Annotated in this window: 55 protein-coding genes (2 of these 55 running past the window's edge); 23 read left to right on the forward strand and 32 right to left on the reverse strand. The window is 64.8% G+C overall.

The genetic code is table 11. The annotated features are described in order from the left end of the window. Together DV733_RS00370 and trmB are read left to right on the forward strand one after the other, a co-directional pair. Positions 1-537, forward strand: the 3' portion of a protein-coding gene (locus DV733_RS00370) for a glucose 1-dehydrogenase (protein ID WP_049994287.1). Its footprint begins 528 nt before the window's first position; 537 of the gene's 1065 nt are visible here — the last part of the coding sequence; its start codon lies beyond the left edge, outside the window; it ends in the stop codon at positions 535-537. Between the two features lie 49 nt (positions 538-586). Next, positions 587-1633: an HTH-type sugar sensing transcriptional regulator TrmB gene (gene trmB / locus DV733_RS00375; RefSeq protein WP_049993221.1), complete on the forward strand. Its 1047-nt coding sequence runs from the start codon at positions 587-589 to the stop codon at positions 1631-1633. 500 nt (positions 1634-2133) lie between these two features. Here the strand turns inward: trmB and DV733_RS00380 are convergent, their stop codons facing one another. Further along, positions 2134-3213, reverse strand: coding sequence for a hypothetical protein (locus DV733_RS00380; protein WP_049993222.1), 1080 nt, complete (start codon positions 3211-3213; stop codon positions 2134-2136). Positions 3214-3375: 162 nt separating this feature from the next. On the opposite strand from DV733_RS00380, the gene DV733_RS00385 reads away from it, so the two are divergent. Beyond that, positions 3376-4071, forward strand: coding sequence for a dolichyl-phosphate hexose transferase (locus DV733_RS00385; RefSeq protein ID WP_079979386.1), 696 nt, complete (start codon positions 3376-3378; stop codon positions 4069-4071). 26 nt (positions 4072-4097) lie between these two features. On the opposite strand, the gene DV733_RS00390 is transcribed toward DV733_RS00385, so the two are convergent. Genes DV733_RS00390 through DV733_RS00415 form a run of 6 tightly spaced genes read right to left on the reverse strand, consistent with a single transcriptional unit; the run spans position 4098 to position 11876 of the window. Further along, positions 4098-4640 (reverse strand): gluconate 2-dehydrogenase subunit 3 family protein, encoded by a 543-nt coding sequence (locus DV733_RS00390; RefSeq protein WP_049993224.1) that lies wholly within the window; start codon positions 4638-4640, stop codon positions 4098-4100. Then, positions 4637-6721 (reverse strand): DUF7846 domain-containing protein, encoded by a 2085-nt coding sequence (locus DV733_RS00395; RefSeq protein WP_079979387.1) that lies wholly within the window; start codon positions 6719-6721, stop codon positions 4637-4639. The genes DV733_RS00390 and DV733_RS00395 overlap by 4 nt, the downstream gene beginning before the upstream one ends. After that, the gene (locus tag DV733_RS00400) at positions 6721-7851 is read right to left on the reverse strand and encodes an ABC transporter ATP-binding protein (protein ID WP_049993225.1); all 1131 of its coding nucleotides are present in this window, start codon (positions 7849-7851) and stop codon (positions 6721-6723) included. The genes DV733_RS00395 and DV733_RS00400 overlap by 1 nt, the downstream gene beginning before the upstream one ends. Continuing rightward, positions 7838-9460, reverse strand: a complete 1623-nt coding sequence (locus tag DV733_RS00405) for an ABC transporter permease (RefSeq protein ID WP_049993226.1) — start codon at positions 9458-9460, stop codon at positions 7838-7840. The genes DV733_RS00400 and DV733_RS00405 overlap by 14 nt, the downstream gene beginning before the upstream one ends. A 6-nt stretch (positions 9461-9466) precedes the next feature. After that, the gene (locus tag DV733_RS00410) at positions 9467-10666 is read right to left on the reverse strand and encodes an extracellular solute-binding protein (protein WP_049993227.1); all 1200 of its coding nucleotides are present in this window, start codon (positions 10664-10666) and stop codon (positions 9467-9469) included. 46 nt (positions 10667-10712) lie between these two features. Continuing rightward, complete coding sequence (locus tag DV733_RS00415) at positions 10713-11876, reverse strand: alpha-1 4-glucan-protein synthase (RefSeq protein ID WP_049993228.1); 1164 nt, start codon at positions 11874-11876, stop codon at positions 10713-10715. 105 nt (positions 11877-11981) lie between these two features. Between DV733_RS00415 and DV733_RS00420 the strand changes: the two genes are divergently transcribed. Further along, positions 11982-12578, forward strand: a complete 597-nt coding sequence (locus DV733_RS00420; protein WP_049993229.1) for a class I SAM-dependent methyltransferase — start codon at positions 11982-11984, stop codon at positions 12576-12578. A gap of 146 nt (positions 12579-12724) precedes the next feature. Here the strand turns inward: DV733_RS00420 and DV733_RS00425 are convergent, their stop codons facing one another. Continuing rightward, entirely contained in the window at positions 12725-14161 is a 1437-nt protein-coding gene (locus DV733_RS00425; RefSeq protein ID WP_049993230.1) for a PAS domain S-box protein, read from the reverse strand. A 273-nt stretch (positions 14162-14434) separates the two neighbouring features. On the opposite strand from DV733_RS00425, the gene DV733_RS16990 reads away from it, so the two are divergent. The 5 genes from DV733_RS16990 (at position 14435) to DV733_RS00445 (ending at position 18942) form a co-directional block, all read left to right on the forward strand. Continuing rightward, entirely contained in the window at positions 14435-14596 is a 162-nt protein-coding gene (locus DV733_RS16990) for a hypothetical protein (RefSeq protein WP_154019516.1), read from the forward strand. A 194-nt stretch (positions 14597-14790) separates the two neighbouring features. Then, on the forward strand, positions 14791-15804 hold the full coding sequence (locus DV733_RS00430; RefSeq protein WP_049994289.1) for a Cdc6/Cdc18 family protein: 1014 nt from the start codon (positions 14791-14793) through the stop codon (positions 15802-15804). Between the two features lie 57 nt (positions 15805-15861). Continuing rightward, positions 15862-16536 carry a hypothetical protein gene (locus DV733_RS00435; protein WP_049993231.1) on the forward strand — a complete coding sequence of 225 codons (675 nt, stop codon included), beginning with the start codon at positions 15862-15864 and terminating at the stop codon, positions 16534-16536. 1 nt (position 16537) lies between these two features. Continuing rightward, on the forward strand, positions 16538-16819 hold the full coding sequence (locus DV733_RS00440; protein WP_049993232.1) for a hypothetical protein: 282 nt from the start codon (positions 16538-16540) through the stop codon (positions 16817-16819). Further along, complete coding sequence (locus DV733_RS00445; RefSeq protein WP_049993233.1) at positions 16813-18942, forward strand: type B DNA-directed DNA polymerase; 2130 nt, start codon at positions 16813-16815, stop codon at positions 18940-18942. Before DV733_RS00440 ends, DV733_RS00445 begins: the two co-directional genes overlap by 7 nt. A gap of 6 nt (positions 18943-18948) precedes the next feature. Here DV733_RS00445 and DV733_RS00450 read toward each other — a convergent pair whose 3' ends face one another. After that, complete coding sequence (locus DV733_RS00450) at positions 18949-20229, reverse strand: adenosylhomocysteinase (RefSeq protein WP_049993234.1); 1281 nt, start codon at positions 20227-20229, stop codon at positions 18949-18951. Between the two features lie 116 nt (positions 20230-20345). Then, positions 20346-21152, reverse strand: coding sequence for a proline-rich domain-containing protein (locus DV733_RS00455; protein ID WP_049993235.1), 807 nt, complete (start codon positions 21150-21152; stop codon positions 20346-20348). A gap of 256 nt (positions 21153-21408) precedes the next feature. On the opposite strand from DV733_RS00455, the gene DV733_RS00460 reads away from it, so the two are divergent. After that, positions 21409-22914, forward strand: coding sequence for an MATE family efflux transporter (locus tag DV733_RS00460; protein WP_049994290.1), 1506 nt, complete (start codon positions 21409-21411; stop codon positions 22912-22914). A 142-nt stretch (positions 22915-23056) separates the two neighbouring features. Further along, positions 23057-23935: an archaellin/type IV pilin N-terminal domain-containing protein gene (locus DV733_RS00465; RefSeq protein ID WP_049993236.1), complete on the forward strand. Its 879-nt coding sequence runs from the start codon at positions 23057-23059 to the stop codon at positions 23933-23935. Positions 23936-24126: 191 nt separating this feature from the next. Here the strand turns inward: DV733_RS00465 and DV733_RS00470 are convergent, their stop codons facing one another. The 3 genes from DV733_RS00470 to DV733_RS00480 form a co-directional block, all read right to left on the reverse strand. Further along, complete coding sequence (locus DV733_RS00470; protein ID WP_049993237.1) at positions 24127-24306, reverse strand: hypothetical protein; 180 nt, start codon at positions 24304-24306, stop codon at positions 24127-24129. Further along, positions 24303-24440 (reverse strand): rubrerythrin-like domain-containing protein, encoded by a 138-nt coding sequence (locus DV733_RS00475; protein WP_202594268.1) that lies wholly within the window; start codon positions 24438-24440, stop codon positions 24303-24305. Before DV733_RS00475 ends, DV733_RS00470 begins: the two co-directional genes overlap by 4 nt. A gap of 94 nt (positions 24441-24534) precedes the next feature. Then, a complete protein-coding gene (locus DV733_RS00480) occupies positions 24535-25833 on the reverse strand; it encodes an amidohydrolase (RefSeq protein WP_049994291.1) in 1299 nt (432 codons plus the stop codon). Between DV733_RS00480 and DV733_RS00485 the strand changes: the two genes are divergently transcribed. Next, on the forward strand, positions 25832-27115 hold the full coding sequence (locus DV733_RS00485) for an MFS transporter (RefSeq protein WP_237560478.1): 1284 nt from the start codon (positions 25832-25834) through the stop codon (positions 27113-27115). The two genes, DV733_RS00480 and DV733_RS00485, sit on opposite strands and share 2 nt — an antisense overlap. Before the next feature lie 69 nt (positions 27116-27184). After that, positions 27185-28033 carry an ATP phosphoribosyltransferase gene (hisG, locus tag DV733_RS00490; protein WP_049993239.1) on the forward strand — a complete coding sequence of 283 codons (849 nt, stop codon included), beginning with the start codon at positions 27185-27187 and terminating at the stop codon, positions 28031-28033. A gap of 27 nt (positions 28034-28060) precedes the next feature. On the opposite strand, the gene DV733_RS00495 is transcribed toward hisG, so the two are convergent. From DV733_RS00495 to DV733_RS00505, 3 genes are all read right to left on the reverse strand, one after another. Next, positions 28061-29827, reverse strand: coding sequence for a plastocyanin/azurin family copper-binding protein (locus DV733_RS00495; protein ID WP_049993240.1), 1767 nt, complete (start codon positions 29825-29827; stop codon positions 28061-28063). Positions 29828-29939: 112 nt separating this feature from the next. Beyond that, complete coding sequence (locus tag DV733_RS00500) at positions 29940-30374, reverse strand: DUF7473 family protein (RefSeq protein WP_237560479.1); 435 nt, start codon at positions 30372-30374, stop codon at positions 29940-29942. Positions 30375-30516: 142 nt separating this feature from the next. Further along, on the reverse strand, positions 30517-31077 hold the full coding sequence (locus DV733_RS00505) for a TATA-box-binding protein (protein WP_049993241.1): 561 nt from the start codon (positions 31075-31077) through the stop codon (positions 30517-30519). Between the two features lie 139 nt (positions 31078-31216). On the opposite strand from DV733_RS00505, the gene DV733_RS00510 reads away from it, so the two are divergent. Next, a complete protein-coding gene (locus tag DV733_RS00510) occupies positions 31217-32212 on the forward strand; it encodes a methyltransferase domain-containing protein (RefSeq protein WP_049994293.1) in 996 nt (331 codons plus the stop codon). A gap of 19 nt (positions 32213-32231) precedes the next feature. Here the strand turns inward: DV733_RS00510 and DV733_RS00515 are convergent, their stop codons facing one another. The 6 genes from DV733_RS00515 to DV733_RS00540 form a co-directional block, all read right to left on the reverse strand. Next, complete coding sequence (locus DV733_RS00515) at positions 32232-32792, reverse strand: GTP-dependent dephospho-CoA kinase family protein (protein ID WP_049993242.1); 561 nt, start codon at positions 32790-32792, stop codon at positions 32232-32234. Between the two features lies 1 nt (position 32793). Next, on the reverse strand, positions 32794-32997 hold the full coding sequence (gene spt4 / locus DV733_RS00520) for a transcription elongation factor subunit Spt4 (RefSeq protein WP_079979388.1): 204 nt from the start codon (positions 32995-32997) through the stop codon (positions 32794-32796). Then, the gene (locus DV733_RS00525; protein ID WP_049993244.1) at positions 32997-33569 is read right to left on the reverse strand and encodes a DNA-directed RNA polymerase; all 573 of its coding nucleotides are present in this window, start codon (positions 33567-33569) and stop codon (positions 32997-32999) included. Before DV733_RS00525 ends, spt4 begins: the two co-directional genes overlap by 1 nt. A 2-nt stretch (positions 33570-33571) precedes the next feature. Then, the gene (locus DV733_RS00530; protein ID WP_049993245.1) at positions 33572-33949 is read right to left on the reverse strand and encodes a PIN domain-containing protein; all 378 of its coding nucleotides are present in this window, start codon (positions 33947-33949) and stop codon (positions 33572-33574) included. Then, positions 33949-35178: a translation initiation factor IF-2 subunit gamma gene (locus tag DV733_RS00535; RefSeq protein ID WP_049993246.1), complete on the reverse strand. Its 1230-nt coding sequence runs from the start codon at positions 35176-35178 to the stop codon at positions 33949-33951. Before DV733_RS00535 ends, DV733_RS00530 begins: the two co-directional genes overlap by 1 nt. Positions 35179-35263: 85 nt before the next feature. Further along, positions 35264-35818, reverse strand: coding sequence for a mechanosensitive ion channel family protein (locus DV733_RS00540; protein WP_049993247.1), 555 nt, complete (start codon positions 35816-35818; stop codon positions 35264-35266). A 107-nt stretch (positions 35819-35925) separates the two neighbouring features. On the opposite strand from DV733_RS00540, the gene DV733_RS00545 reads away from it, so the two are divergent. The 3 genes from DV733_RS00545 (at position 35926) to DV733_RS00555 (ending at position 38184) form a co-directional block, all read left to right on the forward strand. Continuing rightward, the gene (locus tag DV733_RS00545) at positions 35926-36825 is read left to right on the forward strand and encodes a DUF7351 domain-containing protein (RefSeq protein WP_049993248.1); all 900 of its coding nucleotides are present in this window, start codon (positions 35926-35928) and stop codon (positions 36823-36825) included. Positions 36826-36967: 142 nt separating this feature from the next. Beyond that, on the forward strand, positions 36968-37147 hold the full coding sequence (locus tag DV733_RS00550; protein ID WP_049993249.1) for a hypothetical protein: 180 nt from the start codon (positions 36968-36970) through the stop codon (positions 37145-37147). Positions 37148-37215: 68 nt separating this feature from the next. Beyond that, positions 37216-38184, forward strand: coding sequence for a DUF5787 family protein (locus DV733_RS00555; protein ID WP_049993250.1), 969 nt, complete (start codon positions 37216-37218; stop codon positions 38182-38184). On the opposite strand, the gene DV733_RS00560 is transcribed toward DV733_RS00555, so the two are convergent. The 3 genes from DV733_RS00560 to DV733_RS00570 form a co-directional block, all read right to left on the reverse strand. Continuing rightward, a complete protein-coding gene (locus DV733_RS00560; RefSeq protein WP_049993251.1) occupies positions 38181-38360 on the reverse strand; it encodes a hypothetical protein in 180 nt (59 codons plus the stop codon). The two genes, DV733_RS00555 and DV733_RS00560, sit on opposite strands and share 4 nt — an antisense overlap. Before the next feature lie 58 nt (positions 38361-38418). Next, entirely contained in the window at positions 38419-39240 is an 822-nt protein-coding gene (locus DV733_RS00565) for an MBL fold metallo-hydrolase (RefSeq protein WP_049993252.1), read from the reverse strand. Positions 39241-39506: 266 nt separating this feature from the next. Beyond that, positions 39507-40838, reverse strand: coding sequence for an ATP-binding protein (locus DV733_RS00570; RefSeq protein ID WP_049993253.1), 1332 nt, complete (start codon positions 40836-40838; stop codon positions 39507-39509). Between the two features lie 136 nt (positions 40839-40974). Here DV733_RS00570 and DV733_RS00575 point away from each other — a divergent pair, with 136 nt between their 5' ends. Then, positions 40975-42117, forward strand: a complete 1143-nt coding sequence (locus DV733_RS00575; RefSeq protein WP_049993254.1) for a thiolase family protein — start codon at positions 40975-40977, stop codon at positions 42115-42117. A 1-nt stretch (position 42118) separates the two neighbouring features. Here the strand turns inward: DV733_RS00575 and DV733_RS00580 are convergent, their stop codons facing one another. Beyond that, positions 42119-43543 carry a DASH family cryptochrome gene (locus DV733_RS00580; protein ID WP_049993255.1) on the reverse strand — a complete coding sequence of 475 codons (1425 nt, stop codon included), beginning with the start codon at positions 43541-43543 and terminating at the stop codon, positions 42119-42121. A gap of 108 nt (positions 43544-43651) precedes the next feature. On the opposite strand from DV733_RS00580, the gene DV733_RS00585 reads away from it, so the two are divergent. Further along, positions 43652-44092, forward strand: a complete 441-nt coding sequence (locus DV733_RS00585) for a PaaI family thioesterase (RefSeq protein ID WP_049993256.1) — start codon at positions 43652-43654, stop codon at positions 44090-44092. Here the strand turns inward: DV733_RS00585 and DV733_RS00590 are convergent. Beyond that, a complete protein-coding gene (locus tag DV733_RS00590; protein WP_049993257.1) occupies positions 44089-45984 on the reverse strand; it encodes an NAD-binding protein in 1896 nt (631 codons plus the stop codon). The two genes, DV733_RS00585 and DV733_RS00590, sit on opposite strands and share 4 nt — an antisense overlap. A 139-nt stretch (positions 45985-46123) precedes the next feature. On the opposite strand from DV733_RS00590, the gene tpiA reads away from it, so the two are divergent. Continuing rightward, positions 46124-46771, forward strand: coding sequence for a triose-phosphate isomerase (tpiA, locus tag DV733_RS00595; protein WP_049993258.1), 648 nt, complete (start codon positions 46124-46126; stop codon positions 46769-46771). A 415-nt stretch (positions 46772-47186) separates the two neighbouring features. After that, entirely contained in the window at positions 47187-48413 is a 1227-nt protein-coding gene (gene dinB, locus DV733_RS00600; protein ID WP_049993259.1) for a DNA polymerase IV, read from the forward strand. Positions 48414-48438: 25 nt separating this feature from the next. On the opposite strand, the gene DV733_RS00605 is transcribed toward dinB, so the two are convergent. From DV733_RS00605 to DV733_RS00615, 3 genes are all read right to left on the reverse strand, one after another. Beyond that, positions 48439-49572: a citrate synthase/methylcitrate synthase gene (locus tag DV733_RS00605; RefSeq protein WP_049993260.1), complete on the reverse strand. Its 1134-nt coding sequence runs from the start codon at positions 49570-49572 to the stop codon at positions 48439-48441. An 82-nt stretch (positions 49573-49654) separates the two neighbouring features. Continuing rightward, the gene (locus tag DV733_RS00610; protein ID WP_049993261.1) at positions 49655-50008 is read right to left on the reverse strand and encodes a hypothetical protein; all 354 of its coding nucleotides are present in this window, start codon (positions 50006-50008) and stop codon (positions 49655-49657) included. A gap of 63 nt (positions 50009-50071) precedes the next feature. Further along, positions 50072-51883 carry a formate/nitrite transporter family protein gene (locus DV733_RS00615; RefSeq protein WP_049993262.1) on the reverse strand — a complete coding sequence of 604 codons (1812 nt, stop codon included), beginning with the start codon at positions 51881-51883 and terminating at the stop codon, positions 50072-50074. A gap of 135 nt (positions 51884-52018) precedes the next feature. Between DV733_RS00615 and DV733_RS00620 the strand changes: the two genes are divergently transcribed. Further along, a complete protein-coding gene (locus DV733_RS00620) occupies positions 52019-54010 on the forward strand; it encodes a helicase HerA domain-containing protein (protein WP_049993263.1) in 1992 nt (663 codons plus the stop codon). Between the two features lie 18 nt (positions 54011-54028). Here the strand turns inward: DV733_RS00620 and DV733_RS00625 are convergent, their stop codons facing one another. Then, positions 54029-54610, reverse strand: coding sequence for a DUF2391 family protein (locus DV733_RS00625; RefSeq protein WP_049993264.1), 582 nt, complete (start codon positions 54608-54610; stop codon positions 54029-54031). Continuing rightward, positions 54603-55415: a 3-hydroxyacyl-CoA dehydrogenase family protein gene (locus DV733_RS00630; protein WP_049993265.1), complete on the reverse strand. Its 813-nt coding sequence runs from the start codon at positions 55413-55415 to the stop codon at positions 54603-54605. The genes DV733_RS00625 and DV733_RS00630 overlap by 8 nt, the downstream gene beginning before the upstream one ends. A 116-nt stretch (positions 55416-55531) precedes the next feature. On the opposite strand from DV733_RS00630, the gene DV733_RS00635 reads away from it, so the two are divergent. Next, positions 55532-55881, forward strand: partial view of a transcription initiation factor IIB gene (locus DV733_RS00635; protein WP_049993266.1) — the start only. It continues 619 nt past the right edge of the window; only the first 350 of its 969 coding nucleotides appear in the window; it begins with the start codon at positions 55532-55534; the stop codon falls past the right edge of the window.

The following is a 55881-nucleotide window of genomic DNA, read 5'->3' on the forward strand; positions in this document are numbered from 1 at the left end:
CTCGTGCTGGGCAACGGCTCGCTGGGGCTGGTGACGCTCGCGATGTTGCGCCAGGAGTTCGAGGAGATCTACTGTCTGGGCCGGCGCGACCGTCCGGATCCGACGATCGACGTCGTCGAGGAACTCGGTGGCACGTACGTCGACTCCCGGGAGACGCCCGTCGACGAGATTCCCGACGTCCACGGCGGCATGGACTTCATCTACGAGGCGACTGGCTACGCCAAACACCCGATCCAGTCGGTCCACGGGCTCGCACCGAACGGCGTCGCCGCGCTGGTCGGCATTTCCGGCCCCTGGGAGTTCGAGATCGACGGTGGCTCGTTGCACACCGAACTCGTCGTCCACAACAAGGCGCTCGTCGGCACGGTCAACTCCAACGAACGCCACTTCAAGCGGGCGATCCGTACGCTCAGAGCACTCCCGGAGTGGCTGTTCGAAGAACTGATCACGACCGTCGTCACGCCGGAGAACGTCGCGCCGGCGTTCGTCGACGACGACGAGCAGATCAAAGCCGTCGTCGAGTTCGACCGGCTGTGACAGTCCAATAGCAAAGGACTGATTTACTCGCTCGTAGAATAACGCTGTAATGTCGTCGGACGACCTCCTCTCGTCGCTGGAGCACATCGCAGAGCGGCTGGACTTCGGTGAGTACGAAGCGAAAGCCTATCTGACGATTCTCGAACACGGTGAACTGACGGCGGCGGAGATCGCCGAGTACACGGATATCCCCCAGCCACGGGTGTACGACACGGTTCGCAGCCTCAGCGACAGCGGGCTGGTCGAACTCCGCGAGTCCCGGCCGATGAAGGTACTCGCCATCGATCCCGAAGAGGCGTTCTCGGACTACCGCAACTCCCTCAGTTCGCTCGTCGACGGTCTCGGGGAGCGATATACCCAGCCGGCTCGTGAGGCGGAAGGCGTCTCGCTGGTGAAGTCACGGCCGACGATGCTTCGATACCTCGCGGACGTGATCGAGTCTGCCGAGTACGAACTCATGCTCTCGCTGACGCCGTCGCTGCTGGAGCGCTACGCGGACGCGCTGGCCGACGCCCACGAGAAGGGCGTCGCTGTGGAGATCCTGTTGTCGCCGGCCGAAGCCGTCCCGGACGTCGAGAGCTTCGACGCACTGGAGATCGCGACCACAGTCAGGACGCGCCGCGGTGTGACCACACCCATCATCGCCGTCGCCGACGGCGAGTACGCGATGTACGCCACTCGCGAGGGAATCCAGGGGGCTGAGGATCGATACGGCGTCATCTTCAACCGCTCGGAACTCGGCTTTTTGCTCTCTGGTTTTCTCAACACCGTGCTCTGGACGACCGCCGAGACGGTGATCGACCGGCCCGAGTCACGTGGTTTCCCGCGCCGGTACGGGACGATCCGTCGCTGTGTCGCCGACCTGACCCGGATGGAAGGCGAGTTCTACGCGCATATCGAAGGTCGGGACGTCGAGACTGGCGAGTACTGTCACGTCGAGGGGAAAGTCGTCGCGGTCGACTCGGCGACCGACTGGACGACGGCGTCGATGGTCGTCGAAACCGACGATGGCGAGGTCGAAGTCGGGGGACAGGTCGCTGCCTTCGAAGACGTCGAAGCCCACGAGATCACGGTCGAACGCCTCGCTAGAGCATAAGAGGAACCTACCCAGAACCGCCGATCGAGCGAAGAACGCTGCCCGACGTCGTGCCACCGGACGGATGTCGGGGATGGCGCGACCCAGCGAGGTCGTATAGCCACTCACCCCGCTCGGTCACGCCGGGGAACAGCAGGGGCACGGTGACAGCGTCGGCGACACCACCCGGGCAGCGATTGATTGTGTGACACCCACAAGTATAAATGGTGGAGTTTTTGTTCGTTCTGAATTTCAGAATTGATTAAACGAACATGAGAGACTCCTGGGAGTTTTTGCGATCGATGTCGGGACACTGTACTCTCCGATAGTGATTGGAACGACCACTGATAGTGATTACTGTAGCGATTTACCACTACGACCGCCCGACTCCGGGCGGTCGACGTGTAACAGACCTACAGTAATCACTATGAGTGTGACGACTACCAGAAGCGGTCGAACAGTCCACACGCCGCTCGTGAACGCCGCCGTCCGTCAGAAAGAGATTCGTCTCGGCGTTTCACTCAGGCGCTCGCGCTCGCGTTCGCAGTTCCGAAGCCGCCGCCACCCATTCCGCCGGTGAACACCGACGCGGCGTACGCCTCGACGTAGGTGTTGATCTTCGAAACGCTCTCTGCGTAGGTAATCGTCACCGTCGGCCCGCTTGTCGAGAACTCGATCTGATCGATGATCTCCTGTGCAGTCGGATCGTCGTAGCCACTGCTGAGGAAGTTCAGGGCCGCATCGAGATTCGTGGACAGCTCCGAAGCCGCCTCCGACCCTGTCGTGTGCAGGTTGAGGTCGACGCCGAGATTCGACCCCTGCGAGTAGAAACTCCCCGAGACGTAGCGGATCTGCTGGAATCCGACGTCCATCTGTCCCGAATCGTCGGGAATCTGATCCTCTGGGATCATCGACGTAAAGCGCATGTAGCCGCCGGAGGTCTGATCGAAGTAGTTCGCCAGATTCCCCGAGACGGCGTCACCGTTGCCGGTTGAGACGTCGATCGCGTCCCTGGCAGCGTTTTCGGTCCCGAGTGCGAACATCCCGTCGCCGAGATCGGCCGCCATGGTGGTCTCACCGGTGGCGTCTGTCGTCGTATAGGTCGTGACACCCTGGTAGGTCCCCTCGGTAACGTCCGCACCGAGTCCACCAGCGGCGTCGATCATCTCCTGAGCCGTCCAGTCGGTCTCGAACAGCATCCCGAGGTAGTTCTCGACGGCGTTCTGGCCCTCGACCTTCATGAACATCGTCATCGAATTGAATCCCTGCGGGCTGAGTTCGCTCTCCGATTCGGCCCGGCTGAGGACCTCTTCCATCGTCTGTGGGCCTGTATAACCACCCTGTGCGGCCGCCTCTTCGAGAAACGTGTTCACGACGCTCCGGATGTTGTCGTCGTTCAGCATTCCCTGGGCGTCGACCTGCACCATCGCCTGTGCGGCCGCCGGTATCTGACCGGAGCCCGGTGCGTTGCCGTTGCCGTTTCCGTTTCCGTTGCCACCGCCGTCGCTCCCACAACCCGCTAGCGAACCGAGTGTGACGAATCCAGCCGCGCCAGCACCGCGCTGGAGGAGGGTTCTGCGTGTGAGTCGTTTGTCAGCCATAGCTGTGAACGGATACATGGCTAGGGAGATAGAAATAACCACTGGATAGTATTCTTCACTTTTCTCCCCGGAATAAGCAATATTTTCCCGAATCGTGTGACACCCACACTAGGTTTTGGCAAACCTAAAAACTCAAGAGTGCGCAGGACGATCCATCCGATAATGAGTGAAATAGACGGACACTACGACTTTGGCGACGTCGCTGTCGTGATGGGGACGTACAACGAGGAGAAGGCGATCGGCACAGTGCTGGACGACATCGAGCGGGTGACTGACGGCGAGGCGTCGGTCGTCTGCGTCGACGGCTCCAGCGACCGGACGCCCGAAATCGCCCGGGAGAAAGGAGCACAGGTCATCGAGCAGGAGCCGCAGGGCTACGGCGTGGCCGTCGAGCGCGCGCTTCGGGCAGCCGATCGGCCCGTGGTTGTCACGACCGACTGCGACGACACCTACCCGATGGAGCGACTGCCGACGTTCCTCGCGGAGATCAACGACGGTGCCGACGTCGTCAGCGGCGACCGGCTCTCACGCGGCGCCGAGACGATGCCGCGATTCAACCGATTCGGTAATCACGCCTTCGCCGTCGTCGCAAGTCTGCTGGTCGGCGAGCGCGTCCACGACACCACGACCGGGATGCGCGCCTACCGCAAACCGATCATCGACTCGATCGAGTGGACCGAGAATACCGGGCTCTCCGCGGAGTTGCTCATCCGGCCACTGTGCCGGGGCTACGACGTTCGTGAGATCGAGATCGACTACGCCGAGCGCGCCGGCGAGACGAAGCTCGATCCGATCTCCGGCGGCGCAGAGATCGCCGGCTCGATCCTGCGCGTCAGTCTCGAAGAACGACTGGCCTGATCGCGCCGGATCGGCTCAGTCACGCTTCATTCTGGCGGCCCACGCTGGTAACTGCCCGTTCCGCCGGGATGGCCCTGGGGATTCTCTAGCCCGACCAGCGAGCCGCCGGTCGGCGAGGAGTAGAAGGCATAGAGCAGTTCGTTGACCAGATAGTAGCGGACGCGTTCGACCTCGTTGCCGTCGGGATCAGCTTCGGCGTCGGCCAGCCCGAACCCGTCGAAGACCTCCTGGCGTGTCCCTCTGTCGAGGTCGGCGAAGGGCGCGTCCTGCCAGTAGCGGGCGTGGTCGTCGAGCTGCCGAGCGGCGTCTTGCACGCCCTCGAAATACTCGGTCCGGTCCTGTACTCGGCCGACGACGTAGGTCTCGACGAACGTCTCGACTCCCTCGACGTCGCTCGGATAGAGCGCCTCGGCGGCGGCGACGAGCGTCTCGCGCTGATCGGCCGGCGATTTCCCGTCGCTCTCATCTTCGTCCAGCGTCTCCCACGCGAGCGCGCCCAGGCCTGTGGTCGCGACGCCCGCGGCACCGAGCGCGACGAGCGCGTCCCGACGTGAGAGTTCCGGCGTCATTCACCCACCTCCAGGGTCGTGTTCAGCGACTGTCCAGGACGGGTCTCCTCGGGCACGTACGTCGCTGCGCCCCCACAGCGGCGGGGATACTCACAGAGTTCCAGCCGCGGTGAGAGAACCGCGACGTCGTCCCCACGAGGCTCGACCGGAAGCGCGATCCCGTAGTTGAATCCCGCGCCCGTCCCGTAGTCCACGACCAGCCGCGTCCGAATCGTATCCCGACCGTCGATCGGGACCGTGATCGGCTCGTCGATCGTCGGCCCGTCGAGTGTCGCTCGGTCGTCTTCGACGTCGAGCGTGACGACCAACTCTCCGTCGAGGTCGGTCACAGTGGTCGAATTGTCGCCGGCGTCGGTCTCGACGCGGATCGACACCAGCTGTGCGTACTGAGGAATCCCGGCCGTCGTCTCAAGCCGGACTGTCGAGCCCTCGACAGCCTCGATCCGCTGGAGTCGCGGCGTGACGGGGTCGCCAGCGACGGGTGCCCACCCGCCACGGAAACTGTAGCGGTACAGCGCCCGATCTGGGAACGCCTCGATCACCTCGAACGGACGGTCTTCGAGCGCGTAGACGGCGTCGCCATCGTAGTTCGGATCGTTGCGCAGCGGCTGGAAGGGGTGGTTGAGCCACGACCCGTACGGATCCGGGAGGAACACCAGTGCGTTCTCGAAGCTCGTCTCCTCGAAGGGTCCGTAGGCCGCCTCGTAGTGGGTCGTGATTCCCTGGTTGACCTCGATCTGATCCTCCGCCGTCTGCACGGCGGCGACGCCACCAACGCCCGAGGTGACGGCCAGCACGGCAACCCCAACAGCCAGCGCGCGCCGCCGCGAGAGCCGCGTCGTGAGGAGCGACCGCAACTGCGCTGCTCCCGTTCGAAGCGCCAGCCCCGCGAAGATCGACGCCGGCACGAGCAGGTCGTAGTGGTAGTACGGACCGAGATAGGCGATCAGGCCGTCGCCGATCTCCTCGACGTCGCCGATCATGTTCAGCGTCCCCCAGAAGTACAGTTCTCCCAGGATCACGGTGACGACGACACCTGCCAGAGCGAGTCTCCTGGCGGTGTACCGTCGGACGGCAACCCCGAACCCGACGGCCGCCACGGCCGTCCCGAGGAGACCAGCGGCGAACCACCGGCCGGCGAAGGCGTCGAGGACGTACATGTTCGCGCGGGCCGCCAGTTGCGGGGTATAGTCGATCTCCCGGCCGAGCAGCGCGCGCGTCCCGAAGCCGATCCCGTCCCGCGGAGCGAACGCGTGATAGGGAAACTCCAGGGCCGAGCCCGTCACGACCACGTTGTACCCGAGCGTGATCGCGACGCCGACGAGCCCGAGTGCAGCGACGATCCCCTTCCCGAAGATTTGCTCGCGGTCGAGCGTCCGCAATCGCCACAGCGCGTGGACGACGAACGGCAGGCCGAACAGGAAGGCCGTGTAGGGGCGGGCGAAAAAGGCCAGCGCGATGGCGACGCCCGCGACGCCGGCCAGCCGACGGCTCCCCGTCCGGTCGCTCCGGAGATACGCCAGCGCGAAGACACAATTGAAGAACGTCGTCGGCGCGTACGGGAGGAAGACGGCCGTGTTGATCAGGTAGAGCGGCGAGGCGAGCAGGACGACCCCGGCCAGCAGGCCGGTCGACCGGTCGAATAGCTCCGCGCCGATCGCGACCACGAGCGCGACGATACCCGCCCCGAGTAGTGCCAGCGCCACCCTCGGAACGCCGAGTGCCAGAAACGGCGCGAACATCGCCGCCGGGACCGGATTGTACTTGGGGTACATCCCCTGGCTGCTCTCGACGAAGAACCACGGCCTGAAGGCTTCCGGGACAGGTGGCTGGAGGAACAGCTGTCCGTCTAGCAGCATCGCGGCCTGCTGGAGGTAGACGCCCTCGTCGTGATTCAGCGAGTGGTAGGGAAAGACCTGCGTGGCGACGGTCCAGATCGCGACTGCGCCGACGAGCGCCAGCGTCGCCACGGCGGCCAGCCAGTAGCGATCGGGGTCGTCCTCGACGGCCGCACGGCCCCTGCGGACGCCCGCCACCAGTCGGTCACGAACCGATCGCACGGACTGTTCGGCTCCCGACATCACTCCGCGGGATACCAGGCCAGCGAGTGGTCGGCTTCGAGTTCGATACAGACGCGCGTCCCGTGCTCGAAGTCAGTGGCGTGGTTGTGCTGGCAGTGGACGACGTCACCCGAATCCATCGCCACCCGGTAGACGAACGATGGGCCGGTGTACTGGCGATGGACGATCTCACCGTCGGTCCCGCCAGGCGGGCAGGGCTTCGCGCGGAGGTCGTCCGGCCGGACCAGTACGTCGACGTCAGCCCCGCGGTAGGCGTCGATCGAGCCGTCGAGCTGCTCGTCGTCGAGCAGCCCCAGCGCCGTATCGACGCCGCCGTCGACGACTTCCCCCGAGAGGAAACTGGCCTGCCCGAGGAAGCTCGCGACGAACCGCGATTCGGGGTGGCCGAAGACGTCCTCGGGTCGGCCGATCTGTTCGACCTGGCCGTCGTTCATGATCGCCACCCGGTCGGAGATCGACAGCGCCTCCTCCTGGTCGTGCGTGACCGAGATGGCGGTGACGCCGGCCTCCTTGAGGATGCGCCGGACCTCCTGGCGCATCTCGATGCGCAGGCGAACGTCCAGATTCGAGAAGGGTTCGTCCAGCAGGAGGACGTCGGGTTCGGGCGCGAGCGAGCGCGCAAGTGCGACACGCTGGCGCTCCCCGCCCGAGAGGCTCTCTGGATTGCGGTCCTCGTAGCCCTCCAGATCGACGAGTTCGAGCATCTCCTGAACGCGGCCGTACTCCTCGCCCCCGTCGGCGTCGGTCAGTCCGAACGCGACGTTCTCGCCGACGGTGAGGTGGGGGAACAGGGCGAACTCCTGGAAGACCAGCCCCACGTCGCGGTTCTCCGGCGAGACTGCCGTCGACGCGCCTGCGACCTTCTCGTCGGCGAGTCGAATCGTGCCGCCCGTGGGCTCGGCCAGCCCGGCGATCATCCGTAGGGTCGTCGTCTTTCCACAGCCGGAGGGTCCGAGCAGCGTGAGCAGTTCGCCCTCGTGAACGTCGATCGAGACGTTCTCGACGGCGGTGTCCTCGCCGAAGCGCTTGGTGATCTCGGCGAGTTCGAGGACGACCTCGCCGGTCGGAGCGGTGCGCGGTGGTACCTGTACGTACTGTCCGGTCGTCGTTGTGAGTTCATTCTTCGACATCGTATCCCCTCCAGAGAAGGACGAGCATCGACAATCCCGAGACGCCGATCAGGACCAGTGCCGGGAGCGCGGCGTCGCCGTAGTCGGCGGAGCTCCGCACGAGCCAGATGTAGGTCGCGAGCGTCTCGAAGCCGGGATAGCGCAACAGCAGCGTCGCAGCCATCTCCTTCATGCTGGTCAGAAAGACCAGCGCCGCGCCGGCGATGACGCCGGGCATCACCAGCGGCAGGACGACCTTCCGGAACGCCGACAGCGAGGAGTGCCCGAGCGTCCGGGCGGCCTCGACGAGCTTCTGGTCGGTCTGCAGCACCGACGACCGCAGCGTCCCCACGGCCTGGGGCATGAACCGGACGACGTACGCGAAGACGAGGATGTCGACGGTGTAGTAGAGGCTGTCCACGTAGTGCAGCGTGAAGTAGAGCAGCCCCAGCCCGAGGACGATTCCGGGAACGGCGTAGCCGACGTAACTCGACCGCTCGGGCAGCGACGCCCAGCGGCTCTCACCCCGGGCCGACAGATACGCCAGCGGCAGCGCCGCGAGGACGCTGACGCCCGCAGCGAGCGAGGAGACGTACACCGAGTTCCAGGCGTAGATCCACTGGAACTCGTAGCCGCCGCCGATCCCGCCGGTCGAGCGACCCAGCCAGTACAGCAAGATCGCCGGTGGGAGGACCAGTGCCAGCACCGCCACAGTCGAACAAAACGCCAGTGCTGGCCCCTTCCAGTAGCCGAGCGAGATGATTCCGGGACGGTCGGTCCCGCGATTGACGTAGGCGTCTGATTCGTCGGCGCGCTCGATCCGGGACTCCGCAGCGAGGATGACGATGGCCATCCCAACGAGCAACAGCGAGAAGATCGACGCGTAATCCAGCCGCCAGGCGTCGTACTCGACGTAGATCATCCGCGTGAACACGTCGTACTGCATGAGCGCCGGCGTCCCGAAGTCCGAGAGCGTGTACAGTGCGACCAGCAACGCCCCGGCTGCGATCCCAGGCACGAGCTGTGGAAGCGTCACACGCCTGAACGCCGACAGCCGGGAGTGATTGAGCGAGCGCGCAGCCTCGATAGCCCGGCCATCCAGCGAGAGCAGCGACGCCCGCGTCGTGAGATAGACGTACGGATAAGTAAACAGCGTCAGCACGATCACCGATCCGACGAGCCCGTCGATCTCGGGGATTTGCTCGATCCCGATCGGTGCGAGTATGTCGGTGAACGCCCCGCCCTGGCCGGTCGCAGAGATGAACGCGAACGCCCCGATGTAGCTCGGGATCACCAGCGGCATCGCGGCGAGGACCGTCCAGAACCGTCGGAATGGCAGGTCGGTCTGGACGGTCAACATCGCCAGCGGGACGCCGACGAGAACCGACCCGATCGTCACGGCGGTCACCAATACGACCGTGTTGAGGACGATGTCCAGGGTCTCCTGGCGCAGCAGAATTTCGAGGATCCGATCGAGCGGGACCTGACTGGCCTGGAGCACGACCCAGAGCATCGGGGTCAACAGCGTGAGTGCGATCGAGCCAGCCAGCAGCGTCAGGACGAGCGACTGCCGATCCCGCGTGCTCGACGGAAGGGATGGCACGCGTTCGAATCGGTCAGTCGCGGACATGGTAGGTTAGACGCTCAGGCCGGCCTCACGCATCACGTCGAGCGTACCGCCCCGATCGGACAGTTCCGTGAGGTCGATGTCCGGCGCGTCCAGTTCGTCGACCGTCGGAAGGTCGCCGACCGGCTGGACGCCGGGGATCATCGGGTAGGCGTAGGTCCGGGTCGCAAAGAACTCTTGCGCTTCGGCCGAGAGCAGGTGTCGGACGAAGTCCGTCGCCGCCGCCGTGTCGTCGGCACCGGTCAGCACCGCCGCACCCGAGACGTTGACCAGCGCGCCGGCGTCGCCCTCGGTGAAGGCCAGTTCGATCGGCGGGTCGTCGTTCCAGGCCTTGACCCGCAGGGCGTAGTAGTGGTTTGCGAACCCGGCGTTGAGGTTACCGTCGGCGACGGCCTGTGAGACCTGGAACTCGTCGGCGTAGGTCTCGACGCCCGCGTTCTGCATATCCTCGAGCCACTGGATCGCCGTCTCATCGTCGTGGATCAGCCGCATCGCCGTGATGAACGACTGGAAGGCTCCGTAGGACGGTGCCCAGCCCATCGATCCGCCCAGGGTATCGGGGAACTCCTGGACCGTCGAGGGAACGTCACTCGCCGACAGCTCGTTCGTGTTGTACGGGACTGCCCGGGCACGGCCCGCGACGCCGACCCAGTTGCGCTCGTCGTCTTTGAACGCCGACGGGACGGAACTGATGGCGTCCGCCGACAGCTGCTGGGTCGCGCCGGCCTCGGAGACGACACCCAGCGACCCCGCGTCGACCGACAGGAAGATGTCCTGCTGGACGTTGTCGGCGTCGGCCTCCTGTTTGATCGTGTTTGCCAGATCGGTGGAGGGCGCCGTCCGGTGCTCGATCGTCAGATCCGGATAGATCTCCTCGAGCTCCTCGAAGAGGTCGATGTAGAGTCCACCTTCACCGCCGCCGAGCGCGACGCCGAAGGTACCGGAGAGGTTCGGCAAGTCCCGGATCGACGTCCCGCTCGGCTCCGGCCGACTGCCGACGAACGGGCCCGATCCCTGGAACGAGCCCAGACTGAACTCGTTCATCTCCCCGTCACCCGAGGAGCCGTCACCGTTTCCGCCGGGCCCCCCGAGACAGCCAGCCACTGCGCCGACCGCAGTCACACCGCTCGCTGCCAGAAATCGCCGGCGAGAAGACGTCTCTCTGCCGCCCGATGCGCCACCGTCGAAGTCGCTGTCGTGGTCCGTCATTGTATGATTTAGGTTTGCCTAAAGTTGTTAAGTCTGGCGGTTCTGGTCAGTCGTCAGCCACCGAGGCCGCGGGTTCGCTCGCCTGCAGTTCCCCGGCGTCGAGCGCTTCGAGACAGTCCAGCCAGTCGTGCATGTACTCCCCGCAGTGCTGCAGGAACTCGCCGTTCTCGTACTCGGAGACGTCCGCGGCGAGCAGTTCGTCGGCCATCTTCGCGAAGGCGTCGGCGTAACTGTCGGCCTCACCGACGCGGTCTGCGTACTCCCAGACGTGCTCGTTGAGTTCCAGGCCTGCCACCTCGTTGGTGAGGTCGCCGAAGGTCGAACGCGGGGCCTTGTTGTGCTCACACAGCGGGTCCCCGTTGTAGATCTGCTTGCCCAGCAGGTCCGCCGCGCGCTTGAGGAAGACGCCGCTCCAGATGTCGTCGAACCGGCCGACGTCCCACGGGTTGTCGTCCATCGGGAGCTGGTAGAAGGCGGGGATGACCTCGCGCTCGAAGGCGAGGTTCATCGAGCAGACGGTGAGATACTGGCCGGGCGCGGCGACGAAATCAGAGCCGAAGTGCTCGGCGTCGAGGCGCGTCTGGGCCTGGCCCTGCAGGTCGCCGTCCATCAGGATCCGGACGGCGTCCAGGTCGGGAACGTTCGTCCACAGGCCCTGGGAGGCGACGACGTCCGAGACGGTCGTGGTCTCCGTGCGCACGTCTTCGTCCATCGCGCTGTAGGGGTAGCCCCGGGGGTAGAGATCGGTATCGGTGTCGTACAGCACGTTCACCCAGCGCTCGTCGGACTCGACGGCCTCGATCGCCCCGCGGTAGTCGAGGTTGTCCATGTGGGTACCGAAGAAGTCGACCTCGTCGTGCGGTAGCGTGTCGTCGTCGATGAAGACGCCGCGCTCGAAGTCGCCGTCCCACATGTAGAGCAACCCGAAGCTCGTCTGGGCGTGGCTGGCTTCGGGGATCAGGTGGGCGAACTCGCTGACGTCGTGGTCGTCGAACCACGCCTCGCGCGCGCTCCCGTCGAAGACCTCGCCCGAGACCTCAAGGTCGTCGAGCATCGCGGCCATCGCCTCGGTGTCACAGAAGTCCTCGGTGACGAGGACGACGTGCAGCCGGTCGGTGTCGAAGCCGTGTTCGCGGGCGTTCGCGACGTACTCACGCATACACTCGTACTCCCGTATCGTCGGCACGATGACGCAGATGTCCGCTGTCATGTCCTGGACGTGTATCTTTAGGCCACCCTAAAGAGTGTGTCGTTCCGGCACCATCCCGGTCTGGACGTCCCGGGCGTACAAGCCGCTGGAGCCCGCACGAGACGTATGGACCGACAGGCTGTCCGCCGCGAGTGGGACGCCATCGCCGAGACGTACGCCCGCCAGCGCGACCCCTCCGGGTCGGACGCGGCGCTGCTGGAGGACCTCGTGGACGCGCTGGGACCCGACCCGCTCGTCCTCGATGTCGGCTGTGGTGATGGGGCGCGCACGCTGGCGAACCTCCCGGACGGCGCGATCGGACTCGACGTCTCGCGGCGCGGGCTCGAACTCGCGACAGAGACGGTCCCCGAAGCGCGCCTCCTCCAGGGCGACATGCTCGCGATTCCCCTCCGGAAGGCGTCCGTCGACGCCATCACCGCCTATCACGCGGTGTTTCACGTCTCCCGGGATCGCCATTCCGACGTCTATCAGGAGTTCGCTCGCGTCCTGAAGCCGGGCGGGCGCCTCCTGATGACGCTTCCGGGGGGTTCGTTCGAGACCGTCCGCCGGGGCTGGATGGGCGGGCGGATGTTCTTCTCGGCACCCGGTCGCGACCGCACGCTCGCGCAGTTGCGCGAGGCCGGATTCGGCGACCTTCAGACGCGCGTCGTCGACGATCCACTCGGCAGCGACAGCGAGTTCGTCTTCGCGACCCGGGAATGAGGTCGAGCACTGGAGGTGGCTCTGTTGAAACCCGCAACAGTTGAGAGAACTGGCGTGCGACATATAGGGCGCATATCCCGTACACGCCACCTTCAGTAGTTAAGACCGCACTTCTCGATGCAGAGGGTCAAAACTCGGCTAAGAACTCACACGAAATCTTTCTGTTCCACCATCTCAATCACAAACCGTGCTCCGCCATCAGTTCCATCAGCTACAGACAGCTCCCATCCATGGGCTTTCACTATCCGTTTGACGATGGTCAACCCGAAACCAGTACCACCCTGTGCTGACGAATGGCCGGGCTCGAATACTTCATCACGCTTTTTTACTGGAATTCCTGTCCCATCGTCTTCGACGTAGATTCCCCGCTCATTGTGACGACCGACACGGACGGTCACGTCGGACCCACCGTGTTCAACAGCATTGCGGAACAAGTTCTCGAAAACGTGCCGTAGCCGGTCTGGATCACCTTGGAAAGTCATCTCATCGACAATGTTGATCTTTGCGTTTTTCGTGTCTACTGTCCCCCAGCACTTCCCGACGAGGTCAGTCAAGCTGATCGACTCGGTTTCGCTTATTGTGTCGCCCTGACGAGCAAGCGTCAACGTGTCCTCAACGATTGCCTCCATCCGGTCGAGCGCTCGAAGTAGTGGATCGAGATGATCGCTTTCAACCTGCTCGGCGAGGAGCGTTGCACGCCCCTGTGCGACATTAAGCGGATTGCGCAAATCGTGGGACACGACACTCGCAAACTCTTTGAGGCGCTCGTTCTGCTGGTGTAACTGTCTTTCCTGCTCGACGCGTTCGGTCACGTTCCGAGTAACCCCGACCAGACGCGTGATTTCACTCTCATTGACCACCGGGGCAAGCTTCGTCTGCCAGAAGCGTGCTCCTTCGCCGACCTGGAGTTCCTCCTGGTACGAGATTGGTTCGCCAGCGTTGACACAGCGGTGATAGTTCGCTTCTAACTCAGCACCCTGCTCCTCACCGAACACATCACGTGGTGTCTGGCCCTGCACCTCCTCTGTCGTAATTCCGGTCTGGCGCTCGTAGGAGGGGCTGAGTCGTTCGAATTCAAATCGAACACTATCCTCACTTTCTTCGACATTAATGAGAAAGATGGCATCCTCGACGTTGTTCAAGAGGGCTTCGTACTCTTCGGCGAGTTCCTGGGCTTCGGCCTCGTACTGCTTTCGCTCAGTGATATCCCGACTGCTAAGGAGAACCCCATCGATCAGATCATCGTCAAGTCGATTCCGCATTGTGGCTTCGATCCAGCGCCACGAACCGTCGGCGTGGCGAAATCGGACTTCGACAGTCTCGGATTCAGACGGGTTCGAGAGAACGGTTTCCAGCGCGTCGGCGTTTCGTTCCCGGTCTTCGGGGTGGACGAACTCGTATCCTTCGTTGTCAACCAATTCGTCGGGATCGTAGCCGAGAATCCGTGTGACAGCCGGACTGACGTAGGTTATCGTCCCGTCGGGATCAACGACTGTTGCGAGATCGTTTACCTCCTCAACGAGTGTCCGATACCAGTCAGACCCGTATTTGCCGTTCTCTCGGGGAGTCATATCGTCTGCCATTAGTCGTAATGTGTCCAGTACACATGTATCCATTTTGAACTTGTGTCCCCACCCCAATAGAAGCGACCCTCATTTCAGTACGTATACGTGTAGTTAGCAAAAATTACTGACTACACGCTCTATATCTTGCACGCTCTTACAGACAGGTACCCAGTAGTTCGTCGCAATCATGCTACATACAGCGCGCATATCGGTCATTTCCAGAAGTCACAGACGCGAATTAGTAATGCCCGATTTCGACAATATTATACAAGACTGGAATCTACCGTCGATATGATGCCCCTCCAAATGTTTGGAATCAACCCACTCGGTAGTTTAGTGCTGGCACTCGTGGTCCCGCTCGTCATCGTTGTCTTCGGAACGTACGTGGGAGTGCTCATGGCGCTTCAATCGTTCTTCGGTGAGTCGTCGTGGCAGGACGTCTCGACCGAGTGAAACGTTCGCCCGCCAACCCCCGATGCAATTGGGATGGTCAATTGACCCCGGTAGTGGGTGATAGATACACGCACTGTATTCAGCACGGCTGCTGAAACCTATCTTCTATCAAGGGTTTCGACGAGACTCTGGATATCGGAACTATCGGAAATCACCCGGTTCCGTTTATGGGGCTGGCGGCCGACGGTGCCAACGTGATCACGGACGCGCGAGTCCTCCAGACGGAATTCGTCCCCAGCGAGGTCGTCCACCGCCACGCGGAGGTCGACACGATCGCCGGGGCACTGGAGCCGCTGGTCGACGACGACCGGCCCGAAGACGCCCTGCTGTTCGGACCGACCGGCGTGGGCAAGACCTGCGTCGCTCGCTACACCGTCTCGCGTCTCCGCGAGCAACTGCTGGATCTCCGAACGTGCTACGTCAACTGCTGGTCCGACCGCACTCGCTTTCGCGTCCTCTATCGGCTGCTCGACGCCATCGACCGAACCGTCGATGTCCACCGGCGCTCGACGCCGAAAGACGAACTGCTCGATCGGCTTCGCGAGGCCGACGACCACCCCTACGTCGCGGTGTTAGACGAGGCCGACCAGCTCGAAGATCCCTCGCTGCTGTACGACCTCTCGCGGCTGCCCCACCTCACCCTGGTCGTCGTCGCCAACCGCGAGACGGACCTGTTCGCCTCGCTGAGCGAGCGGACGAGTTCGCGCCTGCAATCGAGCACCCGACTCAGCTTCGACCGCTACGGCACCGACGAACTCGTCGCCATCCTACAAGGCCGCGCCGAGCAGGGGCTCGAACCCGGTGCGATTTCCGATTCGCAACTGCGTCGGATCGCCGACGCCGCCGCCGGCGACGCCCGGATCGCGATCGGGACGCTCCGGTCTGCGGCCCGGACTGCAGAACGCGAAGACGCCGACGCCATCACCGACGCGATGCTCACCGACGCCATCCCCGACGCCCGCGAGACGGTCCGCCAGCGGGCGATCGACCAGCTGACCGACCACCAGCGCGTCTGCTACCGGATCGTCGCCGAAGCCGGCGAGATCGAACCCGGCGACCTCTACGAGCGCTACCGTGAGCGCGTCGACGAACCTCGGACCCGCCGCACGGTGCGAGACTACCTGTCGAAACTCGACCACTACAACCTCGTCCGCGCGAGCGGGGAGAAACGCGGCCGGACCTACCACGCGGTCGGCAGATCCGAGTAACGGAATATCGGAAATCACCCGGTCAGGCCTTTTGCCCCGTCGGGCCTCGCTCCGGCTATGCCAGACGCGATCGACCCGGACCCCGATCCGGGCCTGACGCTGCTCGAAACGCCCGCTGCACAGTCGACGGCCGTCCACGAGTTTGCCCTCGCCACGCTCGAAACCGCCGGCGAGGCCTACTGGATCGACGCGGCCAATACCGCCACGACGCGCGTGCTGTTCGACCTCGCCAGGGACGATCGGCACCTCCGGGGGCTCCGGATCGCCCGGGCGTTCACCGCCTACCAGCACCACCAGCTCGTCCGCCGCGTGGTCGAGCGAGTCGGGGCCCGCACCGCGCTGGTGGTCGTCCCGAACGTCGGAGCGCTCTACGGCGACGCCGATCTGGCCGACTGGGAGGCCGCCGACCTGCTGGAAGCGAGCCTCCGATATCTCTCGGAACTGGGCCACGCCGCCGACCTCCCCGTGATTGTGACGACCGCCGGCGACGGCGAACACGCCGATACCTGCCGGGAACACGCTGACAGCGTCGTCACGTGTCGCGAGACGCGGTTCGGCCACGCCTTCGAGGGCGGGGGCGTCGAGACGACCGCCTACCGCTGCGGCCGGTTCTGGCAGACGACGATCCCCTACTGGGTCGAGTTGTGTGGAACCGTCCCGGCCGTCGAATTTCCGATAGTCCCGGGTCTGGACCACGCGCCAGCCGTCGGCCAGCGGACCCTGGAGGTCTGAGATGGGCCGAACGAGCCCCACCTACCGGGACCTGCTCAGGGGGGTCGAATCGGATCTCGATCCCTTCCGGCGGGCGCTCCGGCGGGAGTCCCAGTGCGATTTCGACCGGCTGTTCGAGCGCGCCGACCGCCACGCCGACGCCGCGGCCTACCTGAACCCGACCGACCCCGAGCGCGCCGTGCTCTGGTCGATCCTGCTCTCCCAGGAGCGAGCGATCCGCCGCCTGCAGGCCGCCTACGAGGACGATCTCGACACGATCGAGGCCGGAGGGCAGCGATGCTGACCGCCGAGTTCGACGGCCAGACGGTCCGGCACTGGCACGTCGATCCGGGCGGCGGCGTCCACGTCGAGCGCGAGCAGTTCCATCCGACTGTGTACGTCGCGAGCGACCGCGATCTGGGTTCGCTTGCCGACGCGCTCACTGGCGATCCGAAGGTCCGCGAGACGGCGTTCGAGCGCTGGCGGACGAATCTCCACGATCGCGAGCCACAGCGCGTTCTGGGGGTCACGCTCGACCGCGCCGCTGACGTGCGGCCGTTCGCCCGCGAGGTCAAACACACCCACGAACGCGGAGACCACCCGCCAGGGACCTACCGACTGTACAACGTCGACCTCACTCCGGGCTTCCGATACTGTCTGGCGACCGGGAGGGAGCCGACACCCAGTCGAAGCCTCCGGACGACCCGCCTGTCGCTCCCCGAGCGATCGCTGGTCGACGAGACGCTGGAGGGGTTGCGGCTCGACGGCGAGCGTCTCGACGGGACCGACCAGCGAAAGCGCGAGTCCCTGCGCGAGCACCTCGCGTCTCACGATCCAGACGTGCTCGTGCTCTCTGCGGGTGAGCTCGTTCCGCACCTCGCCGGCGACGGGACCGCGAACGTCGGGGCCGCAGACGACACCACTGGCGCGAACGGCGTCGACCTCGGCCGCGGGCCCGGCTACGAGTGTCTCGCGGGCGCGAACGTCTATCACAGCTACGGCCAGGCAGGCTACTCGCCGGCCCGATACGACATCCCCGGGCGGGTGCTGATCGACCGCTCGAACAGCTTCCTGTGGGGCGAATCGAGCCTCGACGGCATGCTCGACCTCGTCGAGCTGTCCGGCCGGCCGCTGCAGGAACTGTCCTGGGCGTCGATCGGGACAGTCCTGACTGCCATCGAGATCCGCGAGGCCCTCGACCGGGGCGTGCTCGTCCCCTGGAACAAGTGGGAACCGGAGGCGTTCAAATCTCCGTCCCGACTGTACGATGCGGACAGGGGCGGCTTCATCTTCGCCCCCGAAGTTGGCCTCCACGAGGACGTCCACGAACTGGACTTCGCCTCGCTGTACCCCTCGATCATCCGCGAGTACAACGTCAGCCCCGAAACAGTGGACTGCGACTGCCACGACCGGGCAGACGTCCCCGAGGTCGGCTACAGCGTCTGTGACCGGTCGGGCTTTCTCCCCGACGTTCTGGACCCGCTGCTGGATCGACGAGCCGAACTCAAACGGCAGATCGACGCGGCCGACGATCCCGAACGCGTGGCGGCGCTGGAATCACGATCGGGGGCACTCAAGTGGATCCTCGTCGCCTCGTTCGGCTATCAGGGGTATCGCAACGCCAAGTTCGGCCGCATCGAGTGCCACGAGGCGATCAACGCCTACGCCCGCGAGATCGCCCTGCAGGCCAAGCAACGCCTGGAGGCCGGCGGCTGGCGCGTCCTCCACGGCATCGTCGACAGTCTGTGGGTGACGCCCGCCCGAAGCGATCCCGAACCACTGGAGCGAATCGTTGCAGACATTTCGGCCTCGGTAGGAATCGATCTCGAACGCGACGGCCGCTACGAGTGGGTGGCCTTCCCGCCGAAACGCGACGCGCCGGGCGGCGCGCTCACGCGCTACGTCGGCAAGCGCGCCGACGGCGAGTACAAGCTCAGAGGGATCGAGGCCCGCCAGCGCTCGACGCCGCCGTTCGTCGCCGAGCGCCAGCGCGAACTCGTCCAGCGGTTCGACGAAACCCGCGATCCGTCGGCAGTGTGTGACCACCTTCAGGGCACGCTCGCGACGCTCCGCCGCGGCGACGTCGATCCAGAAGAGCTGGTACTCACCACACGCCTCTCGAAGTCGCCGGCGGCCTACCAGCAGGCGACTCGAACCGAGGCGGCGCTGCGGCGGTGTCGCCAGCTCGACCGAACGCGCCACCCCGGCCAGTCGGTTCGGTACGTCGTGATCGACGATTCGGCCCGCCAGCCCGAGCGCGTGCGCCTGGCCGAGGAAGAACCCGACAGCTACGACACAGAGTTCTACGCCTCGCTGCTACTGCGGGCGGCCGCGAGCGTGCTCTCGGCGGTCGGGTGGGACCTCGATCGGATCGATCGCTATCTCCGAGAGACCGTCGACGCGTGCCTGGACGCCTTCGGTGGATAGTCGCCCCTACGTCCCGTGCTGCCAGGAGTCCATGTACTCGCGCTGCTCGTCGGATAGCTCGTCGATCTCGATGCCCTCGGCGTCGAGTTTGATCTCCGCGACTTCCCGGTCGAGTCGGTCGGGCACGTCGTGGACGCCGGCGTCGTACTCCGCACCGTTGAGAGCCATTTCGCGGGCGCAGACGGCCTGAATCCCGAAGCTCTGGTCCATGACCTCGACGGGGTGGCCCTCGGCTTTCGGGGCCGCGAGGTTGACCAGCCGACCGTCCGCGAGGACGTTGAGCTGGCGGCCGTCGGGCAGGACGTAGCCGGTGACACCGTCGCGGGCCTCGATGACCTCCTCGGCCATCTCCTCCAGTTGTTCGAGGTTGATCTCGACGTCGAAGTGACCGGCGTTGGCCAGCAGGACGCCGTCGCCCATGACCTCGAAGTCCTCCTCGGTGATGACGTCGCGATTGCCCGTCGTCGTGACGAAGATGTCGCCTTTGTTTGCAGCCTCCTTCATCGGGAGAACCTCGAAGCCTTCCATGTGTGCTTCCAGAGCCTGTCGCGGGTCGATCTCGGTGACGACCACGTCGGCGTTCAGTCCGGCGGCCTTCTTGGCGACGCCTTTGCCACACTGGCCGTAGCCGCCGACGACGACGGTCTTGCCCGCGATTGCGAGGTTCGTCGTGAGTTCTATCGCCGTGAGCGAGGCCTCGCCCGTGCCGTGGACGTTGTCGAACAGCCGCTTCATCGGCGTGTCGTTGACGGCGAACATCGGATAGTCGAGCGCGCCGTCGTCGTCCATCGCGCGCAGCCGGTGGACGCCCGTCGTCGTCTCCTCACAGCCGCCGACGATCGAGTCGATGAGTTCGGGATACTCCTCGTGAATCAGGAACACGAGGTCCGCGCCGTCGTCGATAGTGATCGTCGGATCGTGGTCGACTACGGCGTGCATCGCGTCGTAGTAGGCCTCGTCGTCGACGCCGCGTTTCGCGTAGGACGTGATGTTGTCGGTGGCGTTCAGCGCCGCGGAGACGTCGTCGTGGGTCGAGAGGGGATTACAGCCCGTGATGGCGACTTCGGCCCCGGCGGCCGCGAGCGCCTCGGTCAGGACGGCCGTCGTCGCCTCGACATGCATCGCCATGGCGATCGTTTCGCCTTCGAGTGGTTTCTCGGCCTCGAACTGTTCGCGGAGGTGCTCGACGATCGACATGTGCTGGCGTGCCCAGTCGATCTTCTTGCGGCCCTTCTGGACGGCCGTTTCGACGTCGTCGAGTCGCTCGGCAATCGGCTGCTCGGTCATATCTCCCCAAATGGTCAGGGGTGGCAAAACACTGCCGAAGCCGACCGAGGGCCGGTCGTCACGACGAGAGAGCTATCGCTGACAGAGCGGTGAAAACAGAAGAAAAACCGCGCGTTCTATCGACCTTTCGCGTGTGCCGGGGGACCGCGCTGCTGGCCGTCCTCGCCGTCGTCGGTTTCGTCGTCGCCACTCGGGCCGCGATCTTCGGGCGGGCCGGCGTCTTCAGGCGGGCCCTGGGTCTTGTTCTCTGACGGGCCGGCGTCTTCAGGCGGCCCCTGGGTCTTGTTCTCCGGTGGGCCGGCGTGGGCGGGCGGCCCCTGGGTCTTGTTCTCGGGCGGGCCAGCGTGTGCGGGCGCGTTTCCGGGGTTGAACGTCGTCACGAACGAGGAGACGAACTGCCCCATGGGCCCGGAGACGTTCTCGTTCTGGACCGTGTGGACAAACGAGCTGACGTACAGCCCGAACGGATTGCTGTCCTCGACCGTGACGTTGCTGTAGTCGACGGTCCCGTTGTCGAAGGTCACGTTGAGGTCGACGTCCGAGGTCACGTTCTCGGTCTCGTTCTCGACGACTGACTCTGCGAGCAGATCGGCGGTCGTCGACCCCGTAAGGTTGTCCGAGGACGCGTTGACCGCGACGGTCAGATTGTCCTCGGGCGCGGACAATTCGACGACACCCTCGTCGTCAGTCGTGTAGTTTCCAACCCCGTCGTAAGTCGTATTCGTCGCGTTCGTCGTGTTCACCGTCGCGACAGCGACCGACGCGTTCGAGACGGTCGTATTGTTCTGTGTCACAGAGACGGTGACGTCGTCCCCGTCCTGTGAGACCGAGACGGTCAATCCGTCTGCCGCTGCGGCCGGACCCACGATAGAGAGGGCCACGGTGACAGCGACGATCAGTGCGAGTGCCTTGCTGGTGCGCATCTCATCCGATAGAGCGTGTGTAATTCCCATAAACCCGAACTCTCGTTCACCGCTGTTCACGACACGATCTTCAGCGATAATACCGCCATAGGTTCCGCTTTACTGTTTAAAAACACATTCTAGCGTTTAATACACATACATTGTATAGATATGAAAGAGTACCCACGCATGTCGTCACGTTTTTCAATCTCGACAGTTCCTGACTAATTAGTCAGTATGTTGGTCGCGAGCGTTCGATGGTCGGTCGGTGATTCTCGTGTCGACTGACGAGTCTGGCCCGTCGGTGAATCTCACCGAGGGGCCGTTGCTAAAGCCGTTGATCGTGCTGTCGCTGCCGATCGTCGCCTCGCAGTTGATGCAAGTCACGTACAATCTTGCCGACACCTTCTGGGTCGGACGGCTCGGGGAGAACGCGGTGACGGCGCTGTCGCTGTCGCTGCCGTTCGTCTTTCTGATGGTCAGTCTCGGCGGAGGATTGACTGTCGCCGGGACAGTGTTAGTCTCGCAGAACACTGGCGCGGGCCGGACGGATCGCGTGAGTCACGTCGCCGGCCAGACCATCGCGTTCGTCTCGCTCGTCTCGGTCGTGCTCGCCGGACTCGGCTTCCTACTCGCACCCACACTGCTACCGTTGATCGGAGGCTCAGCAGACCCCGAAGCGATCCGGCTGGCAGTCGTCTACACGCGGATCATCTTCGTGGGCGTCGTGTTCATGTTCGGCTTCTTCATCTTCCAGGCACTCTTGCGCGGGTACGGCGACACCGTGACGCCGATGTACCTGATGGGCGCGAGCGTCGTCCTGAACGTCGTGCTCGACCCCTTCCTCATCTTCGGCTTCGAAAACAATCTCCTGTTCGAGTGGGCCGACGCGCTACCGGTCGGGATCGACTTCGTGGCGCTACAGGCGGATCTCTACGCCGCGACAGGATTTGCCGGCTTCGGCGTCGAAGGTGCGGCGATCGCGACGGTCGCCTCCCGCGGTGTAGCCGCGATGATCGGCCTCTGGTTGCTGTTTTCGGGCCGACTCGGACTGACGCTCTCGCTGTCGGATCTCTATCTCGAACGAGAGACGGTCAAGAAGATCGTCGACATCGGCGTGCCGACAGCGGCCGAGCAGGGCGCGAACTCCCTGGCCTACACGGCGATGACGGCGCTGGCGGCGCTGGTCAGCGGCCCCGCCGTCGCAGCCTACGGGATCGGCAACCGCATCAATACGTTCGTGTTCCTGCCCGCAGTCGGACTGGCGCGCGGGACCGAGACGGCCGTCGGGCAGAATCTCGGAGCCGAAAAGGCAGACCGAGCGAAGCGAGCCGTCCTGCTGTCGAGTGGGATCGTCGTGGCAGTCTTCGGGTTCGTGAGTGTCCTGGTGTTCGTTCTCGCACGGCCGCTCGTGACGATCTTCATTCCGGGCGAAGCCGACGTCATCCGTCTCGGGACGGACTACTTCAAGATCATCGGCCCGACCTACGTCTTCATGGGGATCTTCCAGGTCGTCAACGCCGGGTTCCGCGGTGCCGGCTCGACGCGGACGGCGATGCTGTTCTCGATGCTCTCCCAGTGGGGGCTACGTATCCCGCCGACGTACCTGCTGATCACCCTCGCGGGGATCGGTGCGACGGGCGTCTGGGCCGGGATCGCGTTCTCACACGTCGCCGCAGCCGTTGCGGTCGGGATCTGGTACGTCCGCGGCGACTGGGCGAGCAGTGTGATCGAAGACGACGACACACCGGATTCGACGGAAACTGAGCCGTCCGTGGACTGACGGTTCCTCACGGGGCGAAACACTTCATAGTGGTTGCTGTAACGATTTACCGGTGTGACCGCACGACTGCGTGCGGTCAACCCGGAACAGACTTACAGCAACCACTATCAGTCACCGGCGACAAAAGGACGACTATCAGACGATGGCGAGAGACGACACCCGCGGACAGTCAGAGATTCTCGGTTCGCTCTTGATGGTAGCGATCGTGGTCGTCCTCGGTGTCGTCCTCACGGTCGCGGCGTTCGCGTTCCTCGAAGGCGGCGAAGCGGCAGATCCGGTGTCGCTGACGACCGGCGTAGACGCCGAAAACGTCACGGTCGGCCACCAGGCTGGCCGGACGATCGACGTCACCCAGACGACGGTGATCCTCCGGCAAGGGTCGACCGAGCGGCGGATTCCACTCACCGATTTCCAGCGCGTCAGCGGCAGCGCCGACGGGACGATGGTCGCGGGCGACGTGCTCAAGTCAGGCCACGGCCTCGACTCTGGGTCAGTCGACGTCCTCGTCGTCGACGAGAACCACAATCAGGTCCTCTCCGAGGAGACGCTGACGATTCCAGCACCCGGGATAGACGTGCTCCAGTTCGACGAGGCGACGATCGAAAGCTTCGAGTCCAGCCAGGACGAGGACGGCACCTACACCGTTCTCGACGGCGGTGACACCCTGAAGCTGACGAACAACACCTGGAAGCGGATCGACTACGACTACGAGATCAACGACTCGACGGTTCTGACGTTCGAATTCAAGAGCACGAGCGAAGGCGAGATCCACGGAATCGGCCTGGAAAACGACAACGGCCAGACCTCGGACCGTATCTTCCACGTTTTCGGAACACAGAACTGGGGCGAGCGGGACTTCGACACCTACCAGCTGGGCGACGGCTGGGTGCGATACGAGATTCCAGTCGGTGACTACTACACTGGCTCGGCGACGTATCTCGTGTTCGTCAACGACGACGACAGCGACGCCAGCGGCAACTCCTACTTCCGAAATGTCCGTGTCTCCGAAGAAGAGACCTGACCTGTCGACGGCCGACACGACTGCGCGTTCATGCGCAGTCAGTCCAGCCGGGAGACCTGACCTGTCGACGGCCGGCTCGTGAGCAGTCTCGTCTGCGAACAGCCCAGCCGGGAGACCTGACCTGTCGACGGCCGGCCCGCGAGCGCTCTCGTGCGCGAGCAGTCCGGCCGGGAGACGACTGACTGCTGATCTCAGGCGATCCGGTCCAGTCGGGCTGTGTCTTCGACCGCCGCCGAGATCCACGTCGTCACGCCGTCCGCGTCGTCGAAAATCGTCACTTCGTCCGGGTCCTCCGGGTCATCGTATCGGAAGTCGAGCTCGTACGTCGGCAGCCCATCAGTCTCGGTGACGAGGATGTCGCCGGAACTCATCGGTCCTCGAAGGTAGAATCGCACAACTCACCCTGGCACTCCGGACACGCCGCCCGATAGGACGCCGGGACGACTCGTTTTCCACAATCCGCACACTCGAACCGCAATCGACTGGACATCTGTTTCGAACTCATTGCCAGAAGGTCCCGTATCGCCAGCAATAAATGTTTCTCGTTTATAATTATATTTCCTAATATCCCGTAATACTCGATCGAGTCGGCTGCCAGGTCACTGGGCGCGGTCGATCAATTCTCGGGCTCGCTCGCTAGCCCGTTTTCGGACCGCGTCCTCGTCGAAGACCTGAACCTCGCGGTCGCGCAACAGGACCTGACCGTCACAGATAGTGTGGCGGACGTCACTACCACGGGCGGCGTAGGCGAGGTGGCTCACGAGGTCGTGTTCGGGCGTGAGATGCGGCGCGTCCAGATCCACGACCGCGAGATCGGCGTTCGCGCCGGCTTCGATCCGCCCCGAGTCGAGACCGAGGAGATCCGCGCTCCCCTGTGTAGCCATCTCGACCACACTCGCGGCGTCGACGGCGCTGGCGTCCTCGGCGGCGAGCTTGCCGAGCATCGCGGCGTCGCGCATCTCGTCGAACATGTCCAGGTCGTTGTTCGAGGCCGCCCCGTCCGTACCGAGGCCGACGCGCACGCCGGCGTCCAGCATGTCCTGGACGGGGGCCATCCCGCTGGCGAGTTTCATGTTCGAGGCCGGGCAGTGGACGACGCCGGTCCCGGTCTCGGCGAGCAACTCGATCTCGCTCTCGTCGACGTGAACGCCGTGGGCGACAAAGGTATCCGGGCCGAGAAGATCGAGGCCGTCTGCGTATTCGAGCGGGCGCTCGTCGTGTTCCTCGACGAGCGGATCGACCTCGTCTTCGGTCTCGTTGGCGTGGAAGTGGATCGGCAGGCCTTCCTCGCGGGCTTTCGGGACGAACTCACGGAGGTACTCCTCACCGACGGTGGTCAGACTGTGGGGCTGGAAGGTCGTCGTGATCCGGCCGTCGGCCGCGCCGTCGAGTTCGAGCGCGACGTCAAGGCTCTCCTGCATGTCTGCCCGCGCGCCCCCATCGTCTTTCGCGACGGTGACCGCAGTGTGGCCGAGGACCGCACGGACACCCGCGTCTTCGACGGCAGCCGCGATCTCGGGGACGTGGAAGTACATGTCCGAGAACGCCGTCGTCCCCGACTTGATCATCTCGACGATCCCCAGTTCCGCGCCGGCCCGGACGTCCTCGGGAGTGAATTCGGCCTCGACCGGCCAGATGTCTTCCTGAAGCCATGCATCGAGCGGCTTGTCGTCGGCGTATCCCCGGAGGAGCGTCATCGCGACGTGCGTGTGTGCGTTGACCAGCCCCGGGATCACGAGGTCGCCACCGGCGTCGAGTTCGTCCGCTGGTGCGGCGCTACGGGCCTCGTCACCAACTGCTTGGATTGTGCCGCTGTCCTGATCGATCAGTACGTCCGCGCGCTCGATCGTCAGATCGGGTCGGAGGACGCGCCCACCCGAGACGAGGAGGTCACTCATGGCCCGGGATTCACACGCGGGCGGTTTGACCGTTCGGGTCTGGATCGATGTCGTCACCGTCTTTTCCATCCGCCCGATAGCACCGTCGATGGCCGTCGCGACCCGCATCCGTGAGGTGCTCGTAGCAGTGAACCAATCCCGGAGCCGTCTTCTGGGAACGGTCGCGGCCGGCTGGTTTCTCGTGCTCGGGATGCGCTTCGTGATCCCGGCGATCCTGCCGACCATCCGCACGGAGTACGCTATCTCGAACGCGACCGCGGGCGTGGCCGTGACGATCTTGTGGCTCGCCTACGCCGGGATGCAGTTTCCGACTGGTGTATTCATCGACCGCGTCGGCGAGCGGGTCCTGCTCGTCGGCTCGATGCTGCTCTCGGCGCTCGGTCTCCTGGCCTACAGTTTCGCCCCCGTCTTCTCGCTCTTTCTGGTCGCGACGGTCGTGTTTGGGCTCGGAACCGGTCTCTATGGGCCGACTCGCGGGACGGTGCTCTCACGGTGTTTCGCCGACCGGGAGGGCGTCGCCTTCGGGACGGTGCTGGCGGCCGGGAGCGCGGGCGCAGCGTTGCTCCCGTTTCTCGCGGCGCTGGCGATCGGCAGCGTCGGCTGGCGGATCGCACTGGCCGGGGCCGCACCGATCTTCCTGGTGGTCGCGATCGGTCTCTGGTGGATCGTGCCGGCGCGTCCGACCGCCCGAACCGATCGCTCGCTCCTCCCGGACCTCCGGGCGTCGGTCGCTGGATTTCGGGATCGGAGACTCCTGCTCGCCGTCGCCGGCGCGACGCTCATGCTCTTTGGCTTCCAGGGCGTGACGGCCTTTTTGACGACGTATCTCTTCGAGCAGAAAGGACTCTCCCAGGGGCTTGCCGGTGGTCTGTTGAGTCTGCTGTTCGTCGGCGGGGCGCTGGCCCAGACGACCACCGGCGCGCTCGCGGATCGCTACGGGACGCCGCGCGTGCTCGCCGGCGTCGCGTTCGTGAGCGTCGTTCCGCTGGTCGCACTCCCGCTGCTCTCCGGGCCCGTAGCGCTCGGCGTGGCCTCGTTCGTGATCGGCTTTCGGATGAGTTCCGGGCCGCTGTCGAACGCCTACATCGTCGACGTACTGCCCGACGACGTCGAGGGGACCGCCTGGGGCCTGCTGCGGACCTCGTTTTTCGTCGTCGGCTCGTTCGGCTCCGTGCTCGTGGGCCTCATGGCCGACTGGAACGTCTTCGACGGTGCGTTCTACCTGCTGGCGGGGCTGACCGCGCTCGCGGGGCTGATCTATCTGGTATTACCCGAACGCTGAGGGACGGGCCGACCTGGCCGGCCGCCAGCAGAGGGAAAAGCAATTCCCCGCCCGGAACTACCTTCGACTATGCGCATCGCCCTGCCCAACAAGGGCCGCCTCCACGAGCCGAGCGTCGACCTGCTGGAACGTGCGGGCTTGCACGTCGTCGACGGGGCCGACCGCAAGCTCTACGCCGAGACCGTCGATCCAGACGTCACCGTGCTGTTCGCCCGCGCCGCCGACATCCCCGAGTACGTCTCGGATGGAGCCGCCGACGTCGGCATCACGGGATTAGATCAGGTCGAGGAATCCGCGACCGGCGATCTGATCGACCTGCTCGACCTGGAGTTCGGCCGCTGTAAGCTCGTACTGGCTGCGCCCGAGGACGGCGACATCGAGTCGGTGGCAGATCTCGACGGCGGCACCGTCGCCACGGAGTTCCCGAACGTCACGCGCGACTTTTTCGCCGACTGGGACGTCGAGGTCGACATCGCGGAGGTGTCGGGCGCAACTGAGTTGACACCGCACGTCGACATCGCCGACGCCATCGTCGACATCACCTCGACCGGGACCACGCTGCGGATGAACCGCCTGGAGATCGTCGCGGACGTGCTCGAATCGTCCGTCCGGCTGTTCGCTCGCGAGGACGTCGTCGACGACGAGAAAGTCCAGCAGATCGAGACCGCCCTCGCGTCGGTGCTCGCGGCCGACGGGAAACGCTACCTGATGATGAACGTTCCCGAAGAGGCGCTGGACGATGTGAAAGACGTGTTGCCCGGGATGGGCGGGCCGACGGTGATGGATATCGCCGGGAAAGAGGACGTGGCGGTTCACGCCGTCGTCGACGATAGCGACGTCTTCGAGACGATCAACTCTCTCAAGGACGTGGGTGCGAGCGACGTGCTCGTGACCGAGATCGAGCGTCTCGTCGAGTGAACGGGCCATAGTGCCCTTCCGGGGAGATCACTCGATAATAAGTGAGACTGTGATTTTCTCTTCGTCCCCGTAGGAGTTCGTCGCCGTAATCGCCAGTATGTACTCACCACCGACGTATCTCTCTGGAGGTGTGACAGTAATCGATGGTGACGTCGATGTCTGGTTGCTGTCCCAGGCGAGTTCGTACGTTCCGTCTTCTCCGACCCGATTATCACTGACGTCGTTCCCAGCGTCACTCGTGACGTCCCAGTCTGTCCAGAGTTGGCGGATCGCAATCTGGTTGGTGTACGCGGCCGAGATCGTGAGTTCACCCTGGCCACCAACCCCGATCGTCTCTCCCGTTGCGCTCAGTGTCAGGTCACTACACCCGTCCCGCGTGAAGTCCCACCGCTGCTCGTCGTCTCGGACGACGACCGACCCTCGCATCCCCTCGTCGTGATGGGCGTAACACGCGTAGCGGTAGACTCCAATGTGGTCGAGCGTCTTCGACTCCGAGTACGGTGCTGCTCGGGGATCCGGGACGGTGCTGGGGTCGTCTTCGACCCGTTCCTGCCGGACGATGTAGTGTTCCCCGTCGCCGATCCACTCCCAGGTGACCGTCGTCCCCCGATCGACGATCACGGCCGGCGGATCGAGGGCGTGGCCATTGGGCCCCGCCCCGACATCGATGGTCACCTCGGTCTGGCCTCGTTTGTCTACGACGGTCCCGTCGTACCCGTTCGACTCGAAGACCCACGGATCGAGGGGAGGGGAACCGCGCTCGATCTGGTTGCCACAGAACGTCTGCTCGTCGAAGGAAACCGGGCCGACGTCGCCCCCGTTTCGCATCCGGTATGGACTCGCCGCGAACCCGTGGACGTAGTTCTCGATGATTTCGTTGTTCTGGCTCCAGGCACCGCCGTCGACATCATCCGAGGGTGCCCAGGCCCCAAAACTGATCGGGAGTGGCGAGTCGCCGATGTCGTTCCACCGGACGAGACAGTCATTGCCCTTCAGATCGAGGGCCGCGTTGACCTCGCCCTCCGTGTTGTGGCCAGCGTTGCGCGTCGTGCAGTGTTCGATCGTGACGTTCGAACTACCGAGCTTCACGTCGACGAGTTCGTTGTGGCGGTACCCGGCGCTGTTGTCGATGTGGTGGATTCGAACGTTCTGACTCCGGTCGAGCGTGTCGTACTTGTAGTACGGTTCGCCCCGATGCGTCTCGGGGCTCCCGACATAGACGATCTCCCGGACGTGACCGATCTCGTGGTTGTCAACCCGCCGGTCGAACTGCATCCCCGCCGGGCCGATGACCTCGAAGTTGCCGATGGAGCTATCACGGATCCGCTGGGTCTGGACCATCGCCCTCGCGCAGTTGCCCATCCGAGAGGGTTCGAGGACGACGTCGTAGAGGTACTCGGGTCCCTCACCCGTCTCCTGGTCGTATCGACTCACCGGCGTAATGAACACGCACCGGTCGACCCAGGCATCGTAGTCCTGATACTTTCGGTCGGGCTCAAGGAGCCCGTCGATAGTCATTCCACGGACGTGAACGTGACTGTGGGCGATCCGCAACGCGTGAGAAGCCCCCGCTGGCGGGCTGATGACTGCGTCTGTCGGGCCTGTGAGCGTGATCGGCTCGTCGGGGTTCCCGTCACTGGTTGTCCACACTTCCTCGCGATACTCGCCGGGTTCGAGTTCGATAGTGTCGCCGGGGTCGGCCTGTTCGAACGCAGTCTGGATCGTCGCCAGCGGATCCTGTTCATCCCCTGTGTTTGCGTCGTCACCGTTCGGGGAGACGTACAGTGTGACCACGCGCTAGCAATGGACAGTACCAACAAAAATATATCTCCTGTTGAACTTTCGGAGGGGATCGGATGTCCGGACCACTGTGATCGAAACGGACATTCGGCCGACAGAACGCGACTTACAACAGCCCGAACAGATTCGCGAGCGCGATTCCCATGGCAGTCGCGAAAGCGAAGTGCAACAGCGTCAACACGGCCGTCGGCTTGGGGGCGAGATCGTAGACGCGCGAGATCGCCAGCGCGTCCGCGAGCAGCGTCGCCAGAAGAACGATCAACACGCCGAGTTCCTCGGAGATGAACGCGACGCTCTCGCGGCCGTACTGCCCGAGCAGGATCGAGACGAGCGCCGGCGCGGGCGCGACCGTCGCGGCCTTCTGACTCGGGACCTCACCGATGAAGAACGTGGCCGCCAGGTGCAGCGTCACGGCGTAGAACACCCAGGCAACGACGAACGTGACGATGAGCGGGACGACGCCGCCGCCAGCGAGGCCACTCTGCAAGATCGGTGTCGAAACGCCCGAAGCGACGAGCGACGAAGACGCGAGAGCCCACATACCTGCGCTTCGGACGGGAGTGATTTGTACGCTGTTGTTCGAGCCAGCGAGCGAGGTGCTCAAAGTGATTACTGTAGGTCTGTTCCACATCGACCGCCCGGAGCCGGGCGGTCGTAGTGGTAAATCGCTACAGTAATCACTATCAGTCGAGCAGGCCGAGTTCTTCGAGCCGGGAGACGATCTTGTCGACCGCTTCCTCGGCGTCCTCGGGCTTCTTGCCGCCGGTGATGACGAGCTTGCCCGATCCAAAGAGCAGGGCAACGACGTCCGGGTCGTCGAGACGATAGACGAGACCGGGGAACTGCTCGGGCTCGTACTCGATGTTTTCGAGGCCGAGCCCGATCGCGATGGCGTTGAGGTTGAGATTCCGTCCCAGATCCGCAGAGGTGACGATGTTCTGGACGACGATCTCGGGATCCTCGTCGACCTGGATCTGCAGGTCGCGCAGCTTGTCGAAGACGATCCGCAGGCTCTCGTGGACGTCGTCCGTACTCTTTGCACCTGTACAGACGATCTTGCCGGATCGGAAGATCAGCGCCGCGGATTTGGGTTCCTGGGTCCGGTAGACCAGCCCCGGGAACTGCTCGGGATCGTAATCCGCCCCCTCCAGGTCCATGGCCACGCTCTGCAGATCGAGTTCCTGGCCGATGCCCGTCGAGGCGACGACGTTTTCGATGTTGATGGTTTCCTTGGGGTCAACCATGTCTCGGGCTAACAGTCGTATTTAAGTACTATAAAGGTTGGTATTTAAGATTTATAAAGACTGTCGATCTTACCCCGGCGAATCGATCGATATCGGCCGTATCGCGCCGTTTATGAACGTGCCGGGTCGTCCACCGAACGTGTACCTCCTCGAACTCGCCGGCCAGGATGATCGGTTCGCCATCGCCGAAGCGGCGACGGCCGCGAGTGACGTCACCCCGATCGCTGCGGGGCTGGCGACTGCCCGGGGACTCGGCGACGGTTTCGAGACGCTCGCGTTCGCCCACCGGGCGAGCGACCTCCTCGGGACCACGGGCGCGACGGTCGACAGCGCCGTCGCGCTGCTCGACGCGGCTACCCTGGATCGTGCAGGGTCCGTCGCCGTCCGTGCGCGTGACGTTCGCGGAACGACTGACGTCGACACGCAGGCCGCCGAGCGCGCCCTCGGTCAGGTCCTGGTCGACCGCGGATTCACCGTCGATCTCGACGACCCAGATCACGTCTTGCAGGCGCTCTTTTCGAACACCGACGACGCGAGCGCGGCCGACCCGGGCGAGAACGGCGTGGCCGCACTCGGTTGGCTCACCGTCGAGACCGACCGCGCGTTCGCCGACCGCCAGCCCACCGACCGGCCCTTCTTCCAGCCGGGCAGTATGTCTCCGCAACTGGCTCGCGCCCTGGTGAACCTCGCCGGTGCCGAGCCCAAAACGACGATCCTCGATCCGATGTGTGGCACCGGCGGGATCTTACTGGAGGCGGGTCGCGTCGGCGCGACGCCCATCGGCGGCGACGCCCAGACGAAGATGGTTCGGGGTACACGCCAGAACCTCCGGGAGTTGCTCGACGGCGACTGGCACGTCTACCGCGGTGACGCGAGTCACATCCCCATCGCCGACGACAGCGTCGATGGCGTCGTCTTCGACGCGCCCTACGGCCGCCAGTCGAAGATCGAAGGCGACCTCGAGGACCTCGTCGCCGACGCACTCGCGGAAGCACGACGGGTAGCTTCACAGGCTGTCGTGGTCGGTGACCGATCCTGGGCTGAGACGGCAGAAGAAAGCGGCTGGGTAGTCGACGCGACCTTCGAACGACGAGTCCACCGCTCGCTGACCAGGTATATCGCCGTGGTCCGGTAGAGTCCGTGAGGAACGCAGCTCATCCTTCGAGCGCATCGAGAACCGGCCGGTGAGACCCGTCCATCCGCTCGATGAGAGACCGCACCCGCTCGCGCGCGGCCTCGTCGGCAGTGACGAGGACCATCCCCTCGTCGGGCTGGCCGTAGACGACGCTCGCGCCCTCTACAACGGCCAGCACCGCCGGCAGCGCCGCCAGATCCTCCTCGCCCTCGACGACGATCAACGTCGTCGCGGCGGGTTCGCGCCCCAGTGCCGACTGTAGGGCCGTCAATAGCGCGTCGGTCAGCGTCCCCGGCGGATTCTCGACGGCGACGGTCTGCTCGAACGGCGATTCGTCGACGACCGCCTCGCGAACGTCGTCCTCGACGTCCGTGCGCTTGGTACGCTCGTCGACGAGCGCGACCGCCGGCGTGTGTCCGGCCGCGAGCAAATGGTAGGTCACGATATCGCCGACGGCGACGATTGGACGCGTGGCCGCCGCGAGAAGTGCTTCGGTGTCGGTGTAGATCGGGCCGAGCGGCTCTTTCAACTCGCTCCGCAGCGCCGCGGGCAGTTCGAGAACGACGTCGTCCCCGGGCACGTTAGCGGACTTTCAGCGCGTACTTGCCGGGTTCGGTGACCTCCATCTCGGCGGCGATCTCGGAGGTCTCGGGATGGGCGATGATGACGTAACCAGCCCAGTCCTCGGTGAGAGAGGTCGAACCACACGCTTCACAGGCGTCGTCCTCGGTGATAGCTGAATCCTGAACGCTGTGGCATTCCCGACAGACCAGCCGATCAGCCATCAGCTCTCACCTGCTTGGGCCTCGCGCTTCTTGCGTTCCTCTTCGAGCCAGCCGTGCTTGCCCAGGCCGACCTGCTTCGCGGTGAGACCGATCTTCGAATCTCGAGGGTTGCGTTCGTCGATGGACTTGGTGACGATCCGGGCCCGGACGGCGTCGCCGACGCCGAGGGTACGATTCGAATCCCGCGAGGCGAGCATCTGGCCTTCCTCGTCGTATGCCAGATACTCGTCGGAAATCTGGGAGACGTGCAACAGGCCGTCGACGGGACCGATACCCACGAAGGCACCGAAGTTGACCACTTCGACGACCTCGCCGTCGACGATCTCCTGCATCTGGGGATCGAAGGTGAGCGCGTCGAACTCGGCCTCGTAGTAGACGCCCGGTCTGTTCGGGAGGACCGCACCTTCACCGATGTCGTGGACTTCGATGACCGAGACGACCGAACCGACGTCTTCGTCCATGCGGCCTTCGAGTTTGTCTTGCAGCAGTTTCTTCACCAGGTCTGGGGACACGTCTGCGAGGAACGCCGGTGGCACCTCGACCGTGTCGCGAATCCGTACACGTTTGTACATTGTTATAGTTGAGTGATATCGAGTTTGTGTCGGCCCCGTAAACTAATTACGGGAACGCCGGCGTCGAGCAGGCGTTCTTTCAGGGGCGCGTCGTTCGTCACGGCGTACTCGACGCCGTCGCGCTGGGCGATCTCCAGCACCGCGTCGTCCGCGTACTCGGCAGCGGCCTCGACGACAGCACAGCGGTCGGCCAGATCCCGGCCGACGCTCGCGGCGGTCGCCTCCTCGCTCGCACCGCCGGCGAGCTTGTCCAGTTCGTCGAGGACGGCCTGCGGGACCACGCAGTCGGCGGCCCCGAGCAGGCGATCGAGTTCCTCGAAGACGCGGACGTCACATTCGACGGGCATCATCAGCGCGTTGGTGTCGAGCACGACTGTCATTACCGCAGCGTTCCGATTCCGATCAGCCGCCAGCGTGTGCCGACGCGACGATTGATCGCGATCTTCGACCCTTCTCGCGCGCAGACCGGTCGCTTGAGCGCGACTTCGGCCTCGCCGCCGCGAGCGCTCGTCACGGTGCCGACCGTCGTCGCCGTCCCGACCGTGAGCATCAGCGGCTCGTTGGTCGAGATGGACTCGACCTCCTCTGCCTCGTCGCCGACGATCCGTTCGAGCAGCTGGACGTCCATCGTGAACTGCTGGTGGACGGGCGGCAGCGACCCGGGCGGCCCGGCGATCTGTCCGGCCAGGCCGTCGCCTTTCGTCAACGACGGGTCGAGACCGGTACCCACGCCGAGCAATCCACCAGGGGTGGCTTCGTCGACGGACTGGCCGCCAGCCTGCAGCGAGCGGATCGTCGTCGTGACGGGTTCCCACTCGGTCTGGCCGCCTTCCTCGACCTCGCGGCCCGGGCGGAGTTCGATCTCGTCGTCGGGTTCGAGTTTGCCCTGCGAGAGACTGCCGCCGAGCACGCCACCCAAAAGCGACTCCCACGTGGTTCCGGGGCGATTGATGTCGAAGCTCCGGGCGACGAGCATCTCGGCCTCGGCGTCAGAGTCGCGCTCGGGCGTCGGAATCGTCTCCTCGACGGTCTCGATCAGGAGGTCGACGTTCGCGCCGGCCTGGGCACTGATCGGCACGATCGGCGCGTCTTCGGCGACCGTGCCCTCCACGAAGTCTTTGATCTGCTGGTAGTTCTCGCGCGCCTGCTCGGCGTCGACCAGATCGACCTTGTTCTGGGCGATGACGATGTTCTCGATCCCGATGATATCGAGGGCCATCAGGTGCTCTTCGGTCTGAGCCTGTGGCACGTCCTCGGTCGCAGAGATCACGAGCACTGCGCCGTCCATGATCGCCGCGCCAGAGAGCATCGTCGCCATCAGCGTCTCGTGGCCCGGCGCGTCGACAAAGGAAACCGTGCGCAGGTGCTCGGTCTCGACGCCGTGCTCCTCGCACTCTTCGGCGACTGTGTAAGCGGCCTGATCGTCGCATTCGGGGCACTTTCGGAACGTCGCGTCGGCGTAGCCCAGACGGATGGAGATTCCGCGTTTGAGCTCCTCGGAGTGCTGGTCCGTCCACTCTCCTGAGAGGGCCTCGACCAGGGTCGTCTTCCCGTGGTCGACGTGGCCGACGAGTCCGATGTTCACCTCCGGTTGATTGTTCGATGTCATCTCGAAAGTAATCTTGCTCGGACTTGGCCCCGTGCGAGTGATAAACCTACTGTTTACGAGTTCCCCGAAGGGGTCATCGTGTCGGTCACTCCCCCGGAGTCTCCTTCCACGTCCACTTCGATTCGACGGTGCGATTGGCGAGGACGACCAGGTCGCCATCGTCGAGTCTGAGGCGGCTCTTGCGCAGGCCGATCGATTCTACTGTGCCGGTGATCGAGTCAGTCGTCACGGTGTCGCCGGGGTTGAAGTCCGGATCACGCAGCAGGTAGACCCCGGCGACGGTGTCGGCGATCATGTTCGAGAGCGCGTAGGAGATACCCAGCGCGATGAAACCGGCGGCAGTCCCGAGGCTGGCGGCGATCTGCCCCATCCCGAGGATGCTCAAGAGAGTGAGTCCGGCTCCGAACCACAGGAAAATCGAGACGACCAGTACGAACAGATCCGCGACGAGTTGCTGGTCGCCGCTGTAGACGCGACCGAGCGCCGCCCGCAGAATCGTCGTGACGAGCTTGATACCCACGAAGGCGACGACAAGGAAGATCAGCCCCGAGATGAGCCTGGGTATCGCACTCTCGACGTCGGCGAGAAACGATTCGAGAATCGAGTCGACGGAGACCGTCGCCAGCGCTACGTCGAGCATAGTAGCCGGTCGGACAGCACCCACAAAGGTGTACTGCCATCGTGACAGATGGGTAATAAAAGCGGATTTCAGTGAACGCTTTTGATGGTGGGCAATCATGAACAGGTATGAGCGGGATCAGCGACCAGACTGGCGACGCCGCCGTCGAGCCGGCCGAGGCCTTCTCGGTCATCGCCAACGAGACCCGGCTGGACATCCTCGAAGCCCTCTGGGAGTTCGAGGAGAAGCCGGTTCGCTTCTCGGAGCTGTTCGAGCAGATCGAGATGGACGACAGCGCCCAGTTCAACTACCACCTCCAGCAACTCACCGACCAGTTCGTCGTCAAGACCGAGGAGGGATACGACCTGAGCCACACCGGCGGACAGGTGATTCGAGCCCTGCGAGCCGGGACGTACACTCGATCACCCGAGCTCGGTCCATTCACCGTCGACGGGGCCTGTACTCGATGCGGCGGTCCTCTGGCCGCCGAATACGCCGACGAACAGCTCTCGATCGCCTGCCAGGATTGCGGGAAGGCCCACGGCAAGTACGGCTTCCCGCCGGGTGGGATCGAGGACCGAACCGAAGACGAGATCGCCCGGGCCTTCGACGAGCGCGTCCGCCATCTCTACTGTCTGGCCGTCGACGGCGTCTGTCCCGAATGCTCGGGGCGAATCCACACCGAGATCACCCGCGAGGGCGCGTGCTGTCTCGACGTCGAAGTCCGGGCTGAGCACGTCTGCGAACGCTGTCGCCACGACCTCTGTTCGTCCGTGGGACTTGCACTCCTCGATAAAGCCCCGGTGACGGCTTTCTACGACGATCACGGGATCGACCTCACCGATCGGCCCTACTGGACGCTGCCGTGGTGTGTCGACGACCAGTACGTCGAGGTCGAGTCGAGCGACCCCTGGCGGATTCAGATCTCGATTCCCCTCGCCGAAGAGCAACTCACGGTCACGCTCGACGGCGACCTCCGGATCGTCGACACTCACCGTGTCGAGTGTGCTGGCTCGACCGGTTGCTGATTCTGTCGACTCTCCCTGTCGCTCGCGTCCGTGCTCGCTCAAACGCGTTTCAGCACTCGACTGCGATCCCCCGGCTTGCTTTAATATCATTCAGATTATACTTAATGTGGTAGGAACCGTCTATCCAGGTAGGTGAGATAGTATGCGAGAATCCGACTCCGCGATAGACGTCCCGGCCCCCGATCCCCAGGCGAGTGTCGACAGCGTGGCCGCCGTTTCGGCGGTGGTGGTGCTGGCTCTGATCGCCCCGTTCGCGGTCGCGACCTACCCCGTGTTGCTCGGCGCGGTCGCGCCGCTGCTGGGCGTCGCGCTCGTCCGGTAAAGTGAGAGACGTCTACTGATGTCTCGATGGGCGAGACGCTTTTGCCCGTTCTCCCCCTTGTTCATGTCGTGCGAGAGTACGGCTTCGAGCTGGCATTGTGCGACGTGCTGGAGACGCCGGACCGTGTCGTGAGTCGCCAGCTCGGAGCGCACGTCCACGGCCGGCGAATCGCCGACACGGTCGTCCTCGAACCCGGTCCGGACTTCGAATCTCGGGCAGCGATCACGAGCGAGACGATTCCCGACCGCGCCATCGCGGCCGACGTCGGCGTCGGCCGGGCGCGGGACGTCCGTGCGGTGTTCGACGGCATGCGCCCGGAACGGGCCCAGTCGCTGGTCGACCACTGCGTCGAGATCGGTTTCTTCGAGCGCGAGCGTCGCGGCGGCCGGAGCTACGTCCGCCAGACGGCGCGCTACCCCGAGGTGTGGTTCGATCGACTCCTTGGGATCGAGAACAAGCCCGACCTGGATCGGCCGGGTGATCTGTACTCGCAACTGCGTCGGGACGTCGCGCTGGGGCTGTTCGACGCGGTCGTGCTGGCGACGACCACCTACGTCACTGGCGCGCACCTGAACCGAATTCCAGACGCAGTCGGCGTCTGGCGCTTCGATCCCGACGCGGGCGAGCGGGAAGTCGTCCGCGAACCGACGTCGCTCGACGCTGGCGCGGGGAGTGCCGAGATCGTCGCCGAACACCCGGGCCGGACGGAGATCGAACTGGTGAGTGTGGCCGAAAAACGACAGGCGCGGCGGCGACTCGCCGAGCGCACCTACGGGAAGGGGTGGCGACCTGCGGAACTTCCCGGATGTGCCAACTGCGCGCCCGATGCGGATGGTCGGTCTGCGACGCTGCCGTACTGTGACTGGCACGAACACGTCGTCGAGCCAGTCGCCGAGTGTGGGCCTGACTGTGGGGGCTACGAGGCAGCCGAGTCTCCCGAGGTCGATCCAGCCGCCGAGCGGGACGCGTCGAGCGCGTGGGTTCGCGAACCGGGCGGCTTCAAACGCCGACAAGCGGGCCTCGATCGATTCGGTTAGGCCGCCGCGCGGGCCGAGAAGACGAACAGGCCGATCACTGCCGCGACACCGACGTTGAGTACCCACGCGATTGCTGCCCCGCGGGCGAGATCGAACGCCGTCATCACACCGATGGCGATGACGACCGCGCCGACGGCTGCGAGAATATCTCTGTTTTCGACATCGCTCTCGTCCATGCCCTGCGGTTTTTTCTGGGGTTACCTGTACCTACTGGTATCGACCTTCCGCACCCACTCACAACTCGAAGCGCTCGCCATCGACGGCCATATCCTCGGCGAAGGCCTGCTCGGCCGGAATGTAGTGTGAGAGGTGGACCAGCCGCGTCTCAGTGGCGTCGAGGCGCTCGCCCAGTTGTCGCGCCCCCTCGATCGTCATGTGCTTGTCGCCGAACGTCCGCGGAACACCGTCGTCGTCCTCGTGGCGGCCGCCAAGCGGGTGGTACTCGCAGTTCTCGGCGGGCACGATTCCATCTGCGAGCAACAGATCGGCGTCGGAGAGCACCTCCTGGGAGCGCCCGGGGATCGCGAAGCTCGTGTCGCCACTGAGCGCGAGTCGCCCGCCAGTCTCGGGATCTTCGACGAGCAGGCCGTAGCACACGAGCGGCGGGTGATCGACCGGAACGAGTGTGACTTCGAGGCCGCAGGTCTCGAACGTCTCGAAGGGTGACTGTGGACGGACCTCGACCGCGTCGAGGTAGTCGTACCGGCGGCGGACAGTCTGGGCGACGCTCTCGCCCGTCTCGGGATCGGTCTCGTCGGCGGCGTACAGTGGCATGTCGCGGGTGAGCCGATAGACGTTCCCGAGGCCGTCGAGATGGTCGAAGTGAACGTGGCTGATCAGCGCCGCGTCAGGCGGGTCGAAATCTTCGCGAAGGAACTGATAGCGAAAGTCCGGGCTGGCGTCGAGTAACAGTGTCTCGCCCGTGGTGGAGCGGACGTGAACCGAGAAGCGGCTGCGTTCGACGCCCAGTTCCCGGGCGCGCTCACAGGTGTCACAGTCACAGCCCACCGTTGGTGTGCCAGTGGTGTCCCCCGTTCCGAGCAGCGTTACCTCCATCGACTACACAGAAGTGGCGACAGGTCTTCAATGGTCGGAGATTACGACAGCAGCGGATTTCGTCTCTGTCCCCGCTGGTTTGCAGAATCGTCCGTGACTCGCTGGCTAGGAAACAGAGACTCTATCGCGAACAGCAACTCAGGAAAGCCCTCGACTCGCTCGGGGTCGCGTCGCTCCTTCGCTCGTTGTACTCGCGAAGACCTCGCACAATGTCGGCTCGACACGAGGTCGAGCCAGCGCGCGCCACCGCAGAGACCAGTATTCGATCAGTGTTCGTGCTCGTGGTCGTGTCCGTCGCCACCGGGCGTCCCGCCGGCCACGAGCGCGTCGTGATCGCCCTCGATCATATCGAGGTTCTTCAGATTGTCCCGTTCCTCGAAGTTGGCGATGGCGTCTTCGAGGTCCTGCTGCGTGAGAGTGGTGCGCTCCTCGGTGAGCGCGTCCAGCACGGCCTCCCGGAGGACGAGCCGGAGGTCGCTGCCGGTGAGTCCTTCGGTCATCTCCGCGAGCTTCTCGGGCTCGAAGTCGACGATCTCCATCTCGCGAGTGACCAGCCGGAGGATGTCCGCACGCATCCCGCTATCCGGCTTGGGGAAGTTGACGATCTCGTCGAAGCGCCGCCACGCCGCGGCGTCGAGCTGGTCGGGGTGGTTGGTCGCGCCGATCAGCAGCACCTCGTCTTCGATGAGGCTCACTTCGTCGATCGACTTCAGGAGCGTGTTCACGGCGCGCTTGATCGCGGCGTGCTCGTCGCTCGCGCGGGTCTTGGCGACGAAGTCGAACTCGTCCATGAACAGGATACAGGGCGAGAGTCGCTTTGCCACCTCGAAGACCTTCTCGACGTTTTTGGCCGTCTCACCCAGGTACTGGGAGGTGATCATCGAGAGCTTGACTTCGACGAACGGCAGGTCGAGATCGTGCGCGAGTGCGCGAGCGATAGAGGTCTTCCCGGTGCCCGGCGGCCCCACAAAGAGGAGCTTTCCGATCTCACGGAGGCCGATCTGGGCGAGGTAGTCCCGGTGCTCGATGGCCTTGACGAGCTTGTTGATCTCGTCTTCCTGGTCGTGAGTGAGGACGAGGTCAGCGAGAGTTATCTCGACTTCCTCGGGGGCCCGGACGTCGACGAGGTCGAGCATCTCCTCTTCTTCCTCGTCGGCGAAGTACTCCTCGAGCATCGAATCGATCCAGACACGATCGGCCCGGATCGGCCGGTTGTCCTCGCGGGCCTGTTCGTAGCTCAGGTCGTCGAATTCGTCCTCGTATGCAGCTGCGAGGACGGGGTTGTTCGCAAGGTCCTTGGCGTCGACGCGATCGAGGAACCACTCTTCGGCCATGTCGTCGTCGGTGAAGCTGAGCGCGCCGTCGAACTCGTCGTGGTCGGTGAACATCAGCCCGGAGATGGCGTCCCAGGGCCGCTCGACACCGGTGGCTTCCCGTGCAGTCTCGACGGTCGGTGTCAGCGGGCGCTCGATCGTCCCGTCGACCCAGAAGACCGCGCGATAGGCCGGCGGAAGGTCGTCCGGGTCGAGATCTCGATTGTCCGTGTAGGCCGACGCAGTTAACATAAACTCGATGACGTCGCGTGCCGCGTTGCTCATTCCCCAAATCCTTGTTCCGCGCCGATAATAAGTGGCCCGAAGTGTACCCGCCACGACCACGCATCGTGGAATCATCGCTGAACAACCCACTACCAGTTGGACAACCGTTAACAGGATCGCAACCGAGTGATCGATCATGACAGACCAGACACCGGTCGTCGTGCAGGCGGTTCGAACCCCGCAGGGCAAAGAGGACGGCGTCTACGCCGACACCCGAAGCGAGGACTTCTCGGTGCCGTTGATCAACGAGATGCTCGCCGAGACTGGCCTCGACAGCGAGGCCGTCGACGACCTGCTGTGGGGCTGTGCACAGCAACGCGACGAGCAGGGGAACAACGTGGCGCGGGTCATCGCGCTCATGTCCGACCTCGGTGAAGCGGTCCCGGCGACGACAATCAATCGCTGGTGTGCCTCCTCGGCCGAAGCCATCATGCGCGGCGCGGACGCGATCGCCGCCGGGCAACGGGACTGCGTCATCGCGGGCGGGATGGAGTCGATGAGTCGTGTGAAAATGGACGCAAACACCCACAACGTCCACCCGCGGCTGGCCCAGATGTACAACATCGGGGAACTCTCGATGGGGATGACAGCAGAGAAGGTCGCCGAAGAGCACGGTGTTTCCCGGGAGGCCCAGGACGAGTACGCGCTGCGGAGCCACGAGCGCGCGGCCGAGGCAACCGAGTCGGGCCGCTTCGAGGACGAGATCGTCCCGATCGACACGGGCGAACAGACAGTCGAGCGGGACGAGGGCATCCGCTACGACACCAGCCTGGAGAAGATGGCCTCCCTCCCCACGGTGTTCAAGTCGGATGGGTCGGTCACGCCCGGCAACGCCTCGCAGGTCAGCGACGGCGCGGCGGGGACGATGCTCACCTCGAAGTCGTTCGCGGAGGACAACGATCTGGACATCCTCGCGGAAGTCGGCAACCACATGGTCGCGGGCGTCGATCCCACGGTGATGGGTATCGGCCCGGTACCCGCAGTCCGCAAGCTCTGTGAGCGTACCGGCCGGGATACCGACGACTACGACCTCGTAGAGTTGAACGAAGCGTTCTCCTCCCAGTGTCTCTATTGCAAGGACGAACTGGGCTTCGACGACGAAATCTACAACGTCAACGGCGGCGCGATCGCAATCGGCCACCCGCTCGGGGCCTCAGGTGCGCGCTTGCCCGTGACGCTGATCCACGAGATGAACAAGCGCGACGCCGAGTTGGGCCTGGCGACGGAGTGCGTCGGGTTCGGTCAGGGTGCGGCGATCGAGTTCAAGTTGCCGCAGTAGCTTAGTTGTCTAACTCCTCGTATCGCCGCTCGACGTCGATCATCGGCCGCGGGTAGTCGAGACCGAGTTCGACGCCGTACTCGGCCTGTTGGCCCCCGTCCAGCCGCCAGGGGCGGTGGGCGTACTCTGGCGGTAGTTCGGCCAGTTCCGGCAGCCACGTCGTGACGTAGGTCGCCTCGCTGTCGTAATACTCGGCCTGTGAGAGCACGTCGAAGTGGTTGTCACGCGAGTCGTTGCCGACGCCGGCCTGGTAGGCCCAGTTACCCCAGTTCGAGGCGACGTCGTAGTCGACTAGCTGCTCCTCGAAGTAGGCCGCACCCCACTGCCAGTCGATTTCGAGCGCGTCGGCCAGAAACGAGGCGACGTTCTGGCGACCCCGGTTGGACATGTAGCCCGTCCGATTCAACTCGCGCATGTTGGCATCGACGAACGGGACGCCAGTCCGGCCGTTTGTCCACCGCTCGAACGCGTCTCGATCCCGTCGCCAATGTTTCTCGACGTCCCGAATGCCGGCCGGGCCGAAGAAGTCGGCTCCGTGCTTGCGAAACTGAAACTGGAAGAAATCACGCCACAACAACTCGAAGACCAGCCAGTAGGTGTCCTCGTTGGCGACACGCTCGCTCTCGTAGCGCTCGACTTCGCGATAGATCGTCCGCGGGGAGAGACAGCCAGCAGCCAGCCACGGCGAGAGCTTCGCGGAGTAATTCGCACCGAGCAACCCGTTTCGGGTCTGCTTGTACTCTCTGAGGTGGTCGCCCTCCCAGATGTACTTCTCCAGTCGCCGGCTGGCGGCGGTTTCGCCGCCCTCGAAATTCAGTACTGCGCGATCGTCACGCTCCGGTTCGTCGAACCCCAACTCGTCCTGCGTGGGTATCTCGCCGGGGTCGAGATCCGGCGTCCGAATCGAGTCAGATGCCTCGACGAGATCTCGCACCGTCACCGCGTCCTCGACGTCCTTTCGCCAGGGTGTGAACGTGTCCTCGATCTGCTCGGGCGGCGTCGGGAGGTCGTCGGGATGGTAGAGCGTGTGCGTCCACCGCGTCTCGAAGCCCGTCTCTTCGGGGAGTGCCGCCCGGACGGCACGCTCGACCTCGCGTTCCTCAGTGGCAGGCGTCGTCTGAGCGAAGACAGCGTCAGCGTCGGTAGTCGTTGCGAGCTCGGAGAGGACCCGTTCGGGCTGTCCCTCCCTGACGAACAGATCCCCATCGCGCTCTCGAAGCGAGGATCGAAGGTCACGAACGCTTTCGAGTCGGAACTGAGCGCGACGGGAGCCGATCTTCTGAGTTCCGTACCGAGTTTCGCCGCGCCGTCGCGGATCGAAGACGTAGACGGGGACGATGGCATCGAAGCCAGCGACGGCGTCAGCCAGCGTCGGGTTGTCGGTCACGCGGAGGTCGTCACGAAACCAGACGACGGCTGTGTCCATGGTAGCCACAGGGGCCAGAGTGACAAGAGCGCCAGGCCGCCGACAACGCGCGGGCCGTTGTCCCGCGTTCGCGGGAGCTTATGACTGCGGCCCTACTCCGCTCTCACAATGACTGTCGCCGACATCTTCAACGAGATTCCCTTCGCCAAGCACCTCGGGATCGAGATTACCGAAGCAGCCGACGGTCACGCCGAGGGCCGCCTCGAACTCGAAGCCGAGCACTCCTCGAACCCCGCACGGATGATCGGCCACGGTGGCGTCACCTACTCGCTGGCGGACACCGTCGGCGGAGCCGCTGTCGTCTCACTCACCGAAGACGTCGCGCCGACGATCGACATGCGGATGGACTACCTCGCGCCCGTCACCCAGGACATCCACGCCGTGGCCGACGTCGTCCGGGACGGCGGAAACATGGCCGTCGTCGAGGTCGAGGTCTACGACACCGACGAGACACACGTCGCGACCGCGCACGGCGTCTACAAGACCAGCGGGCAGGGCGGCGAGAACCCCTGGCGGGCCGAGGACGACCCACGCGAGGGCGCCGACTAGCCCTGTTCTACGTTCTGACAGAACGCCATCCCTTCTCGAACCGCCTCGGTCCGGCCGATCAACGTGACTTTGTCACCTTCGGAGATCGTGTAGTCGGCACTCGGGACGAAGGTGTCGCCGTCGGTGCTGACTAACACGATCAGGCACGTATCAGGCAACTGTGGACCCAGTTCGCGAACGGACTCGCCGACGATATCGGGATTGGTCACCTCGACCTCCTGAACGTCGCCGACCCGACTGTCGTCCGTCATCCAGTGTGCGAGTGCGGGCCGCTCGATCTGGTTGTCGATCGCCCAGGCGGTCGCCATCGACGAGGAGATCGTCCGGACGCCCAGGTCCTCGAAGGCCTCGACGTTGTCGGGGTTGTTCGCTCGCGCGATTACGTTCTCGACATCGAACTTCGTCGCCGACAGCTGTGCGACCAGCAGGTTCGCGTCGTCGTCACCGGTCGCGGCGACGACGACCTTGGCGTTGGCCGCGCCCGCCGAGCGTAACACGTCGGTGTCGGTTCCGTCGCCGACCTCGACGGTGTAGCCCGCCTTGCGGGCCTGTTCGACCGCGACGTCGTCCTCCTCGATTATCACGATATTCTCCCCGCGCTCTTCCAGCCGTGCAGCGAGCGAACGACCGACCCGCCCGCCGCCGACGATGATGACTCGCATTGGTATCACATCCAGGTATTCCGCGATGTACCGCGCCAGACCACCCTCGAAGACGGCCGTCACGAGGATGACCAGAAAGACCGTTCCCAGGAGGATGTTCGCCTCCTGGACAGACCCCTGGGCCTGTAACTGCACCGCAAAGAGCGTCGCCACCGACGCCGGGATGATCCCCCGCGGCCCGACGAAACTCACGAACACCTTCTCACCGGTCGTGAACCGATCGCCGTACATCGAGAGAAACACCAGCGCCGGCCGGATCACAAGCGCGACCGCCAGCACGACCAGGAAGCCAGGGATCCCGACCTCGGCGAGGGCCTCGATCTCCAGCAGCGCCGCGAGCGCGATGAACACGAACGACAGCACGAGCAGCGTGATATCCCCCTTGAAATCGATGATGTCCTCCTCGTATGGGATGTCGGCGTTCCCGAGCAGGAACCCGGAGGTGGCGGCCGCGGCGACGCCGGCTTCGCCGGCCAGGAAGTTCGCGCCGGCGTACGACACCAGCGCCCCGGCCAGAACGAGCACCCGGGCGTTCCGCGGCGCGTCGCCCGGCGAGAGGTCGATGTACTGCAGCACGTAGTAGACGACGGCGGCGACGACGATGCCGACGAGCAACCCCTGTCCGAACCGGGAGACAATCTCGCGGAACAACTCGCTCGTCGAATCGTGCCGGATGACGATCACCTTGAACACCGCGACGGCGATGATCGCCGCGGTCACGTCGTTGACGATCCCCTCCGTCTCGAGGGCGGCGGCCACGCGGTCCCGGACGGGAACGACGTGGAGGATCGGCGTGATGACCGTCGGCCCGGTCGCGACCAGCAGGGCCCCGATCAGAAACGACAGCCCCCAGCCGGCGGCCGGGAACGCGAAGTTGACGACGACAGCGGTCCCGACCAGAGCGATGGCCGCGCCGAGCGTGACCAGCCGGAAGGTCGCTGCCGGTGCCTCGCGGATGCGCTCGATCTGGAGGTGGAACGCCCCCTCGAAGACGATGATCGCGACGGCGAGGCCGACGATCGCCGACAGCGTCGTCGCGCCGCCGAACGTCGACAGCGAGAGGATCGGGTCCCCCAAGAGGAGTTCGGAGACCGGCCCGAGCGCCAGTCCGGCGGCGATGTAGAAGATGATACTCGGGAGCTGCAGCCGGGCGGCCAGGAGCTGTGCGAGGACCCCCAGCGCGAAGATCATCGCGACGAGTGCGATCAGCGTCGCCGTCCCGGCACTCATCGAGTCTCCTCCATGTGTCTCCCCGTTCGGCCGATTCATATATAAGAAGGGTGATCACCGTGCCGCGATCGCGTACCACACCCGACCGCAGGAGCAACTCGAAATCTATTTTCCCCGGGCGCGTGTCAGTTCACACGGAATGTTCGTTCTCGTCAACCTCAAGACCTACCCGTGTGACCCGATCGACGTCGCGGCCGCAGCCGCCGACGTCGCCGACGACAGCGGCGTCCGCGTCGGCGTCGCCCCGCAGGCCACCCACATCGAAGCCGTCGCCCAGACGGGCGTCGAGACCTGGGCCCAGCACGTCGACCCGATCGACTACGGCTCCAACACCGGCCACACGCTCGCCGAGACCGTCGCGGAGGCCGGCGCGGAGGGGACGCTCATCAACCACTCCGAGCACCGCCTGAAACTCGCGGACATCGACGCCTCCGTCCAGGCCGCCGAGCGTGCAGGACTGGAGACCTGCGTCTGTGCGAATAACCCCGCCCAGATCGGTGCCGCCGCCGCGCTCGGCCCGGACTCCGTGGCCGTCGAACCGCCGGAACTCATCGGCGGCGACGTCTCGGTCGCCAGCGCCGACCCCGACATCGTCACCGACGCCGTCGACGCCGCCGCGAACGTCGACGAGAGCGTCGATGTCTTCTGTGGCGCGGGCATCTCGACCGGCGACGACGTCGCGGCCGCCGAAGACCTGGGTGCGACAGGCGTGCTCCTGGCGAGCGGCGTCGCCAAGGCCGACGATCCGCGTGCGGTCCTCGAAGATCTCGTCGACCCGGTCGCCTGATCGGCCACGCCGCGGTTTTTCTCGCTGCGAAAAGACTGTCCCATGGTTAAGTGTATCAACCACATAGTTGGAGGTGGAACCTCGATCCGTGGGGTTCCCGACGGGAACGACCGTCGAGAACGTCCGGGACTCCAGTGGCTGCCGGGACGCAGTCACTGATTGGCATCGCCATCGAACCGCGCGGAATAGCCGGCGTGGGTGGCCACCACGCTGGCGCTTCTCGGTGCGGACACCCCAGGGGCACGTTGGGACGGCACCCTGCCTTCGTTTTCATAGTGGTTCCTGTAGCGATTTACCGGTCCGATCGCACCGCTCCGTGCGATCGATCCGGAACAGACCTACAGCAACCACTATCAGTCTCGAAGTGGCGACGTCGACAGAAACTGTAACGGGCCTGCTCGCCTAACCATCGACTATGCCGAGCCGTGGGCGACTGCCCGGGACCGACCGCCGCCCCGACCAGCTCGTCTGTCACCTCGATATGGACTGCTTTTACGCCGCCTGCGAGCGACTTCGAGAGCCCGAACTCGAAGGCGAACCCCTCGTCGTCGGGATGGGCTACGAAGACGGCGAGACGGTCGGCGCAGTCGCGACCGCGAGCTACGAGGCCCGCGAATACGGCGTCGAGAGCGCGATGGCCATCTCCGAGGCGCTGGAGTTGTTACCGCGACGGGCAACCGCCGACAGCCCCGAAGACACCGGCTACTACCGCCCCGTGGACATGGGCTACTACGAGTCGATCAGCGAGCAGGTCAAGGCGATCCTGCAAGACAGTGCCGACGTCGTCCGCGAGGTCAGCATCGACGAGGCCTACCTCGACGTCACCGAACAGGTCGACTGGGACGGCGTCGAGGACTTCGCGAGCGACCTCAAGGATCGGATCGAGCGCGAGGTCGGCGTCGTCGCCAGCGTCGGGGTCGCGCCGACGATGTCGGCCGCGAAGATCGCCAGCGACGCCGACAAGCCCGACGGCCTGGTCGTGATCGAACCCGGCGAAGTACAGGACTTTCTCGCGCCGATGGACGTCGAAGCCGTCCACAACGTCGGCCCAGTCACCGCCCGGGAACTCCGAGAGATGGACATCGAGACCGCGGGCGACCTCGCGAGTGACGACCCCGATCGGCTCGCGGATCGCTTCGGCGAGCGCGGCCTGGAGATCTATCGATTCGCCCGCGGCGAGGACGCCCGCGAGGTCACACCACGCGACGACCCCAAGAGTTTCTCGCGGGAGTCGGCGTTCTCGGAGACGGTCGAAGACCACGAGCGCGTCCGCGAGCGGGTTCGGACGCTCGCCGAGGCGGTCGCGAAACGGGCGACTCGGGAGAACGCGCTCTATCAGACGGTGGGAATCAAGATCGTGACGCCACCGTACGACGTGAACACGCGCGCCCGGTCGCTGTCGGGTCCCGTCGACGATCCCGACCTCGTCGAGGCCATCGCGATGGATCTGCTGGACGAGTTTACGGAGGCGAGAGTCCGCAAGGTCGGCGTCCGCGTCTCGAAGCTCTCGTTCACCGACCGCCAGCAGGTCAGCCTCGACGGCTTCGGCGGTGATGGTGACAGTAGCGACGCGCAAATCGACGACGGAGAGTCGGCAACCGACCGGCGGCGCGGGCAGACCTCGCTGACGGATTTCGAGTGAGCTGCGAATGGTCGGCGTCGAGAATCTACCGCTGCTCGACGGGCGTCCACGTCCGGCCACGCTCGCCGACGTACTTCGATTCGGGTCGGATGAGGCGGTTATCTTCGAGTTGTTCGAGACAGTGGGCCATCCACCCGCCGACGCGGGCGACGCCGAAAGTCGCCGTGAAGAGGTCACGCGGGACGCCGACGCCGTGCAGCAGTGCCGCGGTGTAGAACTCGACGTTGGTCTCCAGTCGCCGCCCGGGCTTGTGCTCGTCCAGCAGGTCGACCGCGACATCCTCGAACTCGACGACGGTCTCGAAGAAGTCGCTGTCGCCGCCGTCGGCGTAGAACTGCTCGGCCGCCGCCGAGAGGACGGCCGCCCGGGGGTCACGAACTCGATAGACGCGGTGGCCGAATCCCATCAGTCGCTCGCCGGCGTCGAGTTTCTCGCGGACGAATCCCTCGGGGTCGCCCGAGTCGTGGACGGCCTGCAGCATGTCCAGTACGGGACCGGGCGCGCCGCCGTGGAGCGGTCCTTTCAGGGTTCCGACGGCTGCGGTGGCCGCCGAGACGACGTCCGATTCGGTCGAGACGACGACCCTCGCGGTAAAGGTCGAGGCGTTGAGACCGTGGTCGACGACGGTGTTGAGGTAGGTTTCGAGGCCGCGGACAGCAGCCTCGGCCGGGCGCTCACCGGTCAGCATGTAGAGGTAGTTGGCGGCGTGGCCCAGATCCGGATCGGGCGCGACCGGCTCGTTGCCCTGGCGATATCGCCAGTAGGCCGCGACGATCGTGGGGAACGCGGCAATCACGCGCTTGGCGTCTTCGTCGGGCTCGCCATCTTCGTGGCCGAGGTTCGCCGCGGCCGCGCCCATCCGGAGGGCGTCCATGGCGGGCTTTTCCTCCTCGGCGGCCCGCTGAAGGACTGCGTGGACCGCCGGCCCGATCGATCGCTGCTCTGCGAGATCGGTCCGGAAGGCCGCTAGCTCTTCGCTATCGGGTACCTGGTCGTGAAAGAGCAGATAGAGCGTCTCCTCGTAGGTCGCGTTGGTCGCCAGCTCCGGCAGTTCGAACCCGCCGATGATCAGTTCGCCCGTCTCACCGTCGATCGAACTCAGTCGCGTCGCCGCCACGGGAACTCCTTCGAGGCCCCGGTTGATGTCATCGCCAGCCATGCTGGTCATTATAGCGGGGCTGGTTTATGTTTCCCGGGATCGCGTCACGATGTCACACGCCAGCCGGCTCGACACACCCGAGTCAATCCAGCCCGTTTTCGAGGTTCTCCAGCAGTTTCCCGACGAACAGGCCGGTTCGCGGCGAAATCGCGTCGGGATCGTCCGTCTCGATGTCGACGGGGTGGGCCGACAGCGTCTGGACGAAGCGCTCTGAGTGTGTCATCGTCTGGAGCATGTCCACGACGTCGACGGTCAGGCCCTCGTCGGAGGTGTCCATCTCCGGGTGGCGCTGTTTCTCGGCCTCCGTATAACGGATCGTCCAGGCCGGGCCGCCGACCGTTTCGACGATCTCCGCGACCGAGCCGATCGCGATTCGGTCGTCCTCGCGGCCGACGTAGACCCAGCCGTCCTCGACGATCGTTGGATAGCGCGTCATGTCCTCCCGTCCGTGTCAGGTGTTCGCACTCGGCGTATAAATCGCTTCACCCGTCGAGACGCGTTACCTGCCGAAGAGCCGCCGCCAGAGGCTCCGCCGCGTCGCGCGCTCGGCGATGACGACCGAAGACTCGACGTCGTCGAGAATGTCCATGTGCAGCGTGTTCCGGACCAGTCGCGCGAGCAGGCCGCGCTCGCTCGCCCCGAGAAAGACCATCGTGTGCGCCGCGGCTTCGCGCTCGATCGCCGCCTCGACGTCGCCGGAATCGTCGACGACGATCTCGGCGTCTTCGAGGCCGTGGTCGGCCGCCCAGTCGGACAGGAACTGCTCGCCGTCTTCGATCTCCGCCGGGTCGTCGACGACGTACAGCAGGGTCACCTCGGTTTCCTCGACCGACTGCAGTGCGGCGACGACCTCCGCACTCAGGTCCGAGTTTGGCCCGCCGACGGTCGGCAACAGGATTTGCGAGCTATCCATCCCCTCGTCGTCGACGACCAGGAAGTCACACGGCAGACTGTTGGTCAGCTCTTCGAGCGGCTGTTCGGCTCGGGCGGCGTCCCACAGCCGATCTTCGCCCCAGCCCATCACGACCAGATCGGCCTCGTCGCGGCCGGCGACGGTGAAGAGTTCCTCGAACGAGCGATGAGAGACGACCGTCGACGTCTCGACGTCGACCTCGTAGTCGTCGGTGACGCTGCAGACGTCTGCCATGAGTCGGTCGGACTCCTCGACGATCCGCCGCCGTCCGGCGGAGTCGTATCCCTGGTGAGGTGTCTGTACGATGTGGACCGCGTGGACGGTCGCGTCCTCGTGGGCGCTGGCGATGGCGCTGGCGAATTTCACGAGCGGCTGTTCTGTCCGTGGATTGGCGATCGGAACCAGGATTCGATAGCCAGTCGACTCCTCGCGCGTATGCTTGGCAGCGGTGTCGATCACCGGGACGTAGCGACGGCCACCGAAGAGGCCGCCGAACAGCCACTCTTTCGGCGAGAGGCGCCGGTACGCGCCCTCGAAACGAGCGGACTCCAGGCGGTATTCACTCGTCTGGAAGTAGTTGACTGCCGTCACCAGCACGACGCCGCCGACGGTATTGCCAGCCAGGACGGGGATGACGAACTCGGTCATCCCGATCCACAGCGTCACGCCCTCGGCCCCGACGAACACCAGATACAGCATCTCGGTGAACGAGACGACCACGTGGAAGAGGCCGCCGATCGGGATCGACAGGAACGCGAGATAAACCACGACGAGCCGTGAGATCGTGTCCTGTGAGGCGTAGTTGACCCAGACGACACCCGCGACGATCAGCCCCGCAAACGCCGCTTTCGTGAACAGCGCGACGGGATCCGCGTCGATCCCCTTCTGTGCGATCGACAGCGCTGCCGTCGACGCGTCAGCGGAGAGCACGTTCCCGTAGGCCAGCGCGGCCGCGCCGAGCGCGCCGCCCGTGAAGTTCCCAGCCAGCACGACGGCCCAGTTCCGGAGCAGAGCCGGAATACTGGCCAGTCGTTCGAGGGTGAGCGCCACCGGGGGCAGGGTGTTCTCGGTGTAGAGCTGATAGCCGCCGATGATGATGTAGATGAATCCCAGCGGGTACAGCATCGCGCTGAGGACCGGATCGGCGTCGGTCGAGGCCGTCAGCGAGACGTACAGCAGAAAGGTGATCGTGATCGCGAACCCGGCGGCGAGCCCGCTGAAATAGAGTTCGCGACTGCCCGAGGTGATCTCCTCGTCGGCCGCCGCGATGATCCGCTGGAACACCTCGTCGCTGGAGAATCGATCGCGAATGACTCGACCCGCCGCAGGTGCGCCGCTGCGGGATCGTTCGACCGCCTCGCGTACCTCCTCTTCACCGTTGGGATCCCTGTCGGCCATCTATCGACGTGCTCCGGGCGAAGCGACTAAGGCCTTTCCACCTCCGGCGGTCGAGTACCGTCTCGAACGACTGTCGAATCCTCGAAACGTGTCTGACTGAGAGTTATGAACGCCGGGGACAGTCACTCTAGCAACATGAGTGACGAGCGGACGATCACGGTCGCGGAAGTGAGCGACGGGCCCGGCGGGCAGGGCGAACCGGGGACCGACGTCTCGCTGCCAGTCGTCGAGTTGCTGACGGGCCGGGGGTTCGTCACCGGCAAGTCCGGGTCGGGGAAGTCCAACACCGCCTCGGTCATCGCCGAGAATCTACTGGACAGTGGCTACGGCCTCCTCGTGGTGGACATTGACGGCGAGTATTACGGTCTCAAAGAGGAGTACGAGATTCTCCACGTCGGCGCCGACGAGGAGTGTGACATCCAGGTCACGACCGAACACGCCGAGAAGATCGCCTCCCTGGCGCTAGAACAGAACGTCCCCATCATCCTCGACATCTCCTCGTTTCTGGACGACGAGGAAGCCGAGGCCCTCCTGACGGCAGTCTCCAAACAGCTGTTCGCGAAGGCCAAGAAGCTCAAACAGCCCTTCCTCATGCTGGTCGAGGAAGTCCACGAGTGGATCCCCGAGAACGGTTCCGTGGGCGAGGTCGGGAAGATGCTGATCAAGATCGGCAAGCGCGGCCGCAAGCACGGCCTGGGAATCGTCGGCATCTCCCAGCGCCCCGCGGACGTCAAGAAAGACTACATCACCCAGTGCGACTGGCTCGTCTGGCACCGACTGACCTGGAACAACGACACCAAGGTCGTTCGGCGGGTGCTCGACGGCGAGTACGCGAGCGCTGTCGAGGATCTGAACGACGGCGAGGCGTTCATGATGACCGACTGGTCCGAGAGCGTCAGGCGGGTCCAGTTCCACCGCAAGCAGACCTTCGACGCCGGCGCGACTCCCGGGCTGGACGACTTCGAGCGACCTGAACTCAAGTCGGTCAGCGACGACCTCGTCTCGGAGTTGCAGTCGATCAGCGAGGAGGAGGCCCAGCGCGAGAGCACCATCGAGGAACTCCGCGAGGAACTGGACAGGAAGAACTCTCGAATCGCCGAACTGGAGACGGAGTTGCAGGACGCACGGGACCTGAGCCGAATGGCAGACCAGTTCGTCGACGCGATGCTCGACCAGGTCGAGGGCGCAAGTCCGGGTCGTACCGAGACTGAACGGATGCGCGCTCGACGACAGCGCCGTGAGGGGCAGGCTCTCGAAGGGCCGACGCCAGAGGCCGAGACGTTGCCCCCGGCCGAGGAGAAGGCAGCGGCGGCCGACGGGCCCGGCGAAGACGGCGACTTCGGAGCGATGGACGAATCGGCGGACGAGAGCGACGGCTTCGCGGCGATGGACGGCGACGCGATGGCCGAGGCTGCCGACGCCTTCGCGGCCGCGATGGACGAAGACGACGAGCAGGACGAGAGTGCGGACGACAACGAGCAGGACGAGAGTGCGGACGCCGACGACGCCGGCGGATTCCCTTCCTTCGAGGAGCCCGAGGACATGCCCCGACTCGACGGAGCGCCCGAAGCCGAACTGGACTTTTCGGAGGCCGACCTCCCGGAGTTCGGGTTCAAGACGCCGGACGAAAGCCCTGAGGCCTCGTCGGACCGCCACGCGACGAACGGCCACGCGACGAACGACGCGGCCGGCGGAGCGACCGCGAGCGCAGTCTCGGCAGCGCCAGATGGGAGCGACGACGACGCCATCGCCGCGGCGGTCAGCGCCGTCGACGGCGAGGAGACGCCGACCGTCCAGCGGCCGACGCCAGCCGCAGTCGGCTCGATCCGAGCGGAGATTCGTGGACTCGACGAGAAGACCCGCCGAATGCTGGCCTACTACGACGAGCAAGGGCCGGCGACCCCGCTCGACGCGCACTTCGTCGCCGGCGGCACGGGTGATCGGACCAACGCCTACGCGCACAATCGAACGCTGCGGACGGCAGGATTGATCGAACACGTGGGTCGGGGTAACTACGACGTCTGCGTCCGCGAGCGACTCGACGAGGCGACCGACGGGCGACTCGACGAACAGGAACTCGACGCTTTCAGCGCACGACTGACCGCGGAGTTCGGCCGCGGCGAGTAGCCTCGGGGAGTCCGACGCTTAGCTTCCGGGGAGGATGTCCCCGAGCGCGGCCCCGACGGACATTGGGACGAACGCGACGACGACGTTTGCGAGTGCAAGCGCCGGATCGGCCCAGTCGACGCGGCCCCAGGCAGTCAGCATGACGGTCGCCATCAGCAACGAGAGAACGAGGACGCTGGCCAGTCGTCGCGGAACGATCCCGAAGAGCCGGTTTTTGACCCGAACGTCCTGGATCTCGGCGACGTAGAGCACGCCAGTGGTGAGTGCCACTGCGAAGACTGCCGTCCCTGCGAGCAGCAAGGGGCGGTCGACCAGAAATTCGCCGATCTCCTGGGTACCGCCCTCGACTGCCATCGGAACACCAAACAGGAATGCACCGAGCAACGCTTCTGCGGCGTCGGCCCGGTCGAACCCCCAGATGACACGGCCGAACGCGGCGTCCGAGCCCTGAGCCTCCGTGGCCACTCGCATCGCTTCCTCGACTTTCTCGCGCTCCTCGTCGGTATCGACCGTCTCTGCCAGCTCTTCGAGTTGATCGAAGATATCACCGATATCCGGCTCTTCGTCGTCGAGATCCGCAGGTGGAGCGGCGCTACTCATCAGTCAGATTCGTCGGCTGGTCGTCGTTCCATTCGTAGAATCCGTCGCCCGAGACCCGGCCGAGTCGGCCGTCTTCGACCCGTTCGACGAGGGTTGCAGGCGGCTCGAAGCGTGGCCCGAGATCACTCGCCAATCGTTCGAGTGCCGCCAGAACCGTGTCCAGCCCCTGTCGATCGGCCAGTTCGAGCGGGCCGATGTCCGCACCACCGGAGAGAGTCATCGTCCGGTCGATCGTCGCCGGATCGGCCACGCCCTGGTCGTAGGTCCGGATCGCCTCGACCTGCTGGGCGAGTCGGAGCCGGTCGGCGACGAATCCCGGGCCGTCGTGGACCCGGAGCGGTTGCCAGCCCAGTCGCTCGACGAAAGACTCGGCGGCCGCAACTCGCTGCTCGCTCGCCCCCTCGGGAACGACGACCTCGATCGGACCGTCCCAGCCGACCGGCACAGTCGAATGCAGCCCGACGAGTCGATCGGGTTCGCGCAACGCCACTGCCAGGCTGGTCACGGCCGTCGACTCGACGGTCACGAGAAGCTGTGTCTCGCCTGGGGCAGCGTCCTCGACGTCAGCGAGTCGTTCGCGCGTGGGCTCGACCGCGTCCGTCCGCGTCTCGACGACGACGTCCGCGTCCCCGACAGCGCCCGTGAGATCGGTCGTTCCGTCGGCGTCGGGGCTGGACAGCGAGTCGACGGCGTCCAGCACGGCGTTGGCGTCCTCGCCACAGAGGGTGACCGACGAGCCGCTGTCGGCACAGGCTCGGGCGAGTGCGCGGCCGACTGGTCCCACGCCCAGAATCACCACGTGCATGGACGACAGCGAGGGCGCGTGGCCGGATAAGCGTTCCCTCCCGACCGCCAGCGAGAATTTTCAGCGATACTGTCGAGGCAAACTTTATTACTGCCGTAAATCTCTAGGGAAAGACAATGGTACGTTCCAGTCGGCAGCGAGAGCGAGAGCGAGTGGGCACCGACGAGAACACTGAGGAAACCGAGCAGGACGAGAAGGAGGCCTGTCCGGAGTGTGAGTCGACGTCGCTGGTCGCGAGCGCAGACGGCGGTGAGCTGGTCTGCGACGACTGTGGGCTCGTCATCGAAGAGGGAACCATCGACCGCGGGCCCGAGTGGCGCGCGTTCGACCACAGCGAGCGCCAGCAGAAGTCCCGCGTGGGCGCACCCACCACGCAGACGATGCACGACAAGGGCCTCACCACGACGATCGACTGGAAGGACAAGGACGCCTACGGCCGCTCGATCTCCTCGAAAAAGCGCAGTCA

This window comes from Halapricum salinum (genome assembly GCF_004799665.1).
Lineage (GTDB): Archaea > Halobacteriota > Halobacteria > Halobacteriales > Haloarculaceae > Halapricum > Halapricum salinum.

Excerpts from the sequence above, each read along its gene's own strand:
- trmB (WP_049993221.1), top strand. The coding sequence starts at position 587 with ATGTCGTCGGACGACCTCCTCTCGTCGCTGGAGCACATCGCAGAGCGG.
- DV733_RS00380 (WP_049993222.1), bottom strand. The coding sequence starts at position 3,213 with ATGGCTGACAAACGACTCACACGCAGAACCCTCCTCCAGCGCGGTGCT.
- DV733_RS00385 (WP_079979386.1), top strand. The coding sequence starts at position 3,376 with ATGAGTGAAATAGACGGACACTACGACTTTGGCGACGTCGCTGTCGTG.
- DV733_RS00390 (WP_049993224.1), bottom strand. The coding sequence starts at position 4,640 with ATGACGCCGGAACTCTCACGTCGGGACGCGCTCGTCGCGCTCGGTGCC.
- DV733_RS00395 (WP_079979387.1), bottom strand. The coding sequence starts at position 6,721 with ATGTCGGGAGCCGAACAGTCCGTGCGATCGGTTCGTGACCGACTGGTG.
- DV733_RS00400 (WP_049993225.1), bottom strand. The coding sequence starts at position 7,851 with ATGTCGAAGAATGAACTCACAACGACGACCGGACAGTACGTACAGGTA.
- DV733_RS00405 (WP_049993226.1), bottom strand. The coding sequence starts at position 9,460 with ATGTCCGCGACTGACCGATTCGAACGCGTGCCATCCCTTCCGTCGAGC.
- DV733_RS00410 (WP_049993227.1), bottom strand. The coding sequence starts at position 10,666 with ATGACGGACCACGACAGCGACTTCGACGGTGGCGCATCGGGCGGCAGA.
- DV733_RS00415 (WP_049993228.1), bottom strand. The coding sequence starts at position 11,876 with ATGACAGCGGACATCTGCGTCATCGTGCCGACGATACGGGAGTACGAG.
- DV733_RS00420 (WP_049993229.1), top strand. The coding sequence starts at position 11,982 with ATGGACCGACAGGCTGTCCGCCGCGAGTGGGACGCCATCGCCGAGACG.
- DV733_RS00425 (WP_049993230.1), bottom strand. The coding sequence starts at position 14,161 with ATGGCAGACGATATGACTCCCCGAGAGAACGGCAAATACGGGTCTGAC.
- DV733_RS16990 (WP_154019516.1), top strand. The coding sequence starts at position 14,435 with ATGATGCCCCTCCAAATGTTTGGAATCAACCCACTCGGTAGTTTAGTG.
- DV733_RS00435 (WP_049993231.1), top strand. The coding sequence starts at position 15,862 with ATGCCAGACGCGATCGACCCGGACCCCGATCCGGGCCTGACGCTGCTC.
- DV733_RS00440 (WP_049993232.1), top strand. The coding sequence starts at position 16,538 with ATGGGCCGAACGAGCCCCACCTACCGGGACCTGCTCAGGGGGGTCGAA.
- DV733_RS00445 (WP_049993233.1), top strand. The coding sequence starts at position 16,813 with ATGCTGACCGCCGAGTTCGACGGCCAGACGGTCCGGCACTGGCACGTC.
- DV733_RS00450 (WP_049993234.1), bottom strand. The coding sequence starts at position 20,229 with ATGACCGAGCAGCCGATTGCCGAGCGACTCGACGACGTCGAAACGGCC.
- DV733_RS00455 (WP_049993235.1), bottom strand. The coding sequence starts at position 21,152 with ATGCGCACCAGCAAGGCACTCGCACTGATCGTCGCTGTCACCGTGGCC.
- DV733_RS00465 (WP_049993236.1), top strand. The coding sequence starts at position 23,057 with ATGGCGAGAGACGACACCCGCGGACAGTCAGAGATTCTCGGTTCGCTC.
- DV733_RS00470 (WP_049993237.1), bottom strand. The coding sequence starts at position 24,306 with ATGAGTTCCGGCGACATCCTCGTCACCGAGACTGATGGGCTGCCGACG.
- DV733_RS00475 (WP_202594268.1), bottom strand. The coding sequence starts at position 24,440 with ATGAGTTCGAAACAGATGTCCAGTCGATTGCGGTTCGAGTGTGCGGAT.
- DV733_RS00485 (WP_237560478.1), top strand. The coding sequence starts at position 25,832 with ATGGCCCGGGATTCACACGCGGGCGGTTTGACCGTTCGGGTCTGGATC.
- DV733_RS00480 (WP_049994291.1), bottom strand. The coding sequence starts at position 25,833 with ATGAGTGACCTCCTCGTCTCGGGTGGGCGCGTCCTCCGACCCGATCTG.
- hisG (WP_049993239.1), top strand. The coding sequence starts at position 27,185 with ATGCGCATCGCCCTGCCCAACAAGGGCCGCCTCCACGAGCCGAGCGTC.
- DV733_RS00500 (WP_237560479.1), bottom strand. The coding sequence starts at position 30,374 with ATGTGGGCTCTCGCGTCTTCGTCGCTCGTCGCTTCGGGCGTTTCGACA.
- DV733_RS00505 (WP_049993241.1), bottom strand. The coding sequence starts at position 31,077 with ATGGTTGACCCCAAGGAAACCATCAACATCGAAAACGTCGTCGCCTCG.
- spt4 (WP_079979388.1), bottom strand. The coding sequence starts at position 32,997 with ATGGCTGATCGGCTGGTCTGTCGGGAATGCCACAGCGTTCAGGATTCA.
- DV733_RS00525 (WP_049993244.1), bottom strand. The coding sequence starts at position 33,569 with ATGTACAAACGTGTACGGATTCGCGACACGGTCGAGGTGCCACCGGCG.
- DV733_RS00530 (WP_049993245.1), bottom strand. The coding sequence starts at position 33,949 with ATGACAGTCGTGCTCGACACCAACGCGCTGATGATGCCCGTCGAATGT.
- DV733_RS00535 (WP_049993246.1), bottom strand. The coding sequence starts at position 35,178 with ATGACATCGAACAATCAACCGGAGGTGAACATCGGACTCGTCGGCCAC.
- DV733_RS00540 (WP_049993247.1), bottom strand. The coding sequence starts at position 35,818 with ATGCTCGACGTAGCGCTGGCGACGGTCTCCGTCGACTCGATTCTCGAA.
- DV733_RS00545 (WP_049993248.1), top strand. The coding sequence starts at position 35,926 with ATGAGCGGGATCAGCGACCAGACTGGCGACGCCGCCGTCGAGCCGGCC.
- DV733_RS00550 (WP_049993249.1), top strand. The coding sequence starts at position 36,968 with ATGCGAGAATCCGACTCCGCGATAGACGTCCCGGCCCCCGATCCCCAG.
- DV733_RS00560 (WP_049993251.1), bottom strand. The coding sequence starts at position 38,360 with ATGGACGAGAGCGATGTCGAAAACAGAGATATTCTCGCAGCCGTCGGC.
- DV733_RS00565 (WP_049993252.1), bottom strand. The coding sequence starts at position 39,240 with ATGGAGGTAACGCTGCTCGGAACGGGGGACACCACTGGCACACCAACG.
- DV733_RS00570 (WP_049993253.1), bottom strand. The coding sequence starts at position 40,838 with ATGAGCAACGCGGCACGCGACGTCATCGAGTTTATGTTAACTGCGTCG.
- DV733_RS00575 (WP_049993254.1), top strand. The coding sequence starts at position 40,975 with ATGACAGACCAGACACCGGTCGTCGTGCAGGCGGTTCGAACCCCGCAG.
- DV733_RS00580 (WP_049993255.1), bottom strand. The coding sequence starts at position 43,543 with ATGGACACAGCCGTCGTCTGGTTTCGTGACGACCTCCGCGTGACCGAC.
- DV733_RS00585 (WP_049993256.1), top strand. The coding sequence starts at position 43,652 with ATGACTGTCGCCGACATCTTCAACGAGATTCCCTTCGCCAAGCACCTC.
- DV733_RS00590 (WP_049993257.1), bottom strand. The coding sequence starts at position 45,984 with ATGAGTGCCGGGACGGCGACGCTGATCGCACTCGTCGCGATGATCTTC.
- tpiA (WP_049993258.1), top strand. The coding sequence starts at position 46,124 with ATGTTCGTTCTCGTCAACCTCAAGACCTACCCGTGTGACCCGATCGAC.
- dinB (WP_049993259.1), top strand. The coding sequence starts at position 47,187 with ATGCCGAGCCGTGGGCGACTGCCCGGGACCGACCGCCGCCCCGACCAG.
- DV733_RS00605 (WP_049993260.1), bottom strand. The coding sequence starts at position 49,572 with ATGGCTGGCGATGACATCAACCGGGGCCTCGAAGGAGTTCCCGTGGCG.
- DV733_RS00610 (WP_049993261.1), bottom strand. The coding sequence starts at position 50,008 with ATGACGCGCTATCCAACGATCGTCGAGGACGGCTGGGTCTACGTCGGC.
- DV733_RS00615 (WP_049993262.1), bottom strand. The coding sequence starts at position 51,883 with ATGGCCGACAGGGATCCCAACGGTGAAGAGGAGGTACGCGAGGCGGTC.
- DV733_RS00620 (WP_049993263.1), top strand. The coding sequence starts at position 52,019 with ATGAGTGACGAGCGGACGATCACGGTCGCGGAAGTGAGCGACGGGCCC.
- DV733_RS00625 (WP_049993264.1), bottom strand. The coding sequence starts at position 54,610 with ATGAGTAGCGCCGCTCCACCTGCGGATCTCGACGACGAAGAGCCGGAT.
- DV733_RS00630 (WP_049993265.1), bottom strand. The coding sequence starts at position 55,415 with ATGCACGTGGTGATTCTGGGCGTGGGACCAGTCGGCCGCGCACTCGCC.